This is a genomic window from Anaerolineales bacterium, from assembly GCA_037382465.1.
Classification (GTDB): Bacteria; Chloroflexota; Anaerolineae; order Anaerolineales; family E44-bin32; genus WVZH01.
The window spans coordinates 1-54,531 of the sequence record JARRPX010000032.1; the positions used below are offsets into that span (position 1 = coordinate 1).

A 54,531-nucleotide genomic window follows, 5' to 3' on the forward strand; every position below is an offset into this window, starting at 1 on the left:
CTAACGGCTTTGAGCTGAGCTGCCGGGGTTCGCGCCAACTCTTGCCCTTCTCTTTTCCCTATTGATCATCATAGCATGCAAATCGCGCTGCATCCCCGGTCTGCTCCAGCGAATGGTTATTCGAAGACCATGCCCCCAAAATCACACTCCAACAAATCTCCCGCTCACATCTGCGCGTAGGGAAAGATACGACCAGCACGACCTTCGGAGCCCGCTGCTACGATATGCGGACTGTCTGGATTCCGTAATGGATAAAAATCAATCCCAATCAAGAATAAAAGAACCCCGGTAAATCTGCAACTTCGCGCACAAAAGAAAATGCAATATTTATCAGCGGGCGACGAAGGAACGAATAACTATTATTACCCTTTAAACCCGCCTCCGTAACTGCCGTTTTCAGGTCACTCGCGGGCGGATACGCGCTGGTATTCGATATTTATCTGGCTATGAGTATAATTGGATTGATAATCAATCCCCATGGCTTGTTATCTGTCCTTCAACGCTTTGTAGCATAGACCAGATTCAGCCGGGGGACAACCAACAGGGGGATAGTCATGGACAACAAACCTTCGCGTTTGCTCGATCAGATGCGCCTCGCACTGCGCCGTAAACACTACTCGCAATCCACCGAACGCAGTTACGTCAATTGGGTCCGCCGCTTCATCCTCTTCCACGGCAAACGCCACCCGCGTACCTTGGACACGCCGGAAGTGGAAGTGTTCCTCACCCACCTGGCCGCTCGTGCCAAGGTGGCCGCCTCCACCCAGAATCAAGCCCTCAATGCCCTGCTCTTCCTTTATAATCAGGTGCTCCACAAGCCGCTCACCGAGCCGATCCACGCCCTGCGCGCCAAACGCCGCAAACCTGTGCCCGTGGTACTGAGCCAGAAGGAAGTCCGCCGGCTGCTGGACGGCATGCAGGGGCAGAATCAGCTCATCGCCCAATTGCTCTATGGCAGCGGGCTGCGCATCTCCGAATGCCTGCGCCTGCGCGTGAAGGATCTCGATTTCGATCAGAATCAGATCTTCGTGCACGACGGAAAAGGAGCCAAGGATCGCGTAACCATGCTGCCGCTCGCATTGATCCAACCTCTTCACCGTCACCTGCGGCACGTCCGCGCCGTACACAAACGCGATCTACGCAAAGGTATGGGAAACGTCTATATGCCCCACGCTCTCGAGCGCAAGTACCCCTACGTTGCCCGCGAGTGGATCTGGCAGTGGGTTTTTCCCTCCCGAAGTCTCTCTACTGACCCTCGCAGCGGCCGACTCCGCCGGCATCACCGCTCACCCAGCGCGCTCCGCCGCGCCATCCGTGAAGCAGCCAGGATCGCCGCAATCCAGAAGCACGTCACTCCTCACACCTTGCGCCACAGTTTCGCCACCCACCTGCTCGAAAAGGGCTACGACATCCGTACCGTGCAGGAGCTGCTCGGGCATAAAGACGTGAAGACGACCATGATCTATACCCATGTACTCAAGCGAGGCGGGCTCGCCGTTCGCAGCCCACTCGACTCCTAAGGATGAATGTCGCCGTGTTGTTTAAAGAGCTTTAAAATCCCTTAAAACCAGCTTGATATACCCTCTGCAGTATGAAATGGGTCTTCATTCGCATCCCCCAGCCTGTTCCACAGCCAGGCCGCTTCCATCACATTTCAAACAGTCCGACACCCCCAGATGCGCCCGCTCGATTTGACCCGTTCCCCGGCAGGCGGAACAATTGCCGGTCACCTCCTCGTAGCACGCCTCGCAGTACCCTTCGAGCGGCAGCGGCTGGCCCTCGACGAAGAACAGCCTCCGCCCACAGCGCTTACATTCCCGCCACACCATGCGTGCTCCTAAATGCGCGGTCCAACCTCACCCCTCCACCCAGCCCGGAACGTACTTCCATGCCTTCCGCAGCTCTTTTCGCTTCGATGCATATTCCGGTTCGTGCTGCGCGACCAGCGCCCAGTACTTCTTCGAATGGTTCAGATACACCGTGTGACACAGTTCGTGCAGCATCACGTAGTGCACCAGGTCTTCGGACAGGAAAAGCAGCTTCAAATTCAAATTGACGTTCTTCTGCTCGGAACAACTGCCCCAGCGCGTACGCTGTGACTTGATGAATATGCGCCTGATCTCGAAACCGTTTTCCTCGGCCAGATGCCGCAGCCAGGGCTTGAGATGCCGGTGCGCCTTGCGCCGCAGCCATTTTCGCAATGCGGCATGCACCGCATCCGAATCGCCCTTGCCGTCATGGACTTTCAGGTGATTGCCCGGACACTCGACCAATTTCACGGACGCAGCATCCGCATACTCGACCCGCCAGACCTCTCCGATGCTGCGCAGTTCGAGGCGCTCGGGCCAGGCGCTTTGCGGTGCGAGTTCGCGCTGCGCCTCGATTTCCCTGGCGACCTTCTCGATCCAACCCCGCTTCTGGGTCAGCAAATCGGGGATGCGCTTGCGGTCGTAGCCCCTGGGCACGACCACCACCAATCCGTCGCGCAGCGACATCTGCAGCCGGGCGTGTTTGGCTCGCCGGCTCACGCGCACGCGGTATTCGCGCTCAATCGACAATTCCAATCCTTATCTATACGCCCCCTGGCCGCCTTTTGCCTCTTCATAGTCCGCCGGCGTGTCGATGTCCTTCAACACACCGGCGTCTTTGGTCTCCATGTACTCGATCCACTCGCTGCGCCGGTGCATGTAATCACGCAGCGTCTCGCCGGCCTCCAGCGCCAGTATCTCCGGCCACAACACCCGCGCCAACAACACTGGATGCCCCCGGCGCCGTTCGAAACTCGGCGCCAGAATCCGGCTGCGTCTCCGTTCCCAGGTTTGCCGTAAACCACGCACGGTTTCGGCCTGCAAGAAAGGTAAGTCGCCGGGACAGATAAACGCGGCCTCGAACGCTTCGTCCTCGAGGGCGCCCAGTCCTGCCTGAATCGAACCCAACATTTCGCTGGATGCATAATCGGGGTTGAAAACCGGTTGGATCTTTTCCGGATCGAGCGTACGCTCGACGGCCTGCCGATCTCCTCCCGTCACCACGATCACCGGTGCAGCAGCGGCCGCCACGAACGTGTTTGCCAGCGCGGCGATCAACGAGCCTTCGCCGCGCCAGGGCAGCGCCAGCTTCGGCGATCCCATGCGCCTGGATTCTCCTGCCGCCAATAAAACGGCAGCGATCATCCCTCGCCTCGCAAGCGCTCCCAATCTTCTTCGTTATCGATGTCCTGCAAAGCTGAATCGTCCCAATCGACCCACTCGGTAAACAACGAACCGATCAGCTTGCGCCCGCCTCGATCCCCCTCCACGGCGTCCAATTCCGGGTAGGTCGCCCGCGTGAAAAGCACGGGGTTTCCGCGCCTTCCCTTCGCCCGCGGCGCGACGATGGCGGCATGGCTTTCCCGATGCGCACTCACCAGGGCGCGTATCAGTTTCGCATCCACTAATGGCATGTCGGATAGCAGCATCACCACCGCTTCAGCCGCATCCCGCACCGCATCCAGGCCGGCCTGCATCGACGAGCTTTGCCCACTTGCCCAATCGGGATTGTGCACGAATTCGACGGGCTCTCCCGCCAGCGCCGCCCGAACGTCGTCCGCATCTGCGCCCGTCACCACGACCACCGGTTCCAGGCCGCCTTCCAACGCCGCTCGGACCGCATGCCAGACCAATGCCTTTCCCTTCCAGTGCAAGAGCTGCTTCGGTTCGGGGAAACGCTCCGAATCGCCCGCGGCCAGGACGATTCCCGCGACCGTGGAACCATGTCTCTGCTTCTTTTCACCCATCACGCCCTCCCCGGATTCCTCCACCGGCTTTATTCTTTCCCGGACCATGCCTTGAGTACGCGTTCCGGCGTAAATGGGAATTCGTCGATCCATATGCCGAGCGCATCCCTGATCGCCGCTGCAATCGCAGGCGCCAAAGGAATGTAAGGCATTTCTCCCATGCCGCGTGCACCCCATGGGCCGATCGGATCGGGATGCTCCAGCACGACGGCCGAGATCCGCTCGGGGATATCCATCACCGTGGGGATCAAATACGTCGAAAGCAGTCCGGTCTGTACGTAGCCACCTTCTTGCTGGAAATCTTCCAGTAGCGCGTAGCCGCTGGCCTGCACGATGGCGCCTTCGATCTGGCCGTGAACGCCCTGCGGGTTCACGGCTTGCCCCACGTCGTCGGCGCAGATCACCTCCAACAAATGCACTTTGCCGGTATCCGTGTCCACTTCCACACGGGCGATTTCCGCCACGTACCCGTAGGCGAAATTCGGCTCGGATTTGCCGGTCTGCGGATCGAAGGGCGTCGTCGCCGGCGGGCGGTATTCATACGTCGCCACCGCAGGGCGTTCCTCGCCGTGCCACTTTTCCAGCGCCGCCGCCACTGCGCCGCGAATCGAGTTGCCCGACATGAAGGTCATGCGTGAGGCCGAAGCCGAACCCGAATCGTCGGAGGTCGCCGTGTCGGATGCCACCAGACGTACCTTGTCGATGGAGACGCCGGCCGCCTCCGCCGCCATCTGCGTCATGACGGTATGCGACCCCTGCCCGACGTCCGCCCCGGCGTGGCGCAGCACCAATTCCTCGATCTCACCTGCACCGTGCAGCTCCACCGTCGCCGTGCACAGTTCGGGCGCGCCAAACGAGAAGCCCACGTTCTTGAACCCACAGGCAAATCCAACCCCACGGCGAAGATGCGCCTTACCATCCTCTACTTCCTCGCCGTCTGCTTTCCTCTTCCAACCCTGCTTCGTCTGCCGCCAACCGCCCTTTTGCGCGCAGGCGGCCAACACCTTGTCCATGCTGACGCCTTCGGGCAGCGGCGTCCCCGACGACAGCAGGGAGCCTTCCCGGAAAATATTGTGCTCGCGGATTTCGACGGGATCCATGCCCAATGCTTCTGCCAGCTTGTTCATCTGCCCTTCGGCGGCGAAGGCGCCCTGCGGCCCGCCAAATCCGCGGAACGCGCCGCCCGGAATGTGATTCGTGTACACCGCATAGGCGTCCACTTTCACGTTGGGGATTTCGTACGGCCCGGTGCACATCAAGGTGGCGTTCCCCAGTACCTTCGTCGAGGTGTAGGCGTAGGCGCCGCCGTCCTGGATCACATCGACTTCCGCCGCCAGAATTTTCCCTTCGCGGCTTGCACCCCATCTGGCGCGCAAGACGAATGGATGCCGCTTGTGGTGCCCGAGAATCGACTCCTCACGTGACCAGATGATCTTCACCGGACGGTCGATGCCGCGCTGGTGCAGGCGGTACGCCGCCAGGGCGAGCACGATCTGCACCGACATGTCCTCGCGCCCGCCGAACGCCCCGCCGATGGCGGGATAGATGACCCGGATGCGATCCTTGGGAAGGTCGAGTGCATGGGCGATTTGCGCCTGGTCCTCGTGGGTCCATTGGCCGGCAACCTCGACCGTAATGCGCCCCTCTTCATCGATGTAGCCCAGACCGGCCTCGGGCTGCAGAAAAGCGTGCTCCTGCGCAGGTGTGCGGTATTCCCCCTCGACGACGACGTCCGCCGCTTCGAATCCCTTCTTCACGTCTCCTTTGCGGATGCGGTAGTGGCAGAAGACGTTGTTCTCCCGATCCGGATGCAGCAGCACGTCGTTCGATTTCCACGCCTGCAGGACGTCCGTGAGAACCGGCAGATCTTCATATTCAACTTCGATGCGCTTCACGGCTTCCGCCGCGATCGCCTCGCTTTCCGCCACCACCAGCGCCACCTGATCGCCGACGAAACGTACCCGGTCGGCGTACGGTTTCGAAGAGCCGGGTCCGCAGAGCACCGGTTGGTCGGGCATGATCAGGCCGTACTCGTTGACGGGGACATCTTTCGCCGTTAGCACGGCGAGTACGCCGGAAAGTGCTTCGGCGGCCGATGTATCCACGCTGCGCACCACGGCGTGCGGTCTGCCCGCGAAAAGGATCTTCATGTATGCCTGATCGGGACGGTCGATATCACCGGGAAATTGGGTTTCTCCCGTCACTTTCCCCCGTGCGTCGATTTTGGGTACGGATGTTCCAATCAATGACATGTACACGCCTTAAAACGATTTTCGCGCCGGCCTCGAACCTCGGCTGATGAGATACTTCCGGTCTGTTCACTCGCTGCGCGATCCAATCGATAACCTAAAATCGTGATGACGAATTTACCTCCGCTTCTTAGCGCCGGATCTCCTTTTCGGCAGCGGGGCATCGGTCTCGCCCATTTTCTTCGGAAACATCACCGCCCAGATGATGCTCAGAATCGAGTAGCACAACATCATGAAAAGCAGGGAAACCACGATTTGTACGAGGGCGCCGTCCGGCAGGAACGTTGCGAAAGAGGGGCGTAATGCGTCTGCCGGCAGATAAACCAAACCCGAGCGGATAAACCAGCCGGAGAAGACATAGGCAGCCGCCCCTAAAATCGCAATGATGATGCAGCCGACTCCCCGCAAGACCGGATTTCCGCGCTTCTTCTTTTCGCGTTCCTCATAGAATTTTCGATCCGACCACATACTTCCACGACCCATAGCAACCTCCTGAATTTACGTTGAAATTCGCCTTACCGGAAAGCGGTCCTTCGATTCACCCCTCTGAATCGTGAGCCGCTTTGTCGATGGCAGAAACGATCATCGAATAACCCGTGCAGCGGCACAGATTGCCCGTAATCGATTGCACGATTTCTGCTCGCGTGGGGTGCGGCCGCTCCTCCAGAAGCTTGACGCCCGACATGATAAAACCGGGCGTGCAGTACCCGCACTGTACGGCGCCCTCGTCGATGAAAGACTGCTGAACCGGATGCAGTTCATCACCCCGGGCGATTCCCTCGATGGTAACGATCTCCGCCCCATGGGCGCGCGGCGCGGGAACCAGACAGGCCATCACGGCGACGCCGTCGAGAAACACCGTACACGCGCCGCACTCTCCTTCCGCGCAGCCCTCTTTCGTGCCGGTGAGCTTCCCTTCCTCACGCAGCAGCCGCAGCAAGGTTTTGTCCTGGCCCGAAGTAAAGCGGCAGGCTTTTCCGTTAATCGTCGTTTCGATGGGCGTTCCCGCCTGATGCTCAGTAGATGCCGCGAGCCGGGACGCAGCCGGCATCTCGCTGCTGCCCCAGAGCATGACGGGACGTTCGGGATAATCCCGTCGTTCTCGATCGTGAGCCAGATCGCGCAGGGCACGCTTGACGCAAATCCGCACCATCTTCTCACGGTAATCCGCCGAACCACGCAGGTCGTCGATCGGCGCCGCGGCCCCAGCGGCGAGTCGCCCCGCCTCCTCGATGACGGCGTCCGAGAGTTCCTTCCCCGCCAAATACGACTCCGCCTCGGCTGCGTGGATCACGGTCGGTGCGACCGAGCCGAGGCTAATCGCCGCACGTGATATTTTCGACTCGTCGATTTCCAGCAGGACCGCTGCGTTGACCACGGATATCGCCTGCGCCCTGCGCAGCGCCAGTTTCTGAAACGTGCTGCGCATATTCGTCGACGGCGCAGGGAAGGCGATGTCCACGATCATCTCGTCTTCGGCCAACACCGTCTTGCGCACACCGGTGTAGAAATCCTCGAGCTTCACCTTGCGCTCTGCGGAACGCGAACGCAGGGTCAATTGCGCATCCAGGGCCAGCAGCGGCGGGATCGAATCGTTGGCCGGAGAAGCCGTGACCAGATTGCCGGCGATCGTTCCCCGGTTGCGGATCTGCGGCGCGCCGACCTGCCAGCAGGCCTGCGCCAGCGCGAAGGCGCGCTCGACGATCAGTTCCGACCCGGCACACTGATTGTGCGTCACCAATGGACCCAGGTGAATCCAGCCCTGCTCATCGAGCCGGATTTCATCCAGCCCCTCGAGCCGGCTAACGTCGATCAGCGCCGTGACGTCCGGCCGCTGGCCGCGCTCCATTTCCAGCAGTAGATCGGTCCCTCCGGCAACGATGCGCGCCGTTCCGGCGTGTTCGGCCAACAATTCCAGAACATCTTCGATCGTGTTGGGTGTAAAGTAGCGGTCCCACATCATCCCGTTCGTGCCTCATTACTTTCCGAAACAGTATGCTCGTTATGTTTCCGATTCTCTCACAGATTGCGGCGTGTGCGCCATCCGCTCGCCGCTTCCGCCGCCCCGCAGCATGATGATCTGCGCCAGGATGCTCACGGCAATTTCCTCCGGCGTTTCGGCGTTCAGTTCAAGCCCGATCGGAGAGACCACCCGCTGCAGTATTTCCGCCGGGATACCACTCTCCGTCAATTGCTGCGCCGTCGTTTCCCAGCGCCGCCTCGACCCGATCACGCCGATGAACGCCGCAGGCGTGTCCAGTAGACCGGGCAGCGCCTGCACATCGACGTCGACGCCCCGCGTCGTCAATACCACGTAGGTATCCGGGTGGATTTCCGCGGCATCCGCGAAACCCTGCGGTCCGCTGTGGATATATTCGTGCGCTTCGGGTACGGCTTCGGGAGTGGCATACTCCGCACGATCGTCGACGACCACCACCCGGAATCCCAGCCATGTCGCCAGATGGGCGACGGCCTTGCCGACGTGGCCGCCGCCGACGATAACCAGTTTCGGACTCGGGTTGACTGCTTCCATGAACACTTCCATTTCCCCACCGCACACGCCTACGTCCCCATCCTGCGGATCGACGAAGGAATAGGTGTGAATGCGGGGCTTTCCGTTCTTGAATACCTGCTGTGCCTCCTCGATCACGAGCGCTTCCATCTCACCGCCGCCGATCGTTCCTTCCCGTGTGCCGTCAGCCAATACCAGCATTTTCGCCCCTTCACGGCGGGGCACAGAGCCGCGCGTGCGGACCACGGTTGCCAAAACGGCAACACCACCGTCACGTTCCAGCGCAGCCAGACGCTCGTACAATCCCATCGCAGATTACCTCATTCTCCGGGCCGGCTCAGGGTTGCTTCCCGCGCAACGCCCGCCACAGGCGTTCCGGCGTGATCGGAATTTCCGTCAAGTCCGCACCGCAGGCATCCATGACGGCGTTGCCCACCGCGGGCGCCACGCCGTCCATGGGAATCTCGGCCACCGCTTTTACCCCGAAGGGATGCGAAGGCTCGAAGGTCTCCACGAATATCGTCTCCAATTCCGGCATCTCGTGCGCGGCGAAAATATGATAGTCACTGAAATTGGTTTCCCTGGCTTGGCCTTCTTCGTCGTACAGCATCTCCTCGCAAACAGCGTACCCCAGGGCCTGCGTCATACCGCCTTCGATCTGTCCGGAAGCGGTAAGAGGGTTCACGATCACACCCGAATCCACCGCCATGACCAGCTTGTCGACTGTCAGCTGCCCCGTTTCCACGTCTACGGTCACCTCCGCGAACTGCGCCGCAAAGGGCGGCGGCGCCACGGGGGACATGAAGGAAGCCACACCCATGATTTGTTCCTGGTCCTCGTGGTGCAGGGCGTTCAGTGCCACCTCGCCGAGCGTGATGGTTCGTCCGTCCGGCGCCCAGGCGCAGCCATCCGCCAGATGGATTTGCTCCGCGCTCACGGCCTCACCCCACTCGCTCAACATGCGTGCCGCCCGAATCGTAATGCGCTGCGCCACGTCCCGAGCCGCGCGCACGACCGCGCCGCCCGATATGTAGGTCGTGCTGGAGGCATACGCGCCCTTGTCGAATGGCGTGAAATCGGTGTCCGAAGAATAGACCACGATGTCGTCCACGCGGACTCCCAGCACCTCCGCAGCCTGCTGCGCCAGAACCGTGTCCGCACCGGTGCCCAGATCGGTGGCGCCGACCAAAAGGTTGAACGAGCCGTCGTCGTTGAGCTTGATGCTCGCCCCGCCCATGTCGAGATAGGGGATCGCCGTGCCCTGCATCACCAGCGCCACACCGATCCCGCGGCGCAAATGGGGTGCGCCGGGAATCTGGTGCCAATCGCGATTGCCGAATTTCGCATCCCATCCGGCGGCCGCCTTGCCTTGCTGCACGCACTCCTCCAGGCCGCAGGTGCTGATCGTCTCCGGGCGCGGCTCGCGCCCCTCCGACCAGGCCGTGCTGAATGGATGCAGTTCCCCCTCTCGCAGGGTGTTCTTCAACCGGAAGCTTAGCGGTTCCAAATTCAATGCCTGCGCAACACGCTCCATATGGCGTTCGACCGGCCAGAAACCCTGCGGCACGCCGTAGCCGCGATAGGCGCCGGAAGATGGGCGGTTGGTGTACACGATATCGGCATAGAAACGAATATTCGGCGACTTGCGGTATTCGCCGTCTCCCACGTAGAGCGCCATCGCCTTGTGGCCCGTGTTGCCCGTCACGGTCAGGGCGTGGCAGCCGTACGCCCCGGTGTCGCTCAGGGCGTACATCTCGTTGGCCGTGATCGTGCCGTCGCGCTTGACCCCCGTTTTCATGCGGATGCGCATGGGATGGCGGGAACGCGAGGCCTGGAACTCTTCGGCGCGCGTGGTTTCGAAGCGCACCGGACGGCCGGTCGCGATGGTCAGATGCGCCGCGACGTCCTCGATCTGCACTTCCTGCTTCCCACCGAAACCGCCGCCGATGCGCGGCTTGATCACCCGGATGCGTTTGATGGGCAATCCCAGTACGGGCGCGAGCTGCCGCCGTACGTGAAAGGGAACCTGCGTACTGGTGCGGATCACCAGGCGATCGTTTTCGTCCCAATAGGTGACCACGGCGTGCGGTTCGATGTGCGCCTGCTGCACCTTGGGCACCTCGTATTCGCCTTCGATGATCTCGTCGGCCTCCGCGAAACCTTTCTCCACGTCGCCGATGTCGATGCGGATTTCGGCCGCCAGATTGCGCGTGGGGTCCGAATCGGCGAAATTGACATATTCGGGTTCGTCGTGAATCTGTACCGCACCCTCGTCCATGGCGTGGGAGTAATCCAATATTGCCGGCAGCGGTTCGTATTCCACTTCGATGAACTCGAGCGCCTCTTCCGCGATCGCCTCACTTTCAGCCGCCACGAAAGCGACGCGGTCGCCCACGTAGCGCACCTTGTTGTCCAGCGAGAAGGTATCCAGCGGACCCGGAATGGGATCGGATTGGCCGGCCGTTGAAAAGACCACACGCGGGATGTCTTCCCAGGTCAGCACTGCGGCGACTCCGGGCAAAGCGCGCGCCCGGCTGGCGTCGATGCGTTTGATGCGCGCATGCGCATACGGGCTTCGCAGCACCTTGGCGAACAGCATACCCCGCATTTCGAAATCCAGGGTGAAGGCTGGTTTGCCCTGTGCCAATTTCGCCGCGTCCACTTTGGGAACGGGTTTGCCAACCGCTCGCAGCGGAGATTCCTGCGTGGTAACCAGAATCCGCGGCATCACAGACGTGCGCGTCAGCACATCGGAGCCGCCGGGCTCCGTTTCTCCCACTTCCGGGCCCGGTTCGCTTGGCGGCCGCAATTCTCGCGGCGCAGGAATTGGCGCTTCCAACGGCTCCACAGAGTCCCCGCGCAGGATCGCTGCGGCACGCAGCACGGCCTGCACCGGCTTCAAATATCCCGTGCAGCGGCAGAGCACGCCCGACAAGGCCTCGCGCACCTGCACTTCCGTGGGCTGCGGCTCTTTTTCGAGCAGGGCGTGCGCGGCCAGGATCATCGCTGGCGTACAGTAGCCGCATTGAATCGCGCCCGTGTCGATGAAGGCCTGCTGGATGCGATCGAGGCCGCGGGACTGGCGCCATCCCGGATCGGGACGCTCGCCGAGTCCTTCGATCGTCACAACCTGACGACCCTCCACCTGCGGGGCGAGCATCACGCAGGTGTTGCGCGGTTCGCCGTCGATCAACACCGCACAGGCGCCGCATTCGCCGCTCTCGCAGCCATGTTTGACGCCGAACATCCCCAACCGTTCGCGCAGCACCTCGAGCAGCGTTTCCCTGCCCTCGATGTCCAGTTCGACCGGCATGCCGTTGAGCGTGAAATGAATCTGCATCACGTACCCCCGTTGGCGAGAATGCGCCTGACCAGCACGCCGGCGACCGCGGTCCGGTATTCCGCGCTGGCCCAGGCATCCTGCGCCGTCTCGAGCAGCGAAGCTGCAGCTTGGGCCACTGAATCGAGCGACTCACCTGCTGCGGCTTTCTTCTCCGCTTCCACTGCCCGCTGGGGGAATTCACCGAAACCCCCGATCGCGATCGTCGCGGAGGATTTGAAGCGTGCCGCGGCCACACAGACGATCGGACGATCGACGGGCGATCGTGCAACCTGTTCGTACTCGAGCGTGAGAGGTAATTCAAAATGCGCTCCGGTGATGAGATCGTGGATCGAAGCCGCATTCCGCTCGTGTAGAAAATCCACCAGGGAAATGCTTTTCGAGTCCGGCTCGAGCGTGACCTCTGCGTCCAACGCAAGCAGCACGGTCAACAGCGGTGAGCGCCCGTCCGCAGCCATGATCGTCCCGCTCACCGCTGTTGACCGTGCTGCTTGCGTTGGACGCAGAGGTCACGCTCGAGCCGGCAGGCCGATCGCAGCGCATCGGGGAGCGGCGGTACGCTCTCCAGGATCGCCTGCAGACTCACGCCTGCTTCTATGCTGGCGGCGCCTTTTTCGATCTTTAAATCCGTCAAGCCCAGATCCCGCAGATCGATCGCCGCGCCAATGTGCCTGCGCGCCGTGCTCACCCGCGTGCCGCCGGCCAGCGGCACGCCGCGCTCCAGCAGCGAGACGGCTTCCTCGATCGTTTTCGGCCGTAAATATTCGAACGTACCCATCTCCTCACCCCTCACTGCGAAACCCGCCTAGTCGGGATAGACCTTCCAACCCAGCGCTTCCAGGTCCTCTTCCCGCAAGGTATCGTCCCACAAATCCGCCAGGGCGCCGTCTGCATCGGCGCCGATGCTGCCGTCGGGAAGCCGCAGTTCTGCATGCGCGAAGGCATACCGCCCGCGCCGTTTGAGCACCTTCCCGTGCAGGGTCAGAACCTCTCCGATCGGTACCGGTTTGCGGTAGTGCACCTCCATCTTTGCGGTGACCCGAAAGTGATTGTGATCGCCGACCATCGCCGCGCGTCCCAATACTTCATCCAGCATGGCGGCGGTGATGCCCCCATGCACGACGCCGGGGTAGCCTTGATACTGCTCCGGGATACTCACCATGGCGGTCACCTCATCAGGTCCGACCTCATAGAAACGCAGCCCCAGGCCGTATTCGTTTTCCAAACCGCACACGAAACAATGCCGTGAATTGGGCTGCTTGCGCTCCTGTTTCTGTGTCTGGGCGTTCGTTGTCATTGGGATCATTCCTCGATGAATTTGGTTTGGGAGAATACGATCACGAAGATGGACTGAAGGTGTCGACGAGCAGCGTCACGTCGCCGCCCACAGGATACAGGATTGGGTACGTGGCGCCGTTGTCGAGGTACTCCTGCACCTTGGCGCGCGCCTGCTCCGGCGTGCCCGAGGCGGTGATCCGCCGCACCAGTTCGTCCGGCACGAGATGCTTGGCGCTCTGGATCTGCTCTTGGGTCGCCGGCCAGCCCAGTATGGATTGGATTTCCGCGACCACGTCCGGAGAGACGCCGCTCGCCTTGGCAATGTGCGGCTGCTGCGCCAGATACTGGGTCAACAGCTCCCGGCTCGTGTCCAGCGCTTTCTCTTCGTCCGCATCGACCGAGCATACGATCAACTGCGGTCGATCGAGATCGTCGATCGACCGGCCGGCCTTCCTGGCACCCGCCGCCAGATGTTCCAGGGCCTGATGGTTGTAATCCGGCGGCACGCAGTAATTCAACACCACGCCGTCGGCGATTTCCCCGCTCAGCTCCAGCATCTTGGGCCCGGTGGCGCCGATGTAGATCGGCACATTCCGCGGTTCGCGCCGCCCGTGAACCACGTCGAGTTCGATACCCTCCACGTGGTGGAACTCGCCGTGAAAAGTCACGCGTTCCATGTTCAACAGGCGCCGCAGCACCTCGACCGTCTCGCGCATGGCCAACAAAGGTTTGCGGCGTTCGATGCCCACGTTTTTCGCCAGCGGATCCCACCAGGCGCCGATGCCGCAGATGATGCGTCCGGGCGCGAGATCGTCCAGCGTCAGGAAGGTCGCCGCCAGCAAACCGATGTTGCGCGTCCAGTTGTTGATCACACCGGAGCCGATCTTGATGCACTCCGTGACCGCGGCGTACGCCGCCATCGGCACGATCGCGTCCCGCACCAGGCGCGATTCGGCTTGCCACACGGCGTAAAAACCGCGCTGCTCCGCATATCGCACGTAGTCGAGTCCCTCGCGTAAATCGTGCGCATCCTGTAAATAGAGAGCAGCCCGTGAAGCGCTCATGTCGATTCCTCCGCCTCGATCTGTACTTTCTGGGATCGCCATTCCTGCAGGATTTCGAGGTCCTCCGGCACGTCCAGATCCAATTCGAGAGACGGCAGTTCACAAACGACGACCTTCGCTCCCGCCTGCTTCGCTCTCTGCTGATGCCGCGAGAAACTGTCCGGACCGAAATCGTACTCGATCAATCCCGGCGGAGACATCAAGAGTGCGTTGGTGCCCGTGCCGTGGCGGTCCGGTGCGATGACGACCACCGGCGGCTTCTTCGCCGCGGCGATCAGCGTCTCGACGTCTTCCGGACTGAGAAGCGGCAGGTCCGCCGGAACGACCAGCACCGAGCTCACACCGTAGCCGCGCGCCAGGATCGTCGCCCGTACCAGGGCGGTATTCAACTGCGGCGCGCCGCGCTCCGAAACCGTCCGGGCGCCATGTTCTCGGGCCAGCGCCAGGGCGCGTGAATCCCGGCTGATCACCAGCATACGATCCACCTGGGGAACATCCTTCAACACTTCCAACGTATGAATCATCAAATCCTGACTTAACACGGCCCGCTCATCACGGTTGAGCACCTCGGCGAGTCTGGATTTCGCCCGGCGCAGCGGCTTGACAGGCACGATCGCCCATAACGTCATGATTTCACCGCCATCAACACCTCTTTCGATACGTATTCGATAAGCTCTCCAGCCAAACGGATCCGATCCTCTCGATCCTGCATGACGATGTTCGCCGCCCGGGCTCGAATTCCCAGTCCGTCGATTGCGGAGACGAACTCGGCGTCCTTGCCATCCACGAAAAACACCGTCAGTAAATCCTCGTAATGCTTCGCCACGGTCAGCGCCGAGGGTTCGTGGCCCAATTCGGCGTACATCTTCGCCGCCGGTCCTTTGATCGCCCGGCTGTCCACGATGGGCGACACTCCGATCACGGGTTTCCCGGCAACCGCCGTGCGTATGCCGGGAACGGCGAGGATCGGATCGAGACTCACCCAGGGGTTGGAAGGACAGAAGATAATGCAATCCGCTCCCTGTATGGCTTCCAGCACATCCGGCGCCGGCTGCGCTCGTTCGATTCCTCGGAACTGAAATCCGCTTACCTTTGGCTCACAGCGCCGGGCCACGAAGTATTCCTGAAAAGGAAGTTCGCCTTCTTCGGTCGACACCAGCGTACGTACCGGATCGTCGGACATCGGCAGCACACGCACGGCAACGCCCAGGCGCTTGCAGATCCCGGCGCAGACCGCGCTCAAACGCTCGCCGCTCTGTAGCAAGCGCGTACGCTCGAGATGCAGCGCCAGGTCCCGGTCACCCAATCGAAACCACGCCGGTCCGCCCAGTTGCTCGATCGTTTCCAAGACGGTCCAGGTTTCGTCTGCGCGTCCCCAACCCGTTGTAGGATTCGCCAGACCGGCCAGCGTGTAGGTGATCGTGTCCACATCCGGGCAAATCGTCAAGCCAAAATGCTCGAAATCGTCGCCGGTGTTGACCACCACATTCAGGTTTTCGGCAGGCAGCAGCGCCGCCAACCCGTCGACGAGTTTTGCGCCGCCGACGCCGCCTGCCAGAGCCGTGATCTTCAACGCCACAGCGAGACTGCCTCCAGCGGCATCCGTTCCCTGCTTCGTCCCTGCTCCGCCGCATACCCCAGCAGGATCAACCCCTGTGGTTCCCAGGTTTTCGGCAAGTCGAGCGACCGGCGAGCCGCATCGGGTGCAAACAGTGGCGCGCACAACCAGCAGGCTCCCAGACCTTCAGCATGCGCCGCGAGCAGGATGTTCATCCCTGCCATGGCCGCACTCTGCACGGCCATCATATGTTCGGCGTTCGTTCGCGCTTCATCGGGATAGACGTCCATCGCTTCCATGGTCAAGCATACCACTACAACCACCGCCGCCGATGTAATCCGTTGGTAGGATCGAGCAGCATCCGCATCGATCGCCTCCGCAGCGTCGCCATCCGCCCGGCGCGCCGCGCACAGCGCTTGGCCCATCTCCCCGGCGAGCGCTTGCTTTTCCGATTCGCCTGAAAGGACGGCGAACCGCCAGGGCTGCCGATTGTGCGCCGACGGCGCCTGACAGGCGGCTTCGATCAAGCGCTGCACGAGTTCGACCGGAACTGTTCTATCCGTGAAACGCCGGATCGAACGCCGGCTGCGAAGCAGCGCATAGAAATCACTTTTCTCCACGATCATCCCATCGTGCTGGTGGATTCGATCTGAAGGCAGTACTTCACCCGCTCTTCACCCCGGTAATTTTCATATTTCGGCTTGCCCGTGTATTTCTCGGCCAGTCGATCGATGTGCTTCCGGGCTTCTTCGCCCGTGATCTCCCGTACGCTGCCGCGTATTTGCACGTAGCGGTAAGGGTCACGCGGATCGACGATCACGATCGCCACTTCGGGTCTGGCCGACAGATTGCGCTCTTTCACCCGGCCGCGGGCCGTATTGAAACACAGCGAATCCCCGTCCATGTCGAACCACACCGGCGTGGCCTGCGGACTGCCGTCCGGCATGGTCGTCGCCACGACGGCGAAGGCCCGCGTTTCATCACGCAGTAGATCGGAATGGGATTTCGGGATAGAAACTGACATCGTACCTCCAAACAAAACGAATCAACGATTCACATACCTATATTCTATCGGAATAAATCCTCTTCCTCCGGGCGCAAGATCTCGTCAAGCGATCCGTCTCGCAGTGGATAGGGCAGCCCGCGAACGTGAACGACAGGCCGTCCTTCATCCGCCTGCCCCATCATGATCGACGCCGCAGCGGCGAGCTCGTCCGCGAGGCCCACCTCCGTGTTCTGCAGATTCCTGTCGAACAAATCCGGCCGTCCGCGCAGATCCAACAGAGCCGGAAACCCGGCCACGCCGATGGCCGTCCCTACCGTCCCCAGACGCCAGGCTCGTCCGTGCGAGTCGATGATCAGGACGCCGACGTCGCATCCCGAAGCCTGCCGCAAACTCCGGCGGATCGCGCGGGCAGATGCATCCGGATCGACGGGGAGCGCCAGTACCCATTCCCCCGTTTCGCCGCCGACGTTGGAATGATCCAACCCGGCGTTGGCGCAGATGAAGCCCAAACGATGCTCGACGATGATCAACCCGGGCCGCATGCGCAGGATTTTTCGACTTTCGCCGAGCAGCACCTCCACCTCGCGGGCGTCCTTTCGACTCTCCCGGGCGAGTCGCTGCGCCTGCGCGGAGGGCGTCACCGATCTCAGATCCCGCAAGCGGCCTTCCGCTTTGGACACTACCTTCTGACCGATCACGATGACGTCGTTGTCCTGCAGACTGAGACCGGCACGATCCAAACCTTCCAGGATTAGAATCGCCAAATCATCACCCGGTTCGACCAAAGGGAATCCGGGTAGCGGTGTGAGGACCAGTTGTTTCATGCGGAACCATTCTATGCAACTTGGATCTTCAATTGCCCGTGATACGAAAACCCGAATTGGTCATCTTGTAACGTTTGTTGATACCCAGCAACACGGAAGTCAATCCCTCCACCACGGCCGCATTGGGAAGCGGACCGGCATCCCAACCCACCAAACCGGCGGACTTCACCAATTCGAGCACCTGTTGACGCGCCGCTTCGTTGTTTCCACACACGAGCACATCGCAAGGCACGGGACCATCCCTGCGCAGATATACGTGGGATATGTTCTGAAACGCCGTAACCACGTGGCAGGCGTCGCCTAGAATTTCCTGCGCTTCCTGCCCTGCGCTCCCGGCAGAGGGCATCTTTGCCACGTCGATATGAGCCGGATCGAGGGGCACGGTCACGTCGATCAGCACCTTGTCCTTCAATAGGTCTTTCAACGACTCAAGGGTCGGCCTGTGCGCTTTGTAGGGAACCGTAAGCACGCCGATGTCGCATCTCGAGGCCGCTTCCCCGTTCTCCCTTCCGGCGATCAATTCCTCTCCGAGACGCTCGTTCAACTCCGCAGCCACACGCTTCGCTTTGTCGGCCGTCCGCGAGCCGATGATCACGTGGTAGCCGGCTTTCGCCCAACGGAGGGCCAATCCCTGGCCTTCGTTGCCGGTTCCCCCGAATATTCCCAATGTCAAGATCAATCGATCGGTCATGCCCCCTCCTTTGTGTGATGGTATCGGCGTTCAATCCGGCGGCACGTAAGATTGGTAACGCTGCCACACGCCGGGCGACAATTCCCGCGCCCGAGCCGAAATTGCCGGCCCGTCGAGCGTGAGCAGTTCTCGATCCTTCATCAGAATTTTACCGGCGACGATCGTCGTCGTCACCATCGAATCCCGGAAACCGAAGAGGATGTGCCAGGGCAGGTTCCCCGCCGTCAACGGCGTGACGGCGTGATAGTCGACGAAGATGAGATCCGCGTGTGCCCCGGGGACGATCTGCCCGATGGGTGAATCGGTAAAGAAGACCCCCGCCAGATCGGCGTTGTTGCGAACTGCCATTTCGATGAGCACTTCACCGGACATCCTGCGGGGGTCGCGATTCCAGACCTTGTGCAGCAGGTAGGCGGTCTTCCACTCTTCCCACATGGCGTTCGAAAAACCGTCGTTCCCCAGGCCGACGCGCACGCCGGCGCGCATCAGTCCTTCGACGTCCGCGGCGCCCACACCGTTGTTCATGTTCGAGCGCGGTTGATGCGTCACCCAGGTGCCGCTTTCGGCCAGCAGCTCGATTTCGTGGGGATCGACGTGAATGGCGTGCGCGGCGATGGTCCGCTTTCCCAGGATGTCGTGCTCGTGCAGCCGCTCCACGACCCGCATCTGCGACTTCGCCAGGCTGTCCTCTTCGTCGGCTTCGTGTTCTGCGACGTGAATGTGAAATCCCGTATCCTGTGCAGCAGCATTTCGACAAGCGTCGAGGGTCTCCTCGGAAAGAGTCAGGCTGGCGTGCAATCCGAACGTGGCGGCGATTCGCCCCTCGGCGATGTTTTCATTTTTACAACGCGCGATGAAACGCCGATTTTCCTCGATGCCCGCTCGGGCTTTCTGTTCCCCGTCGCGATCCGTGACTTCGTAGCAGAGTACGGCTCGCAGCCCGGCTTCGTCAACAGCTCCGGCGATGGCATCGAGTGAACCCTCGATGGCGTTGGGTGAGGCGTGGTGATCGATGAGGGTCGTCGTGCCGTGGCGGATCGCATCCAGCAGGCAGACCTGGGCGGAGATGCGCACGTCTTCGCTGGTGAGCGATTTATCCAACGGCCACCACAGTTTCCGCAGGATTTCAGGGAAATCCCGCGGCGCTCGTCCCGGGATGGCCAGGCCGCGTGCGAAGGCGCTGTAGAAGTGGGTGTGTCCACAGATGTTGCCCGGCATCACGATTTGGCCGCGCGCATCCAGCTTTTCGACCTGTGTGCGGCGTGAAAGCAGCTCGCTATCCGGTCCCAGCTCGACGATCTTGCCGCCTTCGATCAGCAGCGCGTAGTCCTCGAGCAGCTGATTCGGTTCGTCCCAGGTAACGAGCCGTGCATTGTGGATCAACATCGCTTTATCTCGACCCATTTTCGCCATCCCAGCTTGATCGCTTGAGTCTCTTAGCGGTTCTTCGAGGTTTCGCAGATCGAGTGGCACTTTTCGACGAGCGAGGCTGCCCGACGCCGCTGGAAAGACTTACCGTCATACGACCCCCGATCTGAGGTAATAAAGATTCTAACATGCTGAAATTTTTGGAACAAGCGGTGTGTTTCTTGCCGGTTGCGGACATTCGTCCGCGACCGGTATCCGGCAGATTTGAATCTGCCTTTCTCTACCCGAAAGCGCCTCGAAGACCAACAGGCATATATCCGCCGACCATCGGCACCGGATACATATCCGGCGCCAGCGGAGGGTTATGCTGGTTGCGGACATTCGTCCGCGACCGGTATATGGCAGATTTGAATCTGCCTTTCCCCACCCGAAAGCGTCTCGAAGATCGACAGACACATATCTACCGCCAGCGGAAAGCTGCGAAATGGGGCAGCGCTAGATCACCTCGGCGCCGGCCTCCCGCTTCAAGAACCTCCCCATTCCGCGTTTGCCGTGCCATACGCCTTCATCGACGATCAACGTGCCGCGCAGGAAGACCTTCTCCGGATAGCCGGTCAATTCCCAGCCTTCGTACAGGTTGTAATCCGTGCGGTGCTGCGCGTAGGCCACGCCGTAAACAAGTTTCTTCCGTGGATCCCAGATCACTAAATCAGCATCCGAACCGGGCGCAAGCGCCCCTTTTGTGGGATAGAGCCCGAAGATCTTCGCCGCGTGCGTGCTCGTCAGGGCGACGAATTCGTTGGGCGTGATCTTTCCCGCTCCGACGCCGGTAGTCCACAAGACCGGCATACGATCTCCGACACCGGGCAGCCCGTTGGGTATCTTGGTGAAATCATCTGCACCCAGCTCCTTGCCGGGAATGGCGACGCTTTGCCCTTCGTATTCGATGGCTTTCCTTCCATTAAAGAAGAAGGGACAATGGTCGGTCCCCAGGGTCTGGATGCTGCCGTCTTCCAATCCCCCCCACAAGGCGGCGTTGTCCGCTGCGCTGCGCATCGGCGGCGAACAGATCCACTTGGCGCCGTCCTCGCGCTGCAGATCTTCCTTGGTGAAAAAGAGATACGGCGGGCAGGTCTCGGCCATCACGTGCGCGCCGCGTTCCCGTCCGTAGCGAATTTGATCCAGGCCGCCGGCGGTGTTCAGATGAACCACGTACAACGCGGCGTCCGCCTGCTCAGCCAGCGCGATTCCGCGCAGCACCGACTCCACTGCGCCCCAGGCCGGACGCGTGCGCGCGTGCCAGATCGGTTTCTTATGGCCGGCTGCCAGCGCTTCCGCGGTTAAAATCTCGATCACGTCCCCGTTCTCAGCGTGCAGCATGGACAACATGCCGTGCTCCGCCGCCACGCGCATCACCTGAAAGATTTCCCCGTCCTGAAGGCGCAAACGCCCGTTGTAGGCCGTGAACATCTTTAAAGTAGAAATACCTTCTTCAAGAAGCAGGGGGATTTCGGCCAGGATGCGCTCGTCCAACTGCGTGATGTTCATGTGAAACCCGAAATCGATGGCTGCTTTCGGGTCCGCTTTCCGCCGCCACTCAGCGACCGAGCCCCGCAGCGAGCCGTTCTCCAGCGGCACGAAGTCCATCACCGTCGTCGTCCCGCCGAAAGCAGCCGCTTTGTGGCCGGTGTAGTGATCGTCCGAAGAGACGGTGTCGAACATGGGCAGATCGAAGTGCGTGTGCGGATCGATCCCGCCCGGCATGACGAGTTTGCCGGAGGCATCGAACACCTGCGCATCCGGTGCGTCGAGATTTTCGCCGATCTCGACGATCTTCTCGCCGTCGATCAACACGTCGGAAACGTAGCTCTCGCTTTCCGTGACCAGCGTTCCCGAACGAATCAACTTCAAGCCCATGTGGATACACTCCTTGTCGTGATTCTATCGCAATCGAAACACAGGACGAATAAATTATAGACGGGAATATCGATCCGGGCGGTGATCCACAGCAGACTCCGCGCGCTCACGCAGGATGCGCCACAAGCGATCGCGTTTGTTCGATGAGGGCACACGCAGCTGCTTCATTTCCGTAGCGGTCAGAAAGCGTTCGCCCGTCGTATACAGAAACGTGAAGCGGCGCCAACGCTCGGAACGGATGGGCTGGGACAACTGCGACAATACACCGAGTTGAATCTTGAAATAAGGTTCGTCGGCACGCGGGTGGTCGCTCTCCTCACGCAGCAGCTCATGCCGCGTTACCAACTCATGCCCCAGAACCGGTGCGACGTGGTGGATCGACCATTTCAGATCGCCAAAGGCGCTCGTCAGGTAGAAGGCGATCCAATCCACGCCCACCGTTTTGGGCGCCGTCTGCACCGGAATGCGGTACCAGCCCAACAGGCGGGCGATTTCGAGATCACGAGGGTCGTTCATCACGGCAACGAGGATTAAATCGTCGGGATAGATTTCTTCCATTTTGCCCCCTATGAAAAGAACGGTGTTCTATTGTAGCACGACGACGTGTGAAAAATGAATTCTACGGATCTACGCCAACAAACCCACCTTCTGGTTGAAATCCGCGATCAGCGTATCGATCTGCGGCACCAGCTCCTGAATCTCCGTCCAGTAATCGTCATCTTCCCATTGGGCAACGATCTCTTTGTAGGTCTTCCCCTGCTGTTCCACCCAGGTGTAGTACTTCAGGTTGTGCACGCGGCGCCGGTCGGTGTAGCGCAGCTCGAGTAAATGATCCGTCGTCAGGCCGAGCATGTAGCGTTCGTATGCCACGGCGGCATCGCACTCGGAATACTCCCCGAATTCGTCATGCATCTCACGCAGGCGGCTCTGATACAGCTCCATCGAGTCAGTGAACACCGTCAGTACGACATCCTGCGGGCCGAGTTCGTAGTATTTGGCGAACTTGACCGCCATGGTCAGGTTGGCGATGCTGGAAAAACCGAGTAAATCGAGCTGCGCCACGAGCTTGTCCGGGACGCCTCGATCCACGAGGTACTTCCTGCCCTCTTCTTCGTTGAAAAGACGCGCCAGATTGACGATCACGTTATCGTCCAGGTCGATCACCATGTCCGTGTTCTTCACGTCGTGAATCCAGGGCACGTGCTTGTCGCCGATGCCTTCGATGCGGTGGGCGCCGAAGCCGTTTTCCAACAGCGTCGGGCACTGCAGCGCTTCGCCGGCCGCGACCTTGCTGTCCGGGAATAGCTGCTTCAAGTAATCGCCGCAGGCGATCGTACCCGCCGAGCCCGTGGTCAGCACGACGCCGCGGTAGCGATCCTTCGAACCGAGTTCCCGCTCCAGGACTTCCTGCATGGCGTGCCCGGTGATCTCGTAATGCCACAGGTAGTTGCCGAACTCCTCGAACTGGTTGAAGATCACCAGATCCTCGCCGGACTGGCGCAGCTCCCAGCATTTATCGAAGATTTCCTTGACGTTCGATTCGCTCCCCGGCGTCTTGATCACTTCGCCGGCCACACTGGCCAACCAGTCGAAACGCTCCTTGCTCATGCCTTCCGGCAGGATGGCCACGGACTCACATGCCAACAGCGTCGAATCATAGGCCCCACCGCGGCAGTAATTCCCGGTCGAAGGCCAGACGGCCTTCTGCGTCGTGGGATCGAACTGCCCCGTCACCAGCCGCGGCACCAGGCAGCCGAAGGCCGCGCCGACTTTGTGCGCGCCGGTCGGGAACCATTTACCCACCAGGGCGATGATGCGTGCATCGACCCCCGTCAGGCTTTTGGGCAGTTCCAGCGTGTTCACACCGTCGAATCCGCCGCCCTTCGGCTGCGGATCGTTCTTCCAGGTGATGCGGAACAGATTCTGTGGGACGATGTCCCACAAGCCGATACCCTTCAATTCCTTCTTGATCCGCTCGGGCATCAAGTCCGGATTCTTCATCATGGCGAACGTGGGAATGACGATGTTGCGCTCCCGTGCACGTTCGATCGTTCTCGCCAGGCTTTCTTCATGAACCGTTAGATCGATCATGTCCTCGACTTCTCCTTTTACCGGCTACTTCTCACCCTCGTCCGGAGCCTGGCGTACGATGTACAGCGGGCGGTCACGCGCCTCGTCGTACAAACGCCCCAGGTATTCCCCGATGATGCCCAGTGAAATCAACTGTACGCCGCCCAGAAAGAGCACGGCGATCAAGGTCGTAGCCTGGCCGAAAAAAGCCTGGTTTCCCGCCAGGCGCAGCGCGATCACGACGGGAATCGCCAGCGCGCTCACACCGGCACAAACGAATCCAATGTAAGTCGCCAATTGAAGCGGGAAGTAGGAGAAACTGGTGATGGCGTTGATCGCCAGGCGGAACATCTTGCTGAAGGGATACTTGGTCTCTCCCGCAAAACGAGCGGCACGTTCGTAGGGCACGCCGATCTGGCGGAAACCGACCCAGACGGTCATGCCCCGCGGGAAACGGTGCTTCTCGCGCATGCGGTTCAGGGTATTCACGACTTTGCGGTCCAGCAAACGGAAATCGCCGGCGTCGAGGGGCAGATTAACGTCGGTGATGCGGTTGATCAGGCGGTAGAAAATCGAAGCGGTCAATTTTTTAAACAGGGTCTCGCCCTGCCGGCGTTCCCGCACGGCGTAGACGACCTCGTATCCCTGGCGCCATTTGTCGATCAAGTCGGGGATCACTTCCGGCGGATCCTGCAGGTCGGCGTCCATCACGATCACCGCCGCCCCCCGGCTGTAATCCAAACCGGCGGTCAGCGCGATCTGATGGCCGAAATTGCGGGCGAAGATCACCGGGCGCACGTGCGCGTCCTCTTCGGCCAGGGATTGCATCACTTCCGTGGAGCCGTCCGTGCTGCCGTCATCCACGAGTACGAGCTCCCAGGCCGCGCCCAACGAATCCATCGCCTTGTGCACGCGCTGATAGAGCTCGGGCAGGGATTCGACTTCGTTGTACACAGGCACTGCGATCGTGTAGGTCACAGACTCCCCGCTTTTCGTCACGCGCCCCTCTCCTTCCCTACGCGGCATCCAAAACCCGCCTTAATTCTCCAAGATCGGGTTGAATGACCACGGGTTCGCCTGCAGCCTGCATGGCTGCGGGAATGTCCTTCAGACCGTTGCCTGTGTTGAGTACCACGATGCGGTCCCGGGAATCGACCAAACCCTGCGCCACGGCTTGCACCAAACCGGCGTACGCCGTCGCTCCGGCGGGTTCGGCGAACACACCCGCCTGGCGGGCGAGATCGCGCATTGCAGCCAGAATGGCCTCGTCCGGCACGGCGACAAACGCTCCACCGGTCTGCGTGGCGGCGCGCAGGGCGCGCAGGCCGTCGCGCGGCAGATCCACCGAGATGCTGTCCGCCAGAGTGTCGGCTTTTACGGGCTCGATGGATTCCGTGCCCCGTTTGAAAGCGTTGAAGATCGCCGCCGATCCCCGGGATTGCACTCCGAAAATGCGGGGAATCTCTTCCACCCAGCCCAAAGAAAGCAAATCCTTGAAACCCTTGTGCAATCCCGAAATGATGTTGCCGTCACCGACGGAGACGAAGACCGCATCCGGCGGCTGCCAAACCTGCGCATCCATCGATCCATTCACGATCGTAAGTTGTTCACAGATCTCGAAAGCCGCGGTCTTCTTGCCTTCCGCCGTGAACGGATTGTAACCCGTATTGCGGCAGTACCAATCGAAGGCTTTCGAAGCCTCCAGGCTGAGGTCGAAGGCCTCGTCGTACGTGCCGTCGACGAGAATCACGCGGGCGCCAAAAATCAGTAACTGCGCCACTTTGGCCTTGGGGGCGTTCTTCGGCGCGAGAATCACCGCCGGCATGCCGACCGCCGCCGCCATGCCCGCCAACGCCGCACCGGCGTTGCCCGTCGAAGCGGTGATCACGACATCTGCGCCGATGGCTTCCGCCCGCGCAATGACCACGGCGCTGGCCCGGTCTTTAAATGAAGCGGTGGGGTTGCGTCCGTCGTCTTTCAGCCACAGATCGTGCAAATCAAGCTGCTCTGCCAGGCGCCGAGGTCGAAAAAGCGGGGTCCAGCCAGCCGCACGCAGCGGTGTGCCGGTGTGATCCGGATCACCGACCGGCAGCAGCGGCAAATAACGCCAGAACGATTCGTCGCGCGATGCCATGATCTTGGCGGGATTCGTCGCCTCACGGATGGCCGTTTCGTCGAGCAGGACGTCCAGATTGCCGCCGTCCTGCGGACAGGTGTAGGTGACCTCGCCTTCAGCATATTCCTGGCCACAAATCGAACAGCGGTAGCCTCGAAAGCCGCCCAAGTTACTCTCCCTGAGATTCGGGTGTGGAAAATGCCACACCCAGCGCTGCTGGCGGACGCACGCGCAGCAAGCGCCGCAGTCGCGGTTGAACGCGGCGCGGCATGATCAGCACCAATCGCTCGGTCACGTCGCTGCCCACCAGAAGCAGGACGACGATCATCAGCAGCCACGGTGTTGCGTTGAAAGCCACGACGGACACCTCCGGAAAACGGCGCTGCAGCGCGGCCGCCAGCGCCTTGCTGGCGCCGAAGAGCAGCGAACCGACCGCCCCGCGTATGGGGGACCAGCCGCCGAAGATCACGATCGCCAGGGCGATCCAGCCCAGTCCGCGCGTGTGGCCTTCGCTCCATCCCAACTTGATATCGAGTGAGTACGCCGCGCCGGCAATGCCGACCAGTCCGCCGCCAATCATGGCGTACACGTAGCGCAGGCGGTTGACGTCGACGCCGCGCGCGAAACCGGATTCCGGCCGTTCGCCGGCACTGCGCAAACGCAAACCCGGCTGCGTGCGGAACAGCCACCACCACGTCACACCGATCAGCAAGAAGGCGAAGTAAACTACCGGATCGTGATCGAAGAAAATCGGGCCGAGGATGGGAATGTCCTTGAGGAATGGAATTCCCAGGTGGTGTACACTTTCGCCGGGGATACGGGTGTAATTCTGCCCCAGGAAAGCACTCAATTCATCCCCGAGCAGCGTGAGCACGAAACCCACCGCGAATTGATCCTTGCGCAGACGGATCGATCCGAAGGCGATGATCCAGGCGAAAAACGCCCCCACGAGTGCCGCGGCGAGAAAACCTACCCACACGCTCCCGCTGAGCAAGCCCGCCACGAAGCCCGTCATGGCTGAAAGCAGCATGGTGCCGTCGAGCGAGAGATTGACCACGCCCACCCGCTCGCCGATGGTCTCGCCGCACACGGCGATGATCAACGGCGTGGACTGCAGCACGATGGAAGACAGAATCCGAACCAGCTCGGTGTCATTCATCTTCTTCCACCTCGAGCGTTTTCTGGGAAGGAAGTTTCAGTGAACGGGTGCCGGAAAACAAGAGCACGAACAAGACCATCACGCCGGTGAGAATGCCTCCCAGGGAGGAATGCAGCTGGGTACGCAGCTGCAGGGTGATGGATCCGTTGAGAACGGCGGAGAAAAAGTAGGCGATGAAAGGCGTGAGCAGGATGCGCGTGGCGCTGAGCATAACGACCAACAGCGCAAGGTATCCGATACCGCCCGAAATGCTTTGTCGTAAACTATCGAACCAGCTCAAAACCCGAACCGAGCCGCCCAATCCTGCAAAAGCGCCGCAGATCATCATGGCCAGGATCGTCTCACGCTCGCTCGATACCCCCAGGATGAAAGCCGAGCGGGGATTCTTGCCCAGCGCTTTCAGCCGCAGCCCCCACTTGGTTCCACGCAGCACGAAATAGATCAATGCGATCACGACCAGGGTCATGATCACGGATAACGGGCTGAGTCGTGAATCCCGATACAGCGGCAGCAGGGCTTTCGCTTGAAACGGATCGGTGCCCCGGAACGTCCCGCCTTCCGGCGGCTGCCAGGGGCCTGAAATCAAGTAATTGGTAAATATGATGGCGAGATTATTCAGCGCCAGGCCGCCAAAAATCTCGTGCACTTTCCCGCGCGTCTTGAGCAGCGCTGTGATGCCCGCCCACAACGCACCCGCCGCCATGGCGAGCGACAACTCGAGGATCAAGAGTATCGGCCGGGGCGCATCGATCCGCAACGCTACCCAGCTCGCAGCGACTGCGCCCATGATGATCTGGCCTTCCACGCCGATGTTCCACAATCCGGCGGTAAAGGTCAGGATCAGTCCGGCGGAAGCGAGCGCCAAAGGCACCCAGAAGGCCGTGACGCTCAACACTTTGGTCGAATCCCCAAAGGCGCCCAAAAGCATGGCCCCGAAGCCGTCCATCGGGGAGACGCCAAAGAGGAGCAGGAGCAGACTCGTCACGAGCAACGAGGCAATAATGGCAATCGATACGACGATCCAATTGGGGAGATGCCATCGAATCCGGCGCATCACTCTCCCCCGATCAAATAGCCGAGTTCGTCCGCCGTGGTCTCGTCCGCCTTCACGATACGCGACATCGCACCTCCTGAAAACGCAACAATGCGATCGCTGCGTTCGACCAGTTCGTCCAGATCGGCGGATATGAAGAGAACCGCCGTGCCCGTTTCGACGCGCTGGTATAGAAGCTGCCAGATCCAATCCGCTGAACGGACGTCGAGGCCGCGCGTGGGATGTTCCATCAACAGCAGCTTCAAATCATCCCGCAGCATGGCAAACAGCGAGCGTTGTTGATTGCCGCCGGACAGCGTTTCCACAAACGAGTTCACCTGTCCCACAACTTCGTAGCGTTGAATGCGCGCCTCGGTCTCCCGTTCATAATGGCGCCAGTCGATCAAGAATCCGGGCATGGGATTGGACAAGGCGATGTGCTCCATTAAACTCAAGCCGGCGATGAGCCCCTCCTCCAACCTTCCGGCCGGAAGATATGCCACACCGGCTTGCAGCATTTTTCGATAGGGCCAGCGAGTTACGTCTCGTTGATCGAAAATGATCCTGCCGGCGGAGACGGGCATCAACCCCGCACAGGCCTGCAGGATCAATCGCTGGCCGCTGCCTTCCAGTCCCGCTAAACCAAACACCTCGCCATCACGGATGTTCAGGTCGACGTTCCCGACTTGAAGGCGATCGCCTTCGACTTCGACGTTCTGCAGCTGCAGGAGGGCACTCCCATCGCGTGCGTACGATATACGCGAGCGGCGGGGCGGCAGTTCTTCGAACATCATTTCCACTAACTTTTGAGTCGGACAGGGAATGTCCGCCGAGCCGATCAGTTTGCCCCTGCGAAGTACAAAAACGTGGTCGCACAATTCCTGGATGTCGGACAGCTTGTGCGAAACCAGGATGACCGTTTTGATTTCCTCTTCGGCCAGGCGGCGCAGCGAAGCGAAAAGACTCTCCTTCTGCTCGGCGCTGATGCCGGTCGTCGGCTCATCGAGAATCAGAATTTCGGCGCCGAGTGCAAGAAGCCGCAGCATTTCAAGCTGCTGCCGTTCACCCAGAGAAAGGCTGTCGATGTAAGCATCGAAGTCGACGTGAAAGCCCATTCGATCCGCATTCTGGCACAGTTCATCTTCCGCGCGGGTATAATCCAGAACGACTCGTCGATCCCATCCCAACAGGTAATTCTCGATCACGCGCATGGCCGGAACGTCGAGTGGATCCTGATAGATCATGCCGATTCCCTGCAGAAGCGCATCCGAAGGAGATGAAAAGGCAACCTGTGTCGAATTTAATATGATGCGTCCATCGTCCGGGGGATGATAGCCTGATAATACTTTCATCAACGTGGACTTACCGGCACCGTTCTCTCCCAGCAGACCATAGATCTTGCCGGGTTGAAGCGTAAGGCTGATACCGTCGTTCGCCTTCACGTCTCCGAAATATTTGCGGATGCCTTCTAAAATGACTTCCATTTCCTGTCCCAATACGACGCTTTCCCGATTTTACTAGAGGAGAGCGACTTTCGAGTCGCTCTCCTCAGAAACTTCGCCATCCGCCAGATAAAGCGTGCCGTCCTGTAGATTCAGCGGGCCCTTCCACATGACGATGTCACCCGAAGCCATTCCGGCGATGAAATTATCCAGATTGGCCTTCATCTCGGCTGTCAAACCAGGTCCATCCACCCACCCGACGGGAGATTTATCTTTGTCGTTCAGATCCTGCCAGTAGGGGGGATTCCAGTCCCAGCTTTGAACCCAGGTACCGTCGATCACCGCCTGCGCGGTGGAAAGATACGAGGGACCCCAGTTGAAGTACGGTACGCCCAGGCAGATCTCCGGTTTTTCGTCGCAAGCGCCCTTGTAGTCATAAGGGATTGCCCAGACCCGCTCGCCTTGATCGGCGCGCTGGCCGGCGACGACGATGGCTTCCGTGGTGTCGATGCCGCTGAGGACCACGTCCACACCGCTGTCGAAGAATCCCGTCGTGACTTCCGTCGGATCCAGGGTCACGCCGGGGATGTTGAACCAGAATCCGATCCAGGTGACCGTGAATTCGAGGTCAGACGCGCTCATGCCCCGGTAATTCTCGTAGCAGTAGCGCGCGCCGAGATACGCCGAAGACGCCAGACGGCGGGTCTCGAAATTGATCAGGGGGCCTAGATAGGCGATCTTGCCCGAGTCCGTGGCGAGAGCGGCAGCGCAGCCGGCGATGGCTTTCATCGGCGGCATTTGCCCCATGAAATTGCCTTCGTTGGGCGGCGCGACTCCGGCATCCTGGCCTTCCGCCCAGGCATCGTCACCGGAGACACTGATGAAGGTTACATCGGGATATTTCTCCGCCGCACCCACGGTGTCCTCTTCGAACTCGTCCGAGGTGGTGAAGACCAATTGGGCGCCCTGGGCGACCATGTCGTCCACCACGCCTTCCAGCGTGGCTTCCGGTTTATCTGCCGGGTTGAGGCTTTCGAAGACGATCATGCGCGCACCGGGAAGATTCTGCTCTACATATAGCCCGCCTTCGTAATGCGCCTGGCTCCAACCGTGGTCGTTCTTGGGTCCGACCAGGATCACGCCGAAGACGAATTCCTTGGGAGCTTCCTCGGTGGCGCTAGCGCATGCCGCCAGAGCCAGTGAAAAGATAACGATCAACGCAATGAATTTCCACACTTTCGAAGTGTCCATGAAATCTCCTCCTGGATACAGTACGATCGAACAGACCATTTGAACGAGGGTTCGAATTGCTTTACGCTACCATCACCTCCCTTCGGCACCCAGATCGTAATTCGTTTATCCCAATCCGATGTGCGTTCCCGTTTGACCGGACAACGCTCGCTCGATGTTCTCCGGACTGGTAATGATGGCATCCGTGCCACCATGCTCGAGGAAATAGATGATCGACTTAATCTTGGGTTCCATACTTCCTTTGGCGAAATGCCCTTCGGCAAGGTACTTTTTCGCCTCATCGATGGTCATACGATCCAACCAACGTTGATCCGGTTTGCGGTAGTTCAAGGCAACCTTTTCCACGGAAGTGGATATCAACAGCAGATCGGCATGGATGTCGATGGCCAGCATCGCTGAAGCGAAATCCTTATCGATGACCGCCTCCACGCCGATCAGGTCGCCCGATTCCGTCTCGATGACCGGGATGCCGCCGCCGCCCACACCAATGATGACGAAGCCGGCATCGATCAGCGTTTGTATCGCATCACATTGTAATATCTTCTGGGGATACGGGGAGGGAACCACGCGCCGCCAGCCACGACCCGCATCTTCGACGATCGACCAGCCTTCCTTCTCGCTGCGCACGTGTGCCGTCTCGTGATCCATGAAAGAGCCGATGGGCTTCGTCGGATTTTGGAAGGCCGGATCTTCCGAGTCCACGAGGACTTCCGTCACTACCGTGGCCGCTCGTTTATCCATCCCGCGTCGGCGAAATTCATTATACAGCGCGATCTGGAACATGTATCCGATCGCGCCCTGCGTGTCCGCGCCGCAGTAATCCAGGGGAACGGGATGCAGCTCGTGCAAGGACAGCTCCGAACGGCGCTGGATGAATCCGACTTGCGGTCCGTTGCCGTGGGTGATCACGATTTCCCATCCCGATTCGATCATTCCTGCGATGTGGGTGACGGTTTCGGAAACAGCCGCAAGCTGGTCAGGCACCGTCTTGTGCTGTTTATCTTTGATCAGCGAGTTGCCACCCACTGCCAGAACAGCAACCATCTTGTCATCTTTGTTTGACATTTGGCCCTTTCCCACTAGCGCATGGTCAGCGCCATCACCGCCTTCTGGGCGTGCAGCCGGTTCTCGGCCTGGTCAAAAACGACACTCTGCGGCCCGTCGATGACGCCGTCGGTCACCTCGATGTTACGATCTGCCGGCAGGGGATGCATGTAGATCGCATCCGATTTGGCGAGACTCAATTTCTCCTCGTCCGTGATCCAACCCTGATACTTATCCTGCAGTCGCTTGCCCTGATCCGCATCGATCGTTGTCATCAGCGGACCCCACGATTTGGCGTAGACGATGTCTGCGTCCTTGAAGCCCTTTTTCATGTCGTCGACGATTTCGAAACCGGTCCCGTTAGCCTTCGCCAGCGCCTGGGCTTCCTGCACGATTTCGGGCATGAGTTCGAATTCGGGTGGATGAGCGAGTACGACGTCCAATCCAAAGCGGGGCATTTGTAAAATCAGCGACTGCGGAACGGATATAGGCTTTAGATAGGAGGCCGCATAGGCCCAGGAAACCACCATTTTCTTGCCGCGCAGCATATGCCCCTTCTTCTCGTAGATGGTCATCAAATCGGCGAGGCATTGGTGTGGGTGGTAAAGGTCGCACTGCATGTTGAGCACCGGTACGCGGGAGGCCTGCGCCACGTCGTTGATGTAGTGGTTGCCGACCTGCCAGTCAACGTGGCGAATGGCGATACCATCGAAGTAGCGCCCAAATATCGCCCCCATTTCCTTTTCCGTATCGCCGTGCGAGATCTGAGTCGTACGCGATTCGATGAACGCCGCATGTCCCCCCAGCTGCGCCATGCCGGCTTCGAACGAACCTCGTGTGCGCGTGCTGCTGAAGAAGAACAGCATCGCCAGCACTTTGTCGCGCAGATAGGCATGCGGTTCGCCCAAGGCCCGTTTTCGTTTCAGATCGAAAGCGACCTCGAGCACCGTCTCGACCTCTTCGCGACTGAAATCCAAATCCCCGATCAGGTCACGACCTCGAAGATCCGTTTGCATCGATCGACCCTCCTGCTTAAGTATCTGCCGGGATCGGCAGCCGGGAGAATGCGCCGACTGCCGTCATCTTTTCATTACTCCATCGCACCCAGGACGAGGGCCAACAACGCCATGCGCATGACGACACCGTTATAGGCCTCCGGCCAATAGCGCGCGTGCCGCGTGTCGTCGACCTCTTGCAGCAGTTCGTCCATTCTCGGTAAGGAGTGCAAAACGATCGAATCGGGTTTGGCTTTACGCATCAAGGCCTTCGTCACCTGGTAATTCGCCGGTGTACGGCCCACGTCGCCCTCACGCTCGTCCCGGCTCTTGGTGTAGTCCGGTTGAACGACGGGCTCCATGTAGATCACATCGGCGTCGGCGATCACCTCTTCGATGTGCTTCGCTTCACGATAATTCAGGCTGAGATCGTCCAGCTCGGCCTTGAATTCCTTGGTCAACGACATCTCGGGCGGGGAGATGTAGGTCGCTTCGATGTCGAACTGCGACATGGCGTAGCTCATGGAATGCATCGTGCGCATGCGCATGTCACCCACGAGGATGAAGTGCAGTCCGTCCAGCCGTCCCTTTTCTTTCCAAATGGTGTACAGGTCGGTCAAAACCTGCGTGGGATGCTCGCCCCAGCCGTCGCCGGCGTTGATCACGGGGACGCTCGCCCAGCGCGCCGCTTCCGCGGGCGCGCCTTGTTGGAAATGGCGCATCACGATCACATCGCCGTAATATTCCAACATGTGAACGGTATCCTTGATCGATTCCTGGTAGAAGTCGCCGGCGCGCGTCATCTTTGCATCGGAGAATCCGGTCACACTCCCACCCAGGCGCAGCATCGCCGCTTCGTGCGCCAAACGTGTGCGCGTGCTGGGCTGGTAGAAAGCCGTGACGAGTATTTTCTCGGCCAGGAGGTCGGATTTCTTGCGGTCCCGGGCGAATGGGGCGAGTCGATCGCACACATCGAACACCTGAAAATATTCATTACGTTCGAAACCCTTTAATGAAAGAATGTCCCGGCCAGCGAAACTGCGCATCATGCCACCTCCATAGTTAGATCGATCTCGAAGCAATCACGCTTCGTCCCTTGCTTGTAGGCTCGACGATCCAGACAACTCCCTCACCCACCCACGCGCCGGACGACGTGGAACTTGAACACGCCGGGCAGGGAATAGGTGAATGAGTGGTCGATCGCCTTTCCGTCTTTGGTGTACAGCCAGGCCTCCAGCACGAGCAGAACTTCCTTTCGGCTGATCTGCAGCCGGCGGGCGATGTCCGCCGGAGCGGAAATTGCCGTGATTGCGGTGCGCGAATGTCCCAGCAGCCATTCCCCACGCTTTAAAAAGATGTCGAGCACAGAACCCTGGAAATCGTCGCCGAGTACATCTTTCGGCAGGATGCTCCGCGGCACAATATCAATGAGATAACTGACCGGCCGGTTGCCGGTCTTTAGCACTCTCGATACTTCCACGACCGAATCCGCGTCGCCGATGCCAAAACGTTCCTTCTCGATTTCGGTCGGATTGCGTTCCTGGATCTCCAATCCGGACATCTCGATTTCCAGGTCGATGCGAGATGCCAGCGTAGCCACACTCTCCAGCACCTCCAGACCCGTGTCAATAACGGGAGGCAGATGGGAAACGTAGGTGCCGATTCCTTGCCGCCTGATGACCCGGCCGCGCTCTTCGAATGTGCGAATCGCTTCGCGCAGCGTCGCTCGAGAAACTCCGAGCTTCTTGGCCAGCTTTGGTTCAGAAGGAAGAAATGTACCTGGTTCCATCTTCGCCAGCATATCCCCAAGTGCGTCCGCCGTTTTTTGATACAACGGACGGCGATCCGACTTTCGCCGGCGAGTACCCTTCTTGGTTCGCTCTTTTTTCTGCCCCCTGCCTGACTTCCCAGTCTTGGATGCCATAGAAAATCCTATCCCGCCCCTTCGATGACGACCGGAATCAACTCGAATTTATTCACGTCCACCAGGCCCATGTCGGAGATACGCAGTTCGGGAATCACGACCAGGGCCAACAGACTGAGCTGCATGTTGGGGTTGTTCAAACTGCAGCCGCAGGTTTTGAACGCCCGCAGCACATTGGCCGCCTTTTCGGCTACGATTTCAGCTCGCTCGTCCGACATCAAACCCGCGATAGGCAGCTCGATCAGGGCGATCACCTCATGGTTGCACACGACGATCTGGCCGCCGCCGACGCGCGCCAATTCGTTCGCCGCCGTGGCCATGTCGGCTTCGTCCGTGCCGACGACGAGCATGTGATGCGAATCATGCGCTACCGTCGAACCGATGGCGCATGGCTTATCGAAGCCAAAACCCTGCACCAGTCCGACCTGCACCTCTCCCGTGCCGCGATGGCGCTCGACGAGCGCCACCTTGGCGAGATCGTTCTTAATATCGACCGGAATCTCGCCATCTTTTGCCCTGACTTCGAGAATGAGATGCCGGGTGGGCGCCTGATTCTCGACCACGCCGATCACGTTTGCAACGACCTTCCCATCTCGCGGAGAGGTAACTCGAAAATCCTGCGCTTCCAGCCGCCGTCCGAGAACGACCGAAGACTTGACCTCCTGCGGATACGGGAAAGCAGGCAGATCGACGGTCAATTCGCCATCCGCAGCCAAAGGCGTTCCCCTGGCTATGACCTGGTCGACCTGCATGGATGCGAGGTCACTCACGAGCAGAATATCGGCGTAGCGGCCGGGCGCAATCTGGCCGACGTCCGTGGCGACACCGAAATGCTCCGCCGTGTTCAGCGTGGCCATCTGGATCGCAGTCATCGGCTCCAGGCCCCGTTCGATGGCACGGCGCACGACGCGATCCATGTGCCCTTCCTGGACCAGCGTCTCGGAATGGCTGTCGTCTGTAACGAGCAGGAAATGGCGCGGATTTAGTCCTTTTTCGAGGATGGCGGGCACCTGCGCCGCCACGTCGTGCCAACCCGATCCGTAGCGCAGCATGGCCTTCATTCCCTGGCGTACACGGGCGACGGCGTCTTCGAGGCGCGTTCCCTCGTGATCGTCCTGCGCGCCGCCGGCGGCATACCCATGAAACGGAAGGCCGAGATCGGGTGAAGCGTAGTGTCCGCCGATGACCTTTCCTGCAAGACGCGTCACGGCCATTTCGTCGTGCATTTGCTTGTCGCTGAGGAAGACCCCGGGGAAATTCATCATTTCACCCAGGCCGATAATCCCCGGCCATTGCATCGCCTCGGCCACTTCGTCCGGTCCGATCTCTGCACCCGGTGTCTCCAACCCCGGCGCAGAGGGCACGCAGGATGGCATCTGCACCCAGACGTGGATGGGCTGTACGGCCGCCTCATCAACCATCAAACGCACGCCCTTCAACCCGAATACGTTGGCGATTTCATGCGGATCGACGAACATCCCCGTGGTTCCGTGTGGGATCACCGCGCGTACGAATTCGGTCACGGTCACCATGCCGGATTCCACGTGCATGTGCCCATCCAACAACCCCGGTACGAGAAAGCGCCCTTCGGCGTCGATGATTTCCGTGTCCGGCCCGATGGTGTGACTTGCGTCGGATCCGACGTACGCAATGCGCTCTCCGCGAACGGCCACGTCTGTGTTTTCCAGAATCTCACCCGACTGCACGCAGACCCAGCGACCGTTTCGGACCACGAGATCGGCTTTTTCGCGTCCCATGGCGACGTCGACCAGTCCGCGTGTCATCTCGCTCCACCTTTGTGCGTCCACGGCGTTCTCCTTGTTGGTACTCGAATGACTCAAGCGCCGTTTGCCAGGCGCTGGGCTGCACGGTTGTGCCGTTCGATCAGCGTTTCGATCTCCACCGGCAGCAGCTTCCCATCATACACGACTGGTTTCCCATGTACGTAGTTGAAATCGACCGGGACGGAGGCGCAAAGAACGGCGGCCGCCACGGGATCGTGCAGTGCGCCGGCGAATTCCACGCGCTCCAGATCGATGGCCACGAAATCGGCACACTTTCCGGATTCCAGCGAACCGACGTCGCTTCTCCCGAGTACCTTCGCACCGCCGATGGTGGCCAACTCGAGTGCTTGGCGTGCAGTCAGCAGATGTTTGGACCCGTCGATTTCAGGCGCAGCCGCCGAACCGACGCGGGAGAGCAAAAATGCCTGTCGGGCTTCAGCCAGCAAGTGCGAGCTGTCGTTGCTGGCCGAACCATCCACACCCAGGCCCACGGCGACGCCGGCAGAAAGGTAGCGCAGGACCGGCGCGATCCCGGAGGCCAGGCGCATGTTCGAAGACGGACAGTGGGCTACACCGATCTGCGAGCTGGCCATCCGCTCGACTTCGTCGGGATTGATGTGCACCGCATGGGCGAACCAGACGTCATCCCCGGACCAATCCAGTGCTTCGGCGTACGCCAGCGGCCGGTGTCCGAATTCGTCCAGGCAGAATCGCTCTTCGTCCAGCGTCTCGGCCAGATGCGTGTGCAGACGCACGCCGTAGGAACGGGCGATGCCGGCCGCATCACGCATGAGATCCGCGGTTACCGAAAAGGGCGAGCACGGTGCGACGACGATCTGCAGCATGGATCCCGGTTCCGCATCATGATAAGTCTCGATCAGACGCCGGGTGTCCTCCATGATGGCGTGCTCATCTTCCACCACGCTGTCGGGCGGCAGGCCTCCTTTGGATTCCCCGAGGCTCATCGAGCCGCGTGAAGCGTGCAGCCGCATGCCCATCTGTCGAGCGGCTTCGATCTCGTCGTCGAGGCGACATCCGTTGGGATAGATGTAGAGGTGATCCGAAGCCGTGGTGCAGCCGGAAAGCGCCAGCTCCGCCATCGCCAATTGGGTCGAGATGCGAATGTCCTCCGGCGTCAAACCGGCCCAAATCGGATAAAGCGTCTTGAGCCATTGGAAAAGATCCACATCCTGTGCGGCGGGGATCGCGCGTGTAAGGGTTTGATAGAAGTGGTGGTGGGTGTTGATCAAACCGGGAAGGACGAGATGGCCGTGCAGGTCGAGCACTTCATCCGCTTCCTGCGTGAAGGCCGCGCTCGGTCCGACATCTTCGATCCAGCCGTCGCGAATGAAGATGGCGCCTTGAGGAATCTCGCGCCGCTGGTCATCCATGGTCACGAGTACTGCGGCGTTTCTCACGAGCAGCGTTGCCATGCAACCTCCTCAATCCCGACACATCGAGTCTAACATTCTTAGTGCATTGGGTCAATTGTCAGACAATCAAAATAGGACACAGGAATTTCAACGAGAACCAAGGAACACTCGCGCCGTAATCCTGTCGAAAAAGAAAACGCCGCTCGAGATCGGCGGCGTTGGATTAACTACTTACCGCGATCAGGCGGCGCTTCGTTGCGCGGAACGCAGCGTGTTGTGCAGTAATCCGGCAATGGTCATGGGGCCCACACCGCCCGGCACGGGGGTGATCGCGCCGGCGACCTCTTTGGCTTCGTCGAACGCCACGTCCCCGACGAGGCGGTAGCCGCGCTTCGCACTGGGGTCATCCACGCGGTTGACGCCCACATCGATCACATAAGCACCTTTTTTGATCCAATCGCCCCTGATCATCTCTGGACGTCCGATCGCCGCAATGAGTACGTCCGCCCGCCGGCATACGTCGGGCAAATTCTGCGTGCGGGAATGGCAGATGGTAACCGTGGCGTTTTCTTTCACCAGCAGCAGCGCTGCCGGCATGCCCACGATGTTCGAACGGCCGACGACCACGGCCTCGGCGCCCTCCAGCTTCGCCCCCGATTTCTTTAGCAGTGTGATGCAGCCGGCCGGCGTACAGGGAACGAACAAGGGCTCACGTCCTTTCTGCGCCAGGCGGCCGATGTTGATCGGATGAAAACCATCCACGTCCTTCTCGATGCTGATGGCCCGCAGTATCGCTTCCTCATCCAACCCTGCCGGAAGCGGCAACTGCACCAAGATACCGTGCACTTCGGGATTGGCATTCAAATCCGTGACCAACTTCTCGACTTCCTCCTGCGACACGTCTGCGGGTAACGTATACCCAAAGGATTCGATGCCCAATTCCTCACAAGCCTTTCGTTTCATGCGCACGTAGGTTTGTGAGGCAGGGTCCTCTCCCACGATCACCGTCGCCAAACCGGGCCTGGTCGCCCCCGAGGCGACAAGATCATTTACGCCTTCAGCGACCTCCTGGCGTAACGCAGCTGCGATTGCCCTACCGTCTATGATCTTTGCTGTCATTTTATTCTCCCATTTCGGTCTTGAATTGCGCGATGCGCGATTTCGATTTCACATCGGAAAGGCTCCTGCGCGGGAACCTTTCGTCGGTCAGCAACAATGAGATTATGCCCCAAGCCTGCCGGGACTTCAAGAACAGAGTTCCAGACCCAACCTGACACCTTTCCTGATCCGTTCCGGAGCGAAGTCCCCTCTGAATGCGACATGCGATTACGGCCCAGGATAGGAATCTAAGGCTTCCAACACACAGGGCTTCGGACAGCCAGACGGCATCATCAAGATCGACCGGTTTTATTTCGTTTTCGAGGGATCTGCCGGATCGTAAGCGGGCTACGGTACCGGACGCCAGCTGGCGTCGAAATCGTAGGCCGGATCGGTCGTGATCTCCGCATAACCGCTACAGCTGGACGAGATCAACGCGATGTTGTGATTGGTGCCATCCGGCCACGTTTCGAACACAATCCAATTCCCATCGGGAGACCACTGCGGTTCCGCCATCGGCGCACCGCTCAACTTTCCTTCGACGCAGATGCGTGAATCTACGAAACCTAGGTCTTCGTAGCGTGCGGCGACGAGATAGGGCGGAGAATCCGGATTACGCCGTACAAACAGGAGAAATTGGCCGTCCTTGGACCAATCGGGGCTGGAATCATCTTTATACTCCCCGCGGCTGAATACACGCGCCTCACCGCCGGTAGCCGGGACGAACCAAATCGAACTTTCTCCTCCGCGTTCGGATTTAAACATGATCTCCTCACCCGTAGGAGACCAGGTCGGTTGGTAGTTGTATCCCAGATCATGGTTCACGTTCAATAAATCCCCGCTGCCGAGTTCGGTGACGTAGATCTGAGCCCGACCGTCTCGAAGGGACGTGAAAGCGATTCGCTTTCCGTCCGGCGACCAGGCAGGATCGAAATTTCCTGCAGGACCCAGCAGCAGCGGCTCCGGTGTGCCGACGTTTCCCGACACATCGAGGCTAATTAGCCAGATATTCGATCCAGGGTAGTCGTCTCGGTTCTTCAAGCAGGGGGTGATGAAAGCCAGCCGCATGCCGCTCGGATCCCAGGCCGGCTGGCAAGCCCCCTCCTCGAGATCGGTCAATTGGTGTTCGTCCGTTCCATCGAGGTTGATTAAATAGATTTGTGGTATGCCCGACTTGTCGGAGGCGTAGGCGATTTGCCCGACTCCACCGCCTGTTGGTGTGGCTGTCAGCAAGGCGGTCTCGGTCTCTGCAACGCGGGTAGCGTCCGCGCCGGACAACGAGCCCGTCTCTTCGACGGTTGGTGATGGCTCCAAAGACGCGACAGTCTCGCCACTTTCATCCGTCTGCGAGGGGTCGATCACCGTGCCCAGCGCGTTCGTGACCACGGGCTGCGTTCCATTTCCATTGAACAACTCGCCAAAGTTGGCGCCCATGTAGAGCATACCCGCGGCGATGATCACGGCCACAGAACCGAGCAGGATCGTTATCGGCAAGCGGCTGGGTTTCTCCCGTGTGGTGCGCAGGGAGTTCAACGTGTCATCCATGAGTCGCGACGTATCCGAATTGCGAACGGTGTCTTCAATACGCTGGAACGGCCGTACCACCGTGGCCTGGTTTGCCGTTCCCGATCCGCTGAGTGCGGATGCGAACGCGGCCACCGATTGATATCGATTTCGAGGCTTTACCTCCAACGCTTTTTCGATAACCCTGGCGACGGAAGGGGTGATATTGGGATTGATCTTCCGGATCGGCGTCAGATTCGAGTGCCCCATCGCCCGCTCGATGGCGTCCTCGGGAATGGTCGCCGTCAACGCAGCATACAACGTCGCCCCTAGAGAATAAACATCCGTGCGTGGATCTGTTCCACCCGTGCCGTATTGTTCGGGCGGGGAAAATCCGGGCGTCATCGCCTTGGCGCCCGTCGTCGTGGCGCCTCCCTTTTCGAAGAACTTGGCCAAGCCGAAATCGACCAGGATCGCTTTTCCGTTGGGCATGATCTTGATGTTGCCGGGCTTGATATCTCGATGCAGAATCGGTGGTTCTTGGCAGTGCAGATAGGAGAGCGCGTCGCTGATCTCGAGAAACCAGGGCAGCGCCTCTTTTTCCGATATGGGACCGTCCTTCTCGAGCCGTTCGCGGATATCGACCCCCTGGATGAAATCCATAACCAGGTACTGGCCTTCGCCTTCGATCACAAAGTGATCCGACACGCGAGGTAAATTGGGATGTCGGAGCCGGGCGAGGATTTGAGCTTCTCGTTCGAATTGCCGTTCGAATTCTTCGGTCGTGAATAGATTCTCTTTTACGGCGACTTCGACGCCCAAATTCAGATCAAAGGCTTTATAGACGGCACCCATTCCCCCTTGTCCAAGAACGCCGTCGATTCGATAACGACTTCGTAGTAATGATCCAATTTCGAGGGCCATGTAGATCTCAATTATTTCTCAAAATAAATATACATATTCCAAAGCTTCAAGCGTATTGTAGCCGATGGTGAAAGTTTTGACTACCGAGTATCGCCCAGAATCGGGTTTTGTAAAGAGATTGGAAGGTCGAACTCCGTAATGAACTGCCCGATCCGATTTCCGCAGGGGGACAAGCGTGAGCTCATCGAGCTGCTTCGAGGTCCAGGAACGCTCGAATGAGGTTCGGCAGTTCGCCTGCGTTCAACTGCCAACTCGCCTATTCGTACCGGACTTGGCAGAAACAGCAGCCGCAGGTAAAGTTATAGCCCGGACGTATATGCGTATTGGGGCGCGTGGAAAGCATGAGTTGGATGAGACGCTTTGGGGCCCACAGTCGAGTGACGATGCTTTACACGAGCGCGATCGCATCGGTCGCGTTGTTTATTTCTGCATGTGCTACCCTGGCTTCGATCCAATCCAAATCGAATAACATGTCGGTGAACGATGTGCAAAATACTACACCCAATGCACCGAACACGGTGACCTCCACGAGCGAACCAACCCAAACCCCCTCGCCGACATCAACCGCGACACCGCAGCCCAGCGGCACGCCTTCAGCGGTTGCTTTCTGGGACGGGCCGATCGTCATCGGGGAATCCGTCGCCGGCCGCCCGATCGAAGTTTATCGCTTCGGAAACGGACCCAGGAAGCTGTTGATCATCGGGGGCATTCACGGGGGTTACGAGTACAACACGATCGCACTCACGGAACAATTGATCGCGCTTGTGCGAGGCCGCCCCGAGTGGATCCCGGATGATGCTACCTTGTTCATACTTCGCTCCTTGAATCCGGATGGGGAAGCCCGCGCACAAGGCATTCATGGGCGCACGAACGAAAACGGAGTCGATTTGAACCGTAACTTTCCGGCGCAGTGGAAGCTGGAATGGCCCATCGATGGCTGCTGGCGCTACCTTCCCGTTACCGGCGGCCCATATCCGGCCTCCGAACCGGAAACCCTGGCGTTGATGCAGTTCCTCATCGACGAGAAAATCTTCGCGCTGATCAACTACCACAGCGCGGCGTTGGGAATCTTTCCCGGCGGCCAGCCGCCCGATGCAGCATCGATCAGTCTGGCGGAAGCTGTTGCAGCGGTGAGCGATTACCCCTACCCACCCGTCGACACGGGATGCCTGTTCACGGGCCAATTGATTGATTGGGCGTCGATGCAAGGCATCGCCGCGATCGACATCGAACTTGCCAATCACCGCGACTCCGACTTGAAAGTCAACCTTGAAATCCTGCACGTCTTCCTCCACTGGCAACCCTGAGTCCTCCCAATCTGGATGCGTCCCGGCAGCAGCAAACCACGAATCCCGTATGAAAAGTGACGGGCCTGCCGGCCTGGCGTGACGTCCTCCACCAGGACGCTCACCCCCGAATGTCTATGCTGAAGGAGATCCGTTTCAGACCTCAATCCGCTGACGTCAGTGGAACCACTGGGTTATAATTCTTAAAGACGTCGATTGCACTCGACGATCAAATGAATAACTTGTTTCATTGTTGAAACAGGGATTAAGAAAGGAAGAAGCAGCGTGATATCGGTAACAAAGGTCGCCAAAGAAAAAATCTTGGAAACGATGAAAGCAGAGGGCGGCGAAGGCATGTCCCTTCGACTTGCCGTTGACGGCAGAGGTCCCTTTGGATTTCATTATACGTTGGGGCTCGTGCCGCCGGAAGACCGCAAGCCGGACGATTCCGTCGTCGATCTCGATGATCTGCAAGTGTTGATCGATGCAGACAGCGCACCGAAATTGCAGGACTCGACGTTGGATTTCGTCGAGGACAACCTTCGCGGCGGCTTCAAGATCGACAACCCCAACCCGCTGTGGACAGATCCGCTGGCGCAGTCCGTTCAAGACGTGATCGACAACAAGGTCAATCCAGGCATCGCCGCGCACGGAGGTTTCGTGATTCTCCTGGACGTAAAAGATTCGACCGCCTACATTCAATTCGGCGGCGGCTGCCAGGGATGCCGGATGGTCGATGCGACGCTCAAGGGAGGAGTCGAAGCGACGATCCTCGAAGAGATTCCGCAGATCAAGCAAGTGCTGGACACGACGGATCACGCCGAAGGAAAGAATCCCTACTATCAGGGCTAATTCGGCATCCACAGGAACCATGTTAAAAGGAAAAACGCCCGAGGGAAAACATTCCTTCGGGCGTTTTGATGCCTCACGAGATGTTTACGGGCTTACTGCGCCATGCCCGAATTGACCGTTGAGCAGCTCCGGCCGCTCCTTGATCTTGGGCCACAGTTCCTTCACGAAGTATTTCGGACCACGCCAGCGGAAGTCCGCCCACAACCGCGGGGGTTGAAGGTAGCGCGAGATGAGATACATCACAGCGCGCATCGACTGGCATTCATCGTCACTCAAGGCCTCACCGTTCGCATAACGTTCGATGAGTTCTAAACCTCGATCCCCTTTATACTCGTTGTGCACGATACCCTCCTCTACCGCTGCAAATACTTCTTCGCGCTTTCGCATACCTACCCATTCAGCGGAGCTTCTTGGCGTTGTTGCGCATGCGGGAAAGTGCCTGGGATTCGATTTGTCGAACACGCTCGCGCGTGATCCCCATGCGATCGCCCACCTGCTGAAGCGCATAGGTTTGACCGTCTTGCAGACCATAACGCAGCATGATCACCTTGGCTTCGCGCGGTGATAAATCCTCCAACACTTCACGCACACGGTCGTAAATCAGACTTGTCTCAGCGGCTTCTTCGGGAGATTCCGCATCATCATCGGGCAGCATGTCACCCAGAAGTCGGCCGTCCTCATCATCTTGAGGTGTCTCGAGTGAGAGTGGATGCTGCGCGATCTTGATCGTGTCGCGAACCTCTTCCGGCGTCCTGTTCAAATTTTGCGCCAGTTCTTCAACCGTAGGTTCCCGGCCCAAATCCTGCGCGAGTTCGTGCCTGGCATAGTTGAGCCGATTGATCTCGGTCTTTTTATGAACGGGAAGACGAATCGTGCGGGCATGGTTGTCGATCGTGCGGGTGATCGCCTGGCGAATCCACCAGGTGGCGTAGGTGCTGAAACGAGTACCCCGGTCGGGATCGTACTTCTTCGTCGCACGGATCAGCCCGATGATGCCTTCCTGCACGAGGTCGATAAAAGGCATTCCACGCGACCGATATTTCTTGGCCACACTGACGACGAGGCGTGTGTTCGCCATGAGCAATCGCTCGCGAGCCGCCGAACCGGCTTCGATGATGGCATTCAATTCCTCTTTTCGCTTTTGACTGACATTCCCCTGCAGCAGTTCCTTGCGCGCCCTGCGTGCACGCTGCAGGCTGCGCGTCAGGGATACTTCTTCCTCCGCCGTGAGCAGCGGCGTCTGCGTGATGTCGTCCAGATAGGTTCGCCGCAAATCCTCGATATCGATCAAGGCGGGAAAATTCTTCATCACATCTATGTCCTTCTCATCCTGTAAATCCGAAGAAAGATCCTCATCATCCGGACTTTCTTCGAAATTAAGATCATTTTCAACCAATGTAACTTCTTCTGCTTCACTTCTCATAGTTTACTCTCATTTCTCTAGAGAAATTTACGCTGAGCCAACGGATTTACCCAAAAAACCCCTAACTAGCTCGATATTATCATGTATTATGGATAAAGTATATTAAATTTATATTAATTTAACATATTCCCCATATTAAATAGTCCGAAGTGAAAACGAAGGGGGAAGCGTCACAGGGCAGCATGTCCCACGCAGCAGACTTTCTTACCGATCGGACGACGTTTACCCGGGGCGTTCACAGCGTGCAGATTGAAACCGAGGAACAGGCAAAGCCAAGCGGAAACGAGTGATTTCGTTTGGCTTCAGGTCACTTTGCTGGATGGCCTAACGGATTGAAAGGTAGGATCCCCCTAGACGTCCAGGTTGCGCACCTCGCGCGCGTGGGTTTGAATGAAACGCCGCCGCGGCGGTACTGCGGAACCCATCAACATGTCAAAAGTGCGATCCGCAACCGCTGCGTCCTCGATCGAAACCTGTAGCAGTGTCCGATTCGAAGGATCCATGGTCGTCTCCCAGAGCTGATTCGGGTTCATCTCGCCAAGACCCTTATAGCGCTGTAGAGACGCCGACTTGGATTTGGCGCCCAATTCCTTCATCATCTTTTCGCGCTGCGCTTCGGTATAGGCATACTGGACCGTTTTCTTGTGGCCGATACGATACAACGGAGGCTGCGCAATGAAGAGGTGACCCTCATCAATCAGTTCCGACATGTAGCGGAAGAAAAACGTGAGCAGCAGCGTACGAATATGCGAGCCATCCACGTCCGCATCGGTCATGATGATCACGCGGCCGTAGCGCAACCCGGAAAGATCGAAACTCTCTCCGATGCTGGTACCCAGAGCCGAGATCAACGCCTTGACTTCGTTGTTGGAAAGGATTTTATCCAGCCGGGCGCGCTCGGTGTTGAGGATCTTGCCGCGCAGCGGAAGAATGGCCTGGAAGTGGCGGTCGCGACCTTGCTTGGCGGAACCGCCCGCCGAGTCGCCCTCGACGATGTACAACTCGCATTTGTTCGGATCGCGTTCCGAGCAGTCGGCAAGTTTTCCTGGAAGGGTGAGACTCTCCAGGGCGCTCTTGCGAATGACCAGATCGCGCGCTTTACGCGCCGCATCTCTGGCCCGGGCCGAGGTGAGGCACTTCTGAACGATCGCTTTCGCGGCTCTGGGATTCTCTTCCAGGAAAGCGGTGAACGCTTCACCGAGCACCTGCTGCACCTGGGTTTGAACCTCGGCGTTCATCAATTTCACCTTCGTCTGGCTTTCGAACTGGGGATCCGGATGTTTGATGCTCACGATAGCCGTGAGACCTTCCCGGGTGTCGTCGCCGGAAAAGTTTTGATCCGTGTCTTTGAGCAGGCCGTTTTTCCGCGCATAATCGTTGATCGTGCGCGTGATTGCCGCACGCAATCCGGTGAGATGCGTGCCGCCGTCCACCGTGTTGATCGTATTTGCGAAGGAATAAACCGACTCCGCATAGGCATCGGTATACTGCAGCGCAACGTCGATCACCGTGTCCTCGATTTCCTTCTCGACGTGCACGATGGGATGCAGCGTGCTGCGGTTTCGATTGAGGTAGCGCACGAAGGAGGTGATCCCACCCTCGAAATAGAAGGTCATCCGCCGGTCGCTGCGCTCGTCGACCAGGTTGATCGTTACACCGCGCGTGACGAACGCCATTTCGCGGAAACGCTGGAGCAGGGTTTCGAAACGATATTGGGGATCGCCCTTGAAGATTTCACGGTCGTATCGAAAATGCACTTTCGTCCCGTGAGCGTTTTTCGGGGCGTTCCCGATGACTTCCACGGGACCGGTCGGTGCGCCCCGTTCGTAACGTTGAGCGTGGACCTTACCGTCCAACTTGACTTCGACCTCACACCATTCCGAAAGGGCGTTCACAGCCGACACCCCTACACCGTGCAGGCCGCCCGAAACCTTGTAGATCCCGCCGCCGAATTTCGCCCCCGAGTGGAGGACGGTCATCACGATTTCCAGGGCCGGTTTTTTCTTCTGCGGATGGATATCCACAGGGATCCCGCGTCCATCGTCCTCGACGGTCACGCTGCTGTCTTCATGCAGATAGACGTCGATATTTTCGCACACACCGGCGAGCGCTTCGTCGATCGAATTGTCCACCACCTCGTACACCAGGTGATGCAGCGCTTTGATGTCCGTACCACCGACGTACATCCCCGGCCTGCGTCGAACAGCTTCCAGGCCTTCGAGGACCTGGATGTCTTTCGCCGCATAACTGCTGACTTCTTGCTTACGCTTGGTCACTATCTACTCCTCTTGCGAACACCGCTGGTCTGATCGAGGCACGAGGCGCTGCACGTTGTCCCTGAAGCTACTCTGAAGCGCGTCCGGCACCATCTGCGGTCGAAAGGCCGTCCAGGGACGAGGCCATCAACGCCGCCAGCCACTCCCGGCGTTCCTGGTAAAAAACATAGCTGGCTGCGAGGAACGTCGCGGCCACGAAGGCATGCCCGAAAACCGCCAGTGCCATCAACCAGGATTCATTCTCGGGCAGACTCCAGACATAGCGTCGAGCCGCCAGAGTTACCCCGCAGACCAAAAAAAGGAAAAGTACGGTGCTTACGAAGTTCATGCGCACAAAATACACGCTCTCCAACATGGAACGCAGCAAGCCAAATCCTTTGAGCACAATCCCGTGGATGGAAAAAAACAGGTAGATCGCAAGCCACGAGCTGATGCTCAAATAACTGATCATGAGCGTTATGCCGAGAATCTCACCAATTTGTCCACCGAAAACGAAACCTGCGAAAGCGATCAGTAACGACGTGATCAATGCAAACAGCAGGGCGGCTATGAAGGCACCCAATCCGAGAACGAGTGAACGTCCCCAGGTCACCCAATTCGAGCCAACTTCAGAATCCGGCACGACCTGGCTGGCCACCTTCCGGTGGAAAAAAACGCCGAAATACATACCGGCAATCAAGCAGGCAACCCAGATCAAGAGCGCGGCGCCAGCATTATCGACGGTAACCACCGCTGGTTTTCCGATGGGCGTTTCCATCGGAAACAGGGAGGCCATCAGACTTGGAATGCCCGGTGAAAGACTGCCCAGACCCACCAACAGATTGAAAGGCAGCCCCAATGGAAACACACTCAACCCACTCAGAATGTTTAGCCCATGGCTGATCTCATCGAAATTCAGTGCTGCATCGTCAGCGCTCGTAAAATCAGCCGCCGAAGCGTCGATCAAAGCCAGATCTTGAGGGATCAATGGTTCGATCGAAACGTGCGGACCGAACCATAGAAATAAGTCCAGCAGCAGAATGGGAAGAATCAATTGTGGTTTTGCGGCCACCCGATCGAAACCCGTAACAATGGCCGAAAACACGCCAATCGGTCTCGATTGTGGGTCAATCACGGGACTGTTCACGAAACCGGATTCTACCATACAACCCCGTATCGCGCCGTATTGCAAAGGCGCGTTTGCGAGGAGAAATCAACGATTCACCACCTGTTGGACGACGCTGCCCCTTGCCCCGATTGACCGGCCTGCACGACTCCATTAGAATGATTGCACGGGAGCATTGGTTGCCGAAAACAATCGTTTTGTTGACGGATTTTGGAACGCAGGACGCATACGTCGGCATCATGAAAGGCGTCATCGCCGGGATCGATGCGCAAGCGCGCATGATCGATCTTTCGCACAACATTCCACCCGGCGACATCCATCGTGCCGCGTTTGAATTGTGGCGAGCTGTCAACTACTTTCCCAAGGACAGCATCTATCTCACCGTCGTAGACCCCGGCGTGGGGACGACGCGGCGGTCCATCGCAGTCAGGTGGTCCAGCTTCGCCGCCGTCGGCCCGGATAACGGCGTCTTCTCCTATCTCTACGTTCACGAAAATCCACTCGCCGCCGTTGAACTGACGAACACCGCTTATCATCTCAATCCCACCAGTCAGACTTTCCACGGTCGGGATATTTTCGCTCCCGTCGCGGCGCATCTCTCCAGCGGCGTGCGATTCAAAGACGTAGGCAAACCGATCGAGCATCCCATCCGTTTCCCCATGCCGTTACTCCAGGTCGAACGAGGACCGACGATTCGCGGCGCGATCATGCACGCCGATCGCTTCGGAAATCTCATCACCAGCATCGGCTTTCTGAAGCACGAGGGTAAAACGCTCACTTTCGATCCCTGGCTGCCCGAGTTGCCCAGCATCACTTTTAAAGGAGAGCCGCACGTCTATCTGAAGAATCATTATCCGCTTCCGATCCATTCGACGTTCATGGAAGTCCCGGAGGGACGCCCCGTGGCCTACATCGGCAGCTCGGGCCTGTTGGAAATCGCCATCAACGCCGGAAACGCAGCCGATACGTTGAAACTATCTCCCGAACAGCGAGTATTACTCCACTGAGAGGAGCGTCATGCCCAGTTTTCTAATCGAAGGCCGTCATCCGCTTCAAGGCGAGGTAACCCCTTCCGGCAACAAGAACGCCGCGCTTCCCCTGTTGACCGCGTGCCTGCTCACCGACGAAGCCGTCACACTGCACAACGTGCCCTCCATCGGCGACGTGAGTACCATGCGTCTGCTTTTGGAGAGCCTGGGGCTTAAGATCGAACTGCTCGGCCCCAATTCCTGGAGACTTCAGGCCCAACAAGTGCGCCTTGCCGATTTGGATCCGGATCTCTGCCGCAGCATCCGCGCCTCCATCTTGCTGGCCGGTCCGATGTTGGCCCGAACAAGAAGCATCGACATGCCGCCACCGGGTGGAGATGTGATCGGAAGGCGGAGAGTCGATACCCATTTGCTGGCCCTGCAAGCGCTTGGTGCAGAAGTCGAATATCAGGACAGGGAGATCAAACTCTCCACTCCCGGCAGGTTACAGGGCACCGAAGTCTTGTTGGACGAAGCGAGCGTGACCGCAACGGAAAACACGATCATGGCCGCCGTCACCGCAGCAGGCAACACAGTCGTTCGCAACGCAGCCTCCGAACCACACGTACAGGACCTGTGTAATTTCCTCAATACGCTCGGCGCGAAGATCGAGAACATCGGGTCGAACACCCTGCTGATCCACGGAGTCGATCGATTGCACGGCGGTGAATTTACCATCGGCCCTGATTACCTCGAGGTCGCCAGTTTCATCGGCGCGGCGATCGTGACCGGTGGAGAGGTGACCATCCGGAAAGCCGCCCCACAGCATTTGAGCATGGCGCGCCTCGTGCTGGGACGTCTCGGAGTCCATTGGGACGTCGTTGGCGAAGACATCTTCGTGCCGGCCGAACAAGATCTGACCATCGAGCAAGACGTGGGCGGGAAAATCCCCCAAATCAACGTCATGCCCTGGCCGGCCTTCCCGACAGACCTGATGAGCGTCGCCATCGTCATCGCCTCGCAGTCCAACGGAACCGTGCTCTTCCACGATTGGATGTTCGAGACGCGCATGTTCTTCACCGACAAATTGGTCTCCATGGGGGCACGCATCATCCTTTGCGACCCCCATCGCTGCATCGTGCAAGGCCCGAGTCCCCTCGTTGGCGAAACGCTGGAGAGCCCCGACATCCGCGCCGGACTGGCGCTTACCCTCGCCGCGCTCGCTGCCAAGGGCACTTCGCACATTCGCAACATCAGTCAGATCGAACGGGGATACGAACGGATCGACGATAAACTGCGTTCCCTGGGCGGCCACATTCACCGCCTGGAGGACTGATTCACAGCATCAGGACTTCACGCTTCGACTGCGGGTTTGTTTTCGTCGATTCGCAAAGGGGCGTTGAGCTGCTCATCCGGATGGCTCAACTCATCTGGGTGAGCGAATCGGCACGGATGACTTCCTCCGCCAAACTGCGGTAGGCGTCTGCAACGGAACTGCGAGGTCTGTAGGCAAGCACGGACTTCCTCGCCGCCGGCGCAGCCATGACCGCTTCATCGACATCGATCACCGTTTGAAAGACTCTCTCCTGAAAGACCGCGCGCAATTCCGTCACCACCAGCCGGGAATGCTCCGAATCACGCCGGAACATGGTTGGCAAGAGGCCGAGCAAATCCAGGTCCGGATGCACCCGTTTCTGCACCAGCCATACCGTCTCCAACAGCGCCCGGATGCCGCGCATCGCCAGGTATTGACAACCCACGGGAACCAGGAGTTCGTCTGCGGCCACCAGGCCGTTGACGGTCAACAAACCCAGGCTGGGAGGGGTATCGATAAGCACGAAATCCACTGCGTCGGATTTATCCCCGATCGCCTGGCGCAGTCGCTGTGTGGAATGCTTGAAGCGGGTCAGCGAATAATCCGCCGCAGCCAGGTCGACACCCGCCGGTACGAGCCACAGCCGCTCTTCTATCGGCTGAACGACCCGCTCCAGGGTCACATCGTCGTCCATCAACAATGCGTAGGTCGAGGTCTTGAGTTGATAGGGATCGACTCCGAAACTGGCCGTCAATCCGGCCTGCGGATCGATGTCGATCAACAGCACGCGTCGATCACGCTCGGCCAGCGCCGCGCCCAGATTGATGACGGTGGTCGTCTTTCCGACGCCGCCTTTCTGATTCGCCACCACGATCACGCGCCCCATGGGCGTGAGTATAGTGCACCCATGTCGACCAAGCAATACGAGCGCCAAGGATAGGACCCGGCCGCTCCACGATGATTACACTGCCAATTGACCACGAACGGCCCATACGGTATAATCCTCCGGCGCTGTTAACGCAGCTCGATATGACATTTATTGGATGTTTGGATAGGATCAAATGCCAAAGCGAACGTATCAACCGAAAAAACGCCGCCGGTTACGGGTTCACGGATTCCGCAGTCGAATGAAGACACGCGGTGGTCGTGATGTTCTCAAAGCACGACGCCAGAAAGGCCGGCACCGTCTTTCCGTCCGGATGAATCAGCACGTTAAAAAGGTCAACTGGAAAGCTTAGCCAAGCGATCATACGAGAGACGGTTGCCTACCCGACAGATAAGCTATTCAGACCAGATGGATGAACCGGAAACATCGGCTCAAAAGTACGTCCGATTTCAAGCGGGTGCGGCGTAATGGGAAATCTTATGCCCACCCGCTCGTTATTCTGCTCGCCTGCTCGAACGATCGTGCAGTGATCCGTTTCGGCGTGCAGGCCGGCAAAGCGGTGGGAAATGCCGTACGACGCAATCGTGCCAAGCGTAAGCTGCGCAGTGCAATTCAGAAGTACCTGCCCGGCCTTCAACGTGGATGGGACGCGATCTTCATCGCCCGTCCTCCGCTGAACGAAGCGGACTGGACCGCGGTCCACACTGCGGTGAGAGAATTACTTACCCGAGCGGGAATGTTGGTGGATAATGATGGACAGTGAATATAGGAAAGTAACCGGAACAGAACACGAACCAGACCTTACCGAAATTCCGTTCACCCTGCGGAATCTGCCTAGCTTGTCCGCACTCGCCCTCATTCGCCTTTACCAGAATACGTTTGCCCGGTTGATCCCCGTCGAGGTATGCCGCTTTCAACCGACCTGCTCGCATTATGGGTACCAGGCGATCGTCAAATACGGGCTGTTCAAGGGCGGTTGGATGGCGATCCGCCGCATCATGCGCTGCAATCCTCTTAACCCGGGTGGATTTGACCCGGTGCCATAGGTGTTCAATGTCGAAACTCTTTCGTAAAAAACTCTACGTTGCAACCATTCTCAGCCTGCTGCTCATCGCTCCGCTTCTGTTAACGGGTTGCAGTGGAAGCGTTTTCGCGGCGTCCAGCTGGCCCGGTCTGACGATCGAAGGATCGACGTTCTACGTCGCCTATGGGCCTGCCGTATATGCCATCGACGTGGAGAGCGGAAATGAACTCTGGCGCTTCCCTGCTGAACCGGACCGCACGCTCAGCTTCTACGCGCCTCCTGCGGTGACCGACGGCAGTTTGGTGATTGTCGGCGGCTACGACAATGGAGTATATGCACTCGACGCGGAAACGGGCTCCTCTTCATGGGCTTCCGCATTCCAAGACGCCAAAGACCGCATCATCGGATCTCCGCTGATCGTGGGCAATTTGGTGCTGGTGCCGTCGGCAGACGGCCGGTTATACGCCCTCGATGTTGATTCCGGCGAACCGGTCTGGGATGAGCCGTTCCAGGCGTCCGAAGACCCGGGACCGCTCTGGTCGTCCCCGATCGTCGATGAGCAGACCATCTACCTCGCATCTCTCGACCATCATGTCTACGCCATCGATCTTTCCAGCGGGAAAGAAATATGGCGGACGGTGGACCTCGGCGGTGCGATTTCCGACTCGCCGACGCTCAGCGACGGCCTGATCCTGGTGGGAACCTTCGGCGAATCACTGGTCGCCATTGACACGATGGACGGATCGGTTCAATGGACGTATGAGACCGCCGGCTGGGTTTGGAGCAGCCCCGTGGTTTTCGACGGCGTTGCCTACTTTGGCGATACCACAGGCATCGCCTACGCCGTCGAAGCTGAAAATGGCAACGAACTTTGGCAGAAGACGATCGACGGTTCCATCGGGGCTTCCCCTGCCGTCGACGAGAACGGTGTTTACTTCGTCACCGAAACCGGAGTCGTACACGCAGCCGACCCGTCCTCCGGTGGTGCAGTCTGGCCGAACGATACCACTCTCGAAGGAAAATTACTTTCCGACCCCGTCTTGTACAACGGCCAACTGTTCCTCGGAGCGATCGCACCAGAGTGTATGGTTTACGCCGTCGATATCGATTCCGGCAGGTCGGGATGCTTCTTCTCACCTGAGGAACAATAGGGATACGCCAACAATGTGGAATTCACTCATTTTAATGCCGATGATCAACGCCCTGCTGCTCATCTATCAATTATTGGGCACCGGGCCGAACACCTTCGGGTGGGCCATTATTATTTTCACCGTCCTCGTACGTTTGATTACGCTGCCGTTCACCTATCAATCGATGAAGAGTTCCATGATCATGCAAGAACTGCAGGGATCGAAAAAATGGAAGAAGCTCCAGGAAAAATACAAGGACGACAGACAGAAGCTTGCTGAAGAGCAGATGAAGCTCTACCAGGAAAAAGGTTACAACCCGTTCAGCGGATGTCTGCCTACCCTGCTCAACCTGCCGATCATCCTTGGGCTGTACCAGGCGATCATCCGCACGATGGCGGCGACACCCGTTCAATTGCTCGATCTTTCCAAACTGATCTATCCGTTCACGCCGACCTCTTTGATTCCGCTGAACAGCACCTTTTTCTACATGAACCTGGGACAGCCGGAGCGCCTGGTCCTTCCCTTCCTCAACGGGGTTAGCTTCCTGCAGGGTGGGATCCCATTGCTGGCAATCGTGGTTGCAGTTACGTCGTACTTTCAATCCAAGCTGACGACTCCCACAACCAGTACGGATCAGCAAAGCAGCGGGATGATGCAGATGATGACCATATATATGCCGCTCATCATGGGCTACCTGGCCTTCACATTTTCTTCGGGCCTTGCGATCTACCTGGTCGTCTCCAATATTTTGGGGATCATCCAGGGTGTCGTCATTCGCAGATTACGCGAGAATGCCGCGGCGGGATGATCCTGTCGTTGGTTTGTTACGCCATAAGGACAGATGATGTCAGAGATGAGAACCAGCCTTGAAGTCATCGCTCCCAACGTTGAAGAAGCAATTGCCCGAGGGGCAAACGAACTTGGCCTGCCTCCTGAAGCTTTCGACGTCGAGGTCATCGACGAAGGCG

At 59.0% G+C, this 54,531-nt stretch carries 52 protein-coding genes; 10 read left to right on the plus strand and 42 right to left on the minus strand.

Going from position 1 to position 54,531, the window contains the following annotated elements:
• The first annotated feature begins 554 nt into the window (after positions 1-554).
• Positions 555-1,520, plus strand: coding sequence for an integron integrase (locus P8Z34_09575; protein ID MEJ2550919.1), 966 nt, complete (start codon positions 555-557; stop codon positions 1,518-1,520).
• An 84-nt stretch (positions 1,521-1,604) separates the two neighbouring features.
• Here the strand turns inward: P8Z34_09575 and P8Z34_09580 are convergent, their stop codons facing one another.
• The 37 genes from P8Z34_09580 to P8Z34_09760 all read right to left on the minus strand — a co-directional run bounded on the left by P8Z34_09580 (position 1,605) and on the right by P8Z34_09760 (position 41,298).
• A complete protein-coding gene (locus tag P8Z34_09580; protein ID MEJ2550920.1) occupies positions 1,605-1,829 on the minus strand; it encodes a hypothetical protein in 225 nt (74 codons plus the stop codon).
• A 27-nt stretch (positions 1,830-1,856) separates the two neighbouring features.
• The gene (locus tag P8Z34_09585; protein MEJ2550921.1) at positions 1,857-2,558 is read right to left on the minus strand and encodes a SprT family zinc-dependent metalloprotease; all 702 of its coding nucleotides are present in this window, start codon (positions 2,556-2,558) and stop codon (positions 1,857-1,859) included.
• Between the two features lie 9 nt (positions 2,559-2,567).
• Positions 2,568-3,173: a nucleotidyltransferase family protein gene (locus P8Z34_09590; GenBank protein ID MEJ2550922.1), complete on the minus strand. Its 606-nt coding sequence runs from the start codon at positions 3,171-3,173 to the stop codon at positions 2,568-2,570.
• Positions 3,170-3,775, minus strand: a complete 606-nt coding sequence (locus P8Z34_09595) for a nucleotidyltransferase family protein (GenBank protein MEJ2550923.1) — start codon at positions 3,773-3,775, stop codon at positions 3,170-3,172. The genes P8Z34_09590 and P8Z34_09595 overlap by 4 nt, the downstream gene beginning before the upstream one ends.
• Positions 3,776-3,804: 29 nt before the next feature.
• Positions 3,805-6,027, minus strand: coding sequence for a xanthine dehydrogenase family protein molybdopterin-binding subunit (locus P8Z34_09600; GenBank protein MEJ2550924.1), 2,223 nt, complete (start codon positions 6,025-6,027; stop codon positions 3,805-3,807).
• A gap of 114 nt (positions 6,028-6,141) precedes the next feature.
• Complete coding sequence (locus P8Z34_09605; protein ID MEJ2550925.1) at positions 6,142-6,507, minus strand: hypothetical protein; 366 nt, start codon at positions 6,505-6,507, stop codon at positions 6,142-6,144.
• A 55-nt stretch (positions 6,508-6,562) separates the two neighbouring features.
• Positions 6,563-7,987 (minus strand): FAD binding domain-containing protein, encoded by a 1,425-nt coding sequence (locus P8Z34_09610; protein ID MEJ2550926.1) that lies wholly within the window; start codon positions 7,985-7,987, stop codon positions 6,563-6,565.
• 39 nt (positions 7,988-8,026) lie between these two features.
• On the minus strand, positions 8,027-8,845 hold the full coding sequence (locus P8Z34_09615) for an XdhC family protein (GenBank protein ID MEJ2550927.1): 819 nt from the start codon (positions 8,843-8,845) through the stop codon (positions 8,027-8,029).
• A 28-nt stretch (positions 8,846-8,873) separates the two neighbouring features.
• Positions 8,874-11,876, minus strand: coding sequence for a molybdopterin-dependent oxidoreductase (locus P8Z34_09620; GenBank protein ID MEJ2550928.1), 3,003 nt, complete (start codon positions 11,874-11,876; stop codon positions 8,874-8,876).
• Complete coding sequence (locus P8Z34_09625) at positions 11,876-12,334, minus strand: hypothetical protein (GenBank protein ID MEJ2550929.1); 459 nt, start codon at positions 12,332-12,334, stop codon at positions 11,876-11,878. Before P8Z34_09625 ends, P8Z34_09620 begins: the two co-directional genes overlap by 1 nt.
• A gap of 11 nt (positions 12,335-12,345) precedes the next feature.
• On the minus strand, positions 12,346-12,654 hold the full coding sequence (locus P8Z34_09630; protein MEJ2550930.1) for an FAD binding domain-containing protein: 309 nt from the start codon (positions 12,652-12,654) through the stop codon (positions 12,346-12,348).
• A gap of 27 nt (positions 12,655-12,681) precedes the next feature.
• On the minus strand, positions 12,682-13,173 hold the full coding sequence (locus P8Z34_09635; protein ID MEJ2550931.1) for a PaaI family thioesterase: 492 nt from the start codon (positions 13,171-13,173) through the stop codon (positions 12,682-12,684).
• Between the two features lie 40 nt (positions 13,174-13,213).
• On the minus strand, positions 13,214-14,218 hold the full coding sequence (locus P8Z34_09640; GenBank protein ID MEJ2550932.1) for an LLM class flavin-dependent oxidoreductase: 1,005 nt from the start codon (positions 14,216-14,218) through the stop codon (positions 13,214-13,216).
• The gene (gene cofC / locus P8Z34_09645; GenBank protein MEJ2550933.1) at positions 14,215-14,847 is read right to left on the minus strand and encodes a 2-phospho-L-lactate guanylyltransferase; all 633 of its coding nucleotides are present in this window, start codon (positions 14,845-14,847) and stop codon (positions 14,215-14,217) included. The genes P8Z34_09640 and cofC overlap by 4 nt, the downstream gene beginning before the upstream one ends.
• Positions 14,844-15,797 (minus strand): 2-phospho-L-lactate transferase, encoded by a 954-nt coding sequence (cofD, locus tag P8Z34_09650; GenBank protein ID MEJ2550934.1) that lies wholly within the window; start codon positions 15,795-15,797, stop codon positions 14,844-14,846. The genes cofC and cofD overlap by 4 nt, the downstream gene beginning before the upstream one ends.
• Positions 15,788-16,396, minus strand: a complete 609-nt coding sequence (locus tag P8Z34_09655) for a nitroreductase family protein (protein ID MEJ2550935.1) — start codon at positions 16,394-16,396, stop codon at positions 15,788-15,790. The genes cofD and P8Z34_09655 overlap by 10 nt, the downstream gene beginning before the upstream one ends.
• 2 nt (positions 16,397-16,398) lie before the next feature.
• A complete protein-coding gene (locus P8Z34_09660; GenBank protein MEJ2550936.1) occupies positions 16,399-16,800 on the minus strand; it encodes a PPOX class F420-dependent oxidoreductase in 402 nt (133 codons plus the stop codon).
• A 44-nt stretch (positions 16,801-16,844) separates the two neighbouring features.
• A complete protein-coding gene (gene cofE / locus P8Z34_09665; GenBank protein MEJ2550937.1) occupies positions 16,845-17,606 on the minus strand; it encodes a coenzyme F420-0:L-glutamate ligase in 762 nt (253 codons plus the stop codon).
• A gap of 28 nt (positions 17,607-17,634) precedes the next feature.
• A complete protein-coding gene (npdG, locus tag P8Z34_09670) occupies positions 17,635-18,297 on the minus strand; it encodes an NADPH-dependent F420 reductase (GenBank protein ID MEJ2550938.1) in 663 nt (220 codons plus the stop codon).
• Positions 18,298-18,327: 30 nt separating this feature from the next.
• Positions 18,328-19,701, minus strand: coding sequence for a putative aminohydrolase SsnA (gene ssnA / locus P8Z34_09675; GenBank protein MEJ2550939.1), 1,374 nt, complete (start codon positions 19,699-19,701; stop codon positions 18,328-18,330).
• Between the two features lie 459 nt (positions 19,702-20,160).
• Positions 20,161-21,582 carry a dihydropyrimidinase gene (gene hydA / locus P8Z34_09680; GenBank protein ID MEJ2550940.1) on the minus strand — a complete coding sequence of 474 codons (1,422 nt, stop codon included), beginning with the start codon at positions 21,580-21,582 and terminating at the stop codon, positions 20,161-20,163.
• A gap of 54 nt (positions 21,583-21,636) precedes the next feature.
• Positions 21,637-22,140, minus strand: a complete 504-nt coding sequence (locus P8Z34_09685) for a hypothetical protein (protein MEJ2550941.1) — start codon at positions 22,138-22,140, stop codon at positions 21,637-21,639.
• A gap of 69 nt (positions 22,141-22,209) precedes the next feature.
• Complete coding sequence (locus tag P8Z34_09690) at positions 22,210-23,673, minus strand: pyridoxal-phosphate dependent enzyme (protein ID MEJ2550942.1); 1,464 nt, start codon at positions 23,671-23,673, stop codon at positions 22,210-22,212.
• A gap of 24 nt (positions 23,674-23,697) precedes the next feature.
• The gene (locus P8Z34_09695; GenBank protein MEJ2550943.1) at positions 23,698-24,651 is read right to left on the minus strand and encodes a glycosyltransferase family 2 protein; all 954 of its coding nucleotides are present in this window, start codon (positions 24,649-24,651) and stop codon (positions 23,698-23,700) included.
• Between the two features lie 16 nt (positions 24,652-24,667).
• Positions 24,668-25,936 (minus strand): threonine synthase, encoded by a 1,269-nt coding sequence (thrC, locus tag P8Z34_09700; GenBank protein MEJ2550944.1) that lies wholly within the window; start codon positions 25,934-25,936, stop codon positions 24,668-24,670.
• 1 nt (position 25,937) lies between these two features.
• Complete coding sequence (locus P8Z34_09705; protein ID MEJ2550945.1) at positions 25,938-26,927, minus strand: ABC transporter permease; 990 nt, start codon at positions 26,925-26,927, stop codon at positions 25,938-25,940.
• The gene (locus tag P8Z34_09710) at positions 26,920-27,981 is read right to left on the minus strand and encodes an ABC transporter permease (protein MEJ2550946.1); all 1,062 of its coding nucleotides are present in this window, start codon (positions 27,979-27,981) and stop codon (positions 26,920-26,922) included. Before P8Z34_09710 ends, P8Z34_09705 begins: the two co-directional genes overlap by 8 nt.
• Positions 27,981-29,444: an ATP-binding cassette domain-containing protein gene (locus tag P8Z34_09715; GenBank protein MEJ2550947.1), complete on the minus strand. Its 1,464-nt coding sequence runs from the start codon at positions 29,442-29,444 to the stop codon at positions 27,981-27,983. Before P8Z34_09715 ends, P8Z34_09710 begins: the two co-directional genes overlap by 1 nt.
• A gap of 33 nt (positions 29,445-29,477) precedes the next feature.
• Positions 29,478-30,653 carry a BMP family ABC transporter substrate-binding protein gene (locus P8Z34_09720; GenBank protein ID MEJ2550948.1) on the minus strand — a complete coding sequence of 392 codons (1,176 nt, stop codon included), beginning with the start codon at positions 30,651-30,653 and terminating at the stop codon, positions 29,478-29,480.
• A 105-nt stretch (positions 30,654-30,758) separates the two neighbouring features.
• Positions 30,759-31,718 carry a carbamate kinase gene (gene arcC / locus P8Z34_09725; protein MEJ2550949.1) on the minus strand — a complete coding sequence of 320 codons (960 nt, stop codon included), beginning with the start codon at positions 31,716-31,718 and terminating at the stop codon, positions 30,759-30,761.
• 14 nt (positions 31,719-31,732) lie between these two features.
• Positions 31,733-32,713, minus strand: coding sequence for an ornithine carbamoyltransferase (locus P8Z34_09730; GenBank protein ID MEJ2550950.1), 981 nt, complete (start codon positions 32,711-32,713; stop codon positions 31,733-31,735).
• A 74-nt stretch (positions 32,714-32,787) separates the two neighbouring features.
• Positions 32,788-33,741 carry an aspartate carbamoyltransferase gene (pyrB, locus tag P8Z34_09735; GenBank protein MEJ2550951.1) on the minus strand — a complete coding sequence of 318 codons (954 nt, stop codon included), beginning with the start codon at positions 33,739-33,741 and terminating at the stop codon, positions 32,788-32,790.
• Positions 33,742-33,821: 80 nt separating this feature from the next.
• Positions 33,822-34,616 carry a GntR family transcriptional regulator gene (locus tag P8Z34_09740; protein MEJ2550952.1) on the minus strand — a complete coding sequence of 265 codons (795 nt, stop codon included), beginning with the start codon at positions 34,614-34,616 and terminating at the stop codon, positions 33,822-33,824.
• Between the two features lie 8 nt (positions 34,617-34,624).
• Positions 34,625-36,424: an adenine deaminase gene (gene ade / locus P8Z34_09745; GenBank protein ID MEJ2550953.1), complete on the minus strand. Its 1,800-nt coding sequence runs from the start codon at positions 36,422-36,424 to the stop codon at positions 34,625-34,627.
• A gap of 29 nt (positions 36,425-36,453) precedes the next feature.
• Positions 36,454-37,833, minus strand: a complete 1,380-nt coding sequence (locus P8Z34_09750; protein ID MEJ2550954.1) for an 8-oxoguanine deaminase — start codon at positions 37,831-37,833, stop codon at positions 36,454-36,456.
• Between the two features lie 180 nt (positions 37,834-38,013).
• Positions 38,014-38,892, minus strand: coding sequence for a bifunctional methylenetetrahydrofolate dehydrogenase/methenyltetrahydrofolate cyclohydrolase FolD (gene folD / locus P8Z34_09755; protein MEJ2550955.1), 879 nt, complete (start codon positions 38,890-38,892; stop codon positions 38,014-38,016).
• Positions 38,893-39,219: 327 nt separating this feature from the next.
• Positions 39,220-41,298, minus strand: coding sequence for a protein kinase (locus tag P8Z34_09760; protein MEJ2550956.1), 2,079 nt, complete (start codon positions 41,296-41,298; stop codon positions 39,220-39,222).
• A gap of 383 nt (positions 41,299-41,681) precedes the next feature.
• On the opposite strand from P8Z34_09760, the gene P8Z34_09765 reads away from it, so the two are divergent.
• On the plus strand, positions 41,682-42,605 hold the full coding sequence (locus P8Z34_09765; GenBank protein MEJ2550957.1) for a DUF2817 domain-containing protein: 924 nt from the start codon (positions 41,682-41,684) through the stop codon (positions 42,603-42,605).
• Between the two features lie 264 nt (positions 42,606-42,869).
• Positions 42,870-43,436, plus strand: coding sequence for an iron-sulfur cluster assembly accessory protein (locus P8Z34_09770; GenBank protein ID MEJ2550958.1), 567 nt, complete (start codon positions 42,870-42,872; stop codon positions 43,434-43,436).
• Between the two features lie 84 nt (positions 43,437-43,520).
• On the opposite strand, the gene P8Z34_09775 is transcribed toward P8Z34_09770, so the two are convergent.
• The 4 genes from P8Z34_09775 to P8Z34_09790 all read right to left on the minus strand — a co-directional run bounded on the left by P8Z34_09775 (position 43,521) and on the right by P8Z34_09790 (position 48,261).
• Positions 43,521-43,823, minus strand: a complete 303-nt coding sequence (locus P8Z34_09775) for a hypothetical protein (GenBank protein ID MEJ2550959.1) — start codon at positions 43,821-43,823, stop codon at positions 43,521-43,523.
• Between the two features lie 10 nt (positions 43,824-43,833).
• Positions 43,834-44,859 carry a sigma-70 family RNA polymerase sigma factor gene (locus P8Z34_09780; GenBank protein ID MEJ2550960.1) on the minus strand — a complete coding sequence of 342 codons (1,026 nt, stop codon included), beginning with the start codon at positions 44,857-44,859 and terminating at the stop codon, positions 43,834-43,836.
• 350 nt (positions 44,860-45,209) lie between these two features.
• Positions 45,210-47,135, minus strand: coding sequence for a DNA topoisomerase (ATP-hydrolyzing) subunit B (gene gyrB, locus P8Z34_09785; GenBank protein ID MEJ2550961.1), 1,926 nt, complete (start codon positions 47,133-47,135; stop codon positions 45,210-45,212).
• A 67-nt stretch (positions 47,136-47,202) separates the two neighbouring features.
• The gene (locus tag P8Z34_09790) at positions 47,203-48,261 is read right to left on the minus strand and encodes a hypothetical protein (GenBank protein ID MEJ2550962.1); all 1,059 of its coding nucleotides are present in this window, start codon (positions 48,259-48,261) and stop codon (positions 47,203-47,205) included.
• A gap of 158 nt (positions 48,262-48,419) precedes the next feature.
• On the opposite strand from P8Z34_09790, the gene P8Z34_09795 reads away from it, so the two are divergent.
• Together P8Z34_09795 and murA are read left to right on the plus strand one after the other, a co-directional pair.
• Positions 48,420-49,247 carry an SAM-dependent chlorinase/fluorinase gene (locus P8Z34_09795; GenBank protein ID MEJ2550963.1) on the plus strand — a complete coding sequence of 276 codons (828 nt, stop codon included), beginning with the start codon at positions 48,420-48,422 and terminating at the stop codon, positions 49,245-49,247.
• Positions 49,248-49,257: 10 nt separating this feature from the next.
• Positions 49,258-50,544: a UDP-N-acetylglucosamine 1-carboxyvinyltransferase gene (gene murA, locus P8Z34_09800; GenBank protein MEJ2550964.1), complete on the plus strand. Its 1,287-nt coding sequence runs from the start codon at positions 49,258-49,260 to the stop codon at positions 50,542-50,544.
• 85 nt (positions 50,545-50,629) lie between these two features.
• On the opposite strand, the gene P8Z34_09805 is transcribed toward murA, so the two are convergent.
• Positions 50,630-51,391, minus strand: coding sequence for an AAA family ATPase (locus P8Z34_09805; protein MEJ2550965.1), 762 nt, complete (start codon positions 51,389-51,391; stop codon positions 50,630-50,632).
• 193 nt (positions 51,392-51,584) lie between these two features.
• Here P8Z34_09805 and rpmH point away from each other — a divergent pair, with 193 nt between their 5' ends.
• The 5 genes from rpmH to P8Z34_09830 are packed head-to-tail and all read left to right on the plus strand — an operon-like array spanning position 51,585 to position 54,371.
• The gene (rpmH, locus tag P8Z34_09810; GenBank protein ID MEJ2550966.1) at positions 51,585-51,761 is read left to right on the plus strand and encodes a 50S ribosomal protein L34; all 177 of its coding nucleotides are present in this window, start codon (positions 51,585-51,587) and stop codon (positions 51,759-51,761) included.
• 60 nt (positions 51,762-51,821) lie between these two features.
• Positions 51,822-52,172 (plus strand): ribonuclease P protein component, encoded by a 351-nt coding sequence (gene rnpA, locus P8Z34_09815; protein ID MEJ2550967.1) that lies wholly within the window; start codon positions 51,822-51,824, stop codon positions 52,170-52,172.
• Positions 52,162-52,455 (plus strand): membrane protein insertion efficiency factor YidD, encoded by a 294-nt coding sequence (gene yidD, locus P8Z34_09820; protein MEJ2550968.1) that lies wholly within the window; start codon positions 52,162-52,164, stop codon positions 52,453-52,455. The genes rnpA and yidD overlap by 11 nt, the downstream gene beginning before the upstream one ends.
• Positions 52,456-52,462: 7 nt before the next feature.
• Positions 52,463-53,584, plus strand: coding sequence for a PQQ-binding-like beta-propeller repeat protein (locus P8Z34_09825; GenBank protein MEJ2550969.1), 1,122 nt, complete (start codon positions 52,463-52,465; stop codon positions 53,582-53,584).
• 13 nt (positions 53,585-53,597) lie between these two features.
• Positions 53,598-54,371: a YidC/Oxa1 family membrane protein insertase gene (locus P8Z34_09830; GenBank protein MEJ2550970.1), complete on the plus strand. Its 774-nt coding sequence runs from the start codon at positions 53,598-53,600 to the stop codon at positions 54,369-54,371.
• Positions 54,372-54,531: the final 160 nt, after the last annotated feature.

What these genes read in the sequence shown, in the direction of transcription:
- npdG (MEJ2550938.1), bottom strand. Translation starts at nt 18,297, where the DNA reads ATGACCGATCGATTGATCTTGACATTGGGAATATTCGGGGGAACCGGC.
- arcC (MEJ2550949.1), bottom strand. Translation starts at nt 31,718, where the DNA reads ATGTCAAACAAAGATGACAAGATGGTTGCTGTTCTGGCAGTGGGTGGC.
- P8Z34_09740 (MEJ2550952.1), bottom strand. Translation starts at nt 34,616, where the DNA reads ATGGCATCCAAGACTGGGAAGTCAGGCAGGGGGCAGAAAAAAGAGCGA.
- pyrB (MEJ2550951.1), bottom strand. Translation starts at nt 33,741, where the DNA reads ATGATGCGCAGTTTCGCTGGCCGGGACATTCTTTCATTAAAGGGTTTC.
- rnpA (MEJ2550967.1), top strand. Translation starts at nt 51,822, where the DNA reads ATGAACCGGAAACATCGGCTCAAAAGTACGTCCGATTTCAAGCGGGTG.
- P8Z34_09765 (MEJ2550957.1), top strand. Translation starts at nt 41,682, where the DNA reads ATGCTTTACACGAGCGCGATCGCATCGGTCGCGTTGTTTATTTCTGCA.
- P8Z34_09600 (MEJ2550924.1), bottom strand. Translation starts at nt 6,027, where the DNA reads ATGTCATTGATTGGAACATCCGTACCCAAAATCGACGCACGGGGGAAA.
- P8Z34_09660 (MEJ2550936.1), bottom strand. Translation starts at nt 16,800, where the DNA reads ATGTCAGTTTCTATCCCGAAATCCCATTCCGATCTACTGCGTGATGAA.
- P8Z34_09705 (MEJ2550945.1), bottom strand. Translation starts at nt 26,927, where the DNA reads ATGAATGACACCGAGCTGGTTCGGATTCTGTCTTCCATCGTGCTGCAG.
- P8Z34_09630 (MEJ2550930.1), bottom strand. Translation starts at nt 12,654, where the DNA reads ATGGGTACGTTCGAATATTTACGGCCGAAAACGATCGAGGAAGCCGTC.
- P8Z34_09625 (MEJ2550929.1), bottom strand. Translation starts at nt 12,334, where the DNA reads ATGGCTGCGGACGGGCGCTCACCGCTGTTGACCGTGCTGCTTGCGTTG.
- rpmH (MEJ2550966.1), top strand. Translation starts at nt 51,585, where the DNA reads ATGCCAAAGCGAACGTATCAACCGAAAAAACGCCGCCGGTTACGGGTT.
- P8Z34_09610 (MEJ2550926.1), bottom strand. Translation starts at nt 7,987, where the DNA reads ATGATGTGGGACCGCTACTTTACACCCAACACGATCGAAGATGTTCTG.
- cofE (MEJ2550937.1), bottom strand. Translation starts at nt 17,606, where the DNA reads ATGAAACAACTGGTCCTCACACCGCTACCCGGATTCCCTTTGGTCGAA.
- murA (MEJ2550964.1), top strand. Translation starts at nt 49,258, where the DNA reads ATGCCCAGTTTTCTAATCGAAGGCCGTCATCCGCTTCAAGGCGAGGTA.
- P8Z34_09780 (MEJ2550960.1), bottom strand. Translation starts at nt 44,859, where the DNA reads ATGAGAAGTGAAGCAGAAGAAGTTACATTGGTTGAAAATGATCTTAAT.
- P8Z34_09775 (MEJ2550959.1), bottom strand. Translation starts at nt 43,823, where the DNA reads ATGCGAAAGCGCGAAGAAGTATTTGCAGCGGTAGAGGAGGGTATCGTG.
- P8Z34_09640 (MEJ2550932.1), bottom strand. Translation starts at nt 14,218, where the DNA reads ATGAGCGCTTCACGGGCTGCTCTCTATTTACAGGATGCGCACGATTTA.
- P8Z34_09580 (MEJ2550920.1), bottom strand. Translation starts at nt 1,829, where the DNA reads ATGGTGTGGCGGGAATGTAAGCGCTGTGGGCGGAGGCTGTTCTTCGTC.
- P8Z34_09750 (MEJ2550954.1), bottom strand. Translation starts at nt 37,833, where the DNA reads ATGGCAACGCTGCTCGTGAGAAACGCCGCAGTACTCGTGACCATGGAT.
- P8Z34_09620 (MEJ2550928.1), bottom strand. Translation starts at nt 11,876, where the DNA reads ATGCAGATTCATTTCACGCTCAACGGCATGCCGGTCGAACTGGACATC.
- P8Z34_09760 (MEJ2550956.1), bottom strand. Translation starts at nt 41,298, where the DNA reads ATGGCCCTCGAAATTGGATCATTACTACGAAGTCGTTATCGAATCGAC.
- folD (MEJ2550955.1), bottom strand. Translation starts at nt 38,892, where the DNA reads ATGACAGCAAAGATCATAGACGGTAGGGCAATCGCAGCTGCGTTACGC.
- yidD (MEJ2550968.1), top strand. Translation starts at nt 52,162, where the DNA reads ATGGACAGTGAATATAGGAAAGTAACCGGAACAGAACACGAACCAGAC.
- P8Z34_09605 (MEJ2550925.1), bottom strand. Translation starts at nt 6,507, where the DNA reads ATGGGTCGTGGAAGTATGTGGTCGGATCGAAAATTCTATGAGGAACGC.
- P8Z34_09710 (MEJ2550946.1), bottom strand. Translation starts at nt 27,981, where the DNA reads ATGCGCCGGATTCGATGGCATCTCCCCAATTGGATCGTCGTATCGATT.
- P8Z34_09615 (MEJ2550927.1), bottom strand. Translation starts at nt 8,845, where the DNA reads ATGGGATTGTACGAGCGTCTGGCTGCGCTGGAACGTGACGGTGGTGTT.
- P8Z34_09575 (MEJ2550919.1), top strand. Translation starts at nt 555, where the DNA reads ATGGACAACAAACCTTCGCGTTTGCTCGATCAGATGCGCCTCGCACTG.
- P8Z34_09720 (MEJ2550948.1), bottom strand. Translation starts at nt 30,653, where the DNA reads ATGGACACTTCGAAAGTGTGGAAATTCATTGCGTTGATCGTTATCTTT.
- P8Z34_09715 (MEJ2550947.1), bottom strand. Translation starts at nt 29,444, where the DNA reads ATGGAAGTCATTTTAGAAGGCATCCGCAAATATTTCGGAGACGTGAAG.
- P8Z34_09685 (MEJ2550941.1), bottom strand. Translation starts at nt 22,140, where the DNA reads ATGGAAGAAATCTATCCCGACGATTTAATCCTCGTTGCCGTGATGAAC.
- ssnA (MEJ2550939.1), bottom strand. Translation starts at nt 19,701, where the DNA reads ATGGGTCGAGATAAAGCGATGTTGATCCACAATGCACGGCTCGTTACC.
- P8Z34_09825 (MEJ2550969.1), top strand. Translation starts at nt 52,463, where the DNA reads ATGTCGAAACTCTTTCGTAAAAAACTCTACGTTGCAACCATTCTCAGC.
- P8Z34_09635 (MEJ2550931.1), bottom strand. Translation starts at nt 13,173, where the DNA reads ATGACAACGAACGCCCAGACACAGAAACAGGAGCGCAAGCAGCCCAAT.
- hydA (MEJ2550940.1), bottom strand. Translation starts at nt 21,582, where the DNA reads ATGGGCTTGAAGTTGATTCGTTCGGGAACGCTGGTCACGGAAAGCGAG.
- P8Z34_09690 (MEJ2550942.1), bottom strand. Translation starts at nt 23,673, where the DNA reads ATGATCGATCTAACGGTTCATGAAGAAAGCCTGGCGAGAACGATCGAA.
- P8Z34_09590 (MEJ2550922.1), bottom strand. Translation starts at nt 3,173, where the DNA reads ATGATCGCTGCCGTTTTATTGGCGGCAGGAGAATCCAGGCGCATGGGA.
- P8Z34_09730 (MEJ2550950.1), bottom strand. Translation starts at nt 32,713, where the DNA reads ATGCAAACGGATCTTCGAGGTCGTGACCTGATCGGGGATTTGGATTTC.
- P8Z34_09830 (MEJ2550970.1), top strand. Translation starts at nt 53,598, where the DNA reads ATGTGGAATTCACTCATTTTAATGCCGATGATCAACGCCCTGCTGCTC.
- P8Z34_09595 (MEJ2550923.1), bottom strand. Translation starts at nt 3,775, where the DNA reads ATGGGTGAAAAGAAGCAGAGACATGGTTCCACGGTCGCGGGAATCGTC.
- cofC (MEJ2550933.1), bottom strand. Translation starts at nt 14,847, where the DNA reads ATGACGTTATGGGCGATCGTGCCTGTCAAGCCGCTGCGCCGGGCGAAA.